Raw genomic sequence first — 57,671 nt, 5'->3', positions numbered from 1 at the left:
GGCGGCCAACCAAACACTCCAGGGAATGGGGTCAAGTCTACTTGACCCTTGTTGTTAATTGGTCAAGATTCAAGGGGGCATAGAAGTTTAAGAATAATGAACGGTTATTGTATATGGCTAGACAAAGATTCTGACGAGATTGATGCCTCTGAATACAATTGGAAGGAGCGCTAAGATTTATGGAAAGGACAATTAAATATCAAGGAAATTCTCAGGAAGTGCTTTTTCCGACTATCGATGGGATTATTGTTGATTTAAAAGCGTTATCCGCTATTAAGCATTCTTGCGCATCCAACAATTGTAAAATTTCGCAATGTTGTTGCAGTTGCTATGAGGTGATAATTAATAAGACCGAACTATCTAATATTGTAGATGTAGTCCCTCATGCTTCACAATACTCACCTGTTTTAAGATTAGATAAGGATTTTGACAACGTTTTCGAAGATGAAGGTAAAAACACATATTCAATTGATAAGAACAACAGGGGTTTTTGTGTGTTCGGATATAAAACAAAAGAAAGAAAGGTTTTATGCTCTCTGCACAAAACAGCAGTTGATATGAAAATACCCATAAATTCCGTAAAGCCCTTGGTATGTATTCTTTGGCCATTAGCATTGGTTGAATCTGATCCTTTAGTTTTGTCGGTACAAGAGGATGTTTTCAAATTTCCTTGTAATCAGGAACGAACTTCTCCAACTACTGTGTTAGATAGCGGCATTGCTCAAAACATAAAAATTGCTTTTGGACGTTCGCTTCTAAACAAAATACAAAAAAAAATTTTACAGCTCTAAATGTTAGTTCAAGAGGGATTCGAAACGCTAACCAGGGGAATATAGGGGATGTAGCCCAGTTTATAAGTTTATATCGTCAGGAAGGAAACCCACGGGAACAGCCATTGAAAAATAAGGGAGGATATACGAAGGGGCTCTGGTTATCAAAATCTTGTCGGGGGAAACGCTGATCGCAGGAATGTATATCTCTGAAGCGAACAAACCGGCAAAGAATAAGGGACTAAAACGAACCTAATATAAACAGCAGGAGTTTTTGTAATGTTAGTCTGGCCTGAGGAAACAATATTCCCTGACAGAGAAGATATACCAAAATGGTGCCACACAGGATCAAACCTGTGTCTGGATTTCCATGGTGATCCATTAACAGCAAAGCTGGTGGTTTTTTCTGACGGAAATCATCATATGGCCCTGATGGAAACGTTGCAGTGTTTTTATAAAAACAATCCAAAAGTAAAACAGGTTTTTTATGCGACAACCCCGCCGGGCCCGGTTCTAAAATTACTGAAGCGTGGTAGCCTGCAGATAGGCAATCTTATTTTATCAGCCAGACCCCATGTTTTTATCAGTCCACCTTCTGTGCTCGACAATCTGGTCAATGAAGGATATATGCAAAAGCACGTGCCGTTTATACAAAATCGGGGGAATGTATTACTGATAAAAAAGGAAAATCCAAAAAATATCTCGGGCATCGCCGACCTGGCGCGAACAAATGTGAGACTTTTTCTGTCCAATCCAAAAACCGAAGCCATGAGTTACAAAGGATATGTTGATACCATAAAAGGCCTGGCTGAGCGGGAAGGTGTTGATTTATCTTTTCTGTCAGATGGACTTTCAGGCACAAAAGTTGAGTATGGTGAACGTATTCACCACAGGGAGGCGCCTCAGGCCATAATGGATGGTCGTGCTGATGTTGCTATTATTTATTATCATCTGGCATTACGTTATACGCGTATTTTCCCAGACCTTTTTGAAATAATTCCCCTCGGAGGAACCACTGAAGATCCTCAGCCTTTTCCGGAAAACGTTATCAGCTCGACTCATGCTGGAATAATTGAAGATGGTGGGAAATGGGGGGCACAATTTCTTTCTTTTCTCTCGTCAAAACCTGTGAGTGAAATTTATTCACATCATGGGTTATTACATATTGAAGAAGGCCTTCAATGCCATAAAATGAGGAGATCCCGAAGATGAAAAATTATCTTGAATTATTTCTTATGATGATAACCGGTTTGCTTGTGTCCTGCACTGGTGAAGGTTACTATGGCTCACAAGGTCCTATGATGCATTACGGATTTGGATATGGAGGGATGTTTATGTGGATTATATTTCTGATCGTCATTGGATTGCTGATCTATTTCATTGTTCAGGCCCAGAAAACGAAGGGCCATACGCCGACACAGAATGAAAGTTCCCTGGATATTCTGAAGAGGCGTTACGCAAAGGGAGAAATCGCAAAGGAAGAATATGAGAGAATGAAAAAAGACCTTGAAGGGTAGACCCTGATGACTTATAAGGGAATATAGGGGGCGTACCCAACTTTTAAATATGATAAAAAATCATTTAAAAACAATAAATACGAGATAGGCTGAATTAAAAAAAAAGAGGCATATTTATGCACAGGGTTTTAACAACCTGCTGTTTCTGCGCATGCGGATGCAATTTCTATCTTGAAGTAGATAACGGCAAGATACTCGGGGTGATTCCCAGCAGAGAGCATCCTGTTTCCCGAGGCAACCTGTGCGTAAAAGGTTGGAACAGTTTTGAGTTTATCCTTCATAAAGACCGCCTTTGCTTTCCATTGATTAGAAGGAACGGACGCCTTGAAAAAGCTGAATGGAGTGAGGCTCTTGATCTGATTGCTGAAAGATTTACTCAGATCAGGGAGAAATACGGGCCAGACAGTCTGGGCATTCTTTCATCTGCCAAGTGCACAAATGAGGAGAATTATCTACTCATGAAGTTTGCCAGGGCGGTGTTAAAGACAAATAATATTGATCACTGCGCCAGGCTTTGCCACTCCTCAAGTGTTATAGGATTAAACCATGCTTTTGGTTCCGGCGCCATGACAAATTCTATAACAGAACTGGCAGCAGCCGAGGTAATTTTAGTAACCGGTTCAAATACCACCGATCAACACCCCCAGATAGCGCGTTTTATATTTGACGCCCTTGAAAAAGGCGCAAAACTTATTGTCATAGATCCCCGCCGTATTCAACTAAGCAGATTTGCTCATGTTTATCTTCAGCCGCGTCTTGGCACAGATGTAATCTGGCTCAAGGGTATGATGAAGGTTATCCTGGAAGAAAATCTCTATGATGATTCATTTGTAAGCAGGCGGACAGAAAATTTCAATGCGTTCAGAAAAGACCTGGAGAAGTTTGATTTTGAGCTTGTTGAGAAAGTTTGCGGTGTTTCTCTGGACGACATCAGAAGGGCAGCCCGTATATATGCCGGCGTTAAGCGTGCCATGATAATCTATTCAATGGGAATAACACAGCACATATCAGGGACGGATAATGTAGAATCAATAGCCAACCTTGCCATGCTGACCGGTCATGTTGAGCAGGAATTTACCGGGGTAGGTCCTTTGCGCGGACAGAATAATGTTCAGGGCGCATGCGATATGGGTGCATTGCCTGGAACTCTTTCGGGCTATCAGGATGTTACTGACGAAGATATTAGAAAGAAATTTAAAAAGTTGTGGAAGACAGAGCTTCCGAAGTCAGCGGGGCTGACCAGTATTGAAATGCTTGATGGAAAAAGAATCCATGGCATGTTTGTCATGGGAGAAAATCCGGCTATGAGCCATCCTGATATTAACGAAGTCAGAAAAGTTTTGAGCAGTATGGAATTTTTGGTGGTTTCAGATATATTTTTGAGTGAAACAGCTGAATATGCTGATGTAGTATTGCCGGCCGCGTCATTTGCTGAAAAAGACGGTACGTTTACCAGTACTGAGCGCCGCATTCAGAGGGTTCGCAAGGCAATTCCTCCCGTTGGTTCCAGCTTGCCGGACTGGAAGATTATATCAGAGCTTTCCTCCAGAATGAATTATCCTATGGAATATGAATCTCCGGCTGAAATCATGGAGGAGATCGCAATGCTGACACCTATTTACGGAGGTGTGTCTTTTGACAGGCTCGAGGATGGATGGGGACTTTTCTGGCCCTGTCCGCACAGGGAGCATCCAGGCACTCCTTTTCTGCACAAAGGGTCTTTTTCAAGGGGAAAGGGGCATTTTGAATGCGTTGATTACCGGCCTCCAGCGGAACTGCCTGACAGCGAATATCCGTTTTATCTTACAACCGGCAGGATGTACCAGCACTGGCATACAGGAAGCATGAGTATGAGAATTGCAACTCTTTTTCGAGAAGAGCCTGAGGCAATTATTGAGATTAACTTTGCTGATGCCAAATGTCTGGGATTGGAGAAGGGGGAGCCTGTCCGTGTGATTTCAAGACGCGGGGAAGTTAAAGTAAAAGCACATATTACAGATAATGTGCCGGAAAAAACGGTTTTTATGCCGTTTCACTTTAAGGACGCACCTGCCAATGTTCTTACCAATCCCGCATTGGATCCAAGGGCAAAGATTCCGGAGTTTAAGGTTTGTGCTGTTAGAATAGAAAAGGTGCAATAATGTCAGACAGGTTTATTTTAAGTAAAGAACATCTAAAAAGTTTTTTGCGCAAGATTTCTAAAGAGCATGAACTGATAGCACCTGTTAAAAACAGAAGCGGAGATACACTTCTTGAGGTTATCCCTTCTGTGGATGAAGTTGTTTTTGATTTTAAGTCTAAGCCTGTAATGCCGGCCAAAAATTTCTTTTTTCCTCGTTCTGAGACAATATTTAAATACCAGCGCAAAGGAAAGCATTATAAATTTGATGAAATACTGGACAATACTCCAAGGATCCTGTTTGGTTTACGTTCATGCGATCTTTGGGGGATCCTTTTTCTTGATATGATATTCCAGGAAAACTTTAAAGATCGCTATTATTTGAACAGACGGATTAACGCAGTCCTTATCAATATCGGATGCAATGAACCCATGGGTAACTGCTTCTGCAGAAGCACAAAAAGCGGCCCTTTTCTGACACATGGATATGATCTCCAGCTTACTGATTTAGGGGACAGATTTTTTGTAGAAATAGGACGTCCCAGGGGCAGGGAGCTTGTTGATGAATGGAACTATTTTTTTTCTCCCGCAACCACAAAAGACATGGAACATCAGTATGAGATGCTTCTTGAGGCGGAAAGCAGATTTCATCAGATTGTTGATATGGATACAGCCGTATCCCGCCTTATGAATGATGAGGTGGACGAAACGCTCTGGGAGGAGCTGGGTAACCGGTGTCAGAACTGTGGCGGGTGCGCGTATGTTTGCCCCACATGTTATTGTTTTAATATTGTAGATATACCGATTTCTGATACCGAAGGTGAAAGATTAAGGATACAGGATTCATGTACATTTAGCGGATTTACCAGACTTGCGGGTGGTTATAATCCAAGGCATGAGAGGAAACGCCGGATTCGCAGACGTTTTTATCATAAACTTTATTACGACAGTAAGAAACACTGCCGGCCAAGTTGCGTGGGATGCGGACGCTGCGTAGAAATATGTTTTGGCCGGGTTGACATGATCAATTTTATAAAAAGGGTTTGTGAGCAAGGAGAAAAGAGTTCGAGAGAGAGCTCTTTAAGACTGGGGGAGATACTCGTTGAAGCCGGACTTTTAAAGAGAGAGGAGCTGAAGAATGCCCTTGAAAGGCAGGCCGGCACCGGTGAATCACTTGGCACACAGCTGATAAAGGAAGGCTTGATAACGAGGGATGGAGTTGCACGCGCTCTGGGATATCAGCTTAAGATTCCGGAGAATGCGGGAACAGGAGGCGGTGATGGAAAATAGTGCTCAGGTATTATTGCGCAAAATGGTGGCCAATATATATCTACCTCACACAGCCTTCATTAAAAAGATAAAGGAAGAGACCGGCGATATAAAGACATTTACACTTTGTTTTAAAGAAGAAGAATTGAAAAATAAATTTACATTCAGGCCTGGTCAGTTTGTTCTGGTCTCTATATTCAATTGCGGTGAAGCTCCTTTTTCCATAAGCTCATCTCCTGAAGTCGCCGGAGAAATTCAGTTGAGCATTAAGAAAGCCGGACTTTTGACAGGTGAAATACATAGTCTCCAGGAAGGGGATGAGATATGTATGCGAGGTCCATACGGGAATGGTTTTCCTTTGGAACAGCTTTACGGCAAAAATCTTTTATTTATTGGAGGAGGAATTGGGCTTGCGCCGCTGCGGTCTTTAATCCAGTATGTTTTTGCAAAAAAATCTGATTTTGGCGGAGCAACCATACTTTACGGAGCAAGAACACCCGAAGACATTGTCTTTAAGGAAGAATTAAACAAGTGGAGCAGAGAAAATGAGGCAGAAGTCCTGATTACCGTTGACAGGGGTGATTCCGGGTGGAAGGGAAACACAGGGCCCGTGACGCATTTATGGGAAAAAATTGAGATATCTCCTGCTAATACAAAGGCTGTAATTTGTGGTCCTCCGGTAATGATTCCTTATGTGGTTTTTGACTTGCTCAAGATGGGTTTTGGTGAAGAAGATATTATCTCCACGCTTGAAAGAAATATGAAATGCGGGGTGGGCAAGTGCGGTCACTGTACTCTGGGAAGCAGGTTTGCCTGTATTGACGGCCCTGTTTTTACTTATAATGAGATGAAAAAACTGCCTTTTCTGATTTAAGGGGGCACATAGAGAACGTATTAAACTTATAAACTTGTTTGTCAATTAGGGAATATTGTTTAGCTTTTGCTTTTTTCTTGTTTCAAATTACTGATTTACCGATAGGCTTTACCAATCCTTCCTTCAGGATGGTTTTGATCAAAATAATTTATAGGCAGGTTGAAGCTGCTATGAATGGCCATATCATAGCCAAAGCTGAGCTTGTTGGGACGTATGAGAAATCCAGGTAGTCGATAGGGCGGGGCAAGGGAGTTCATGCAAATATGCGTTTCATATCCTGTTAAAGTGTGTTAGAATTTAAAAAATGCTTTCCTGAATAATGTTTGACAACCCGGCGCAGTTTGCTTAATAGAAGCCATTATGTATAAAAAATCAAACGCGGGTTTCATGAACAAATTTGTGCTTCTGTTATGCTTCATCGCGTTGTTCCTTTCCGGATGCGGTGGCACCATGAACATGCGGAAAATTTCGGTTGAGCCAAAATTTTCGACCGAGAATACGAAGAGAAGTTCCCTGAAAGCGGGGCTCCTTCTCGACGACAAGTTCACCAGCTACAAATATGTCTTCGAGACGGGCAAACAGCTCTTCCTGCTGGCGAAAGTGAAGGGAGAAATAGAGATCGGCAAAAATCTGTCCCAAGCCCTCTACGGGATTGTCTCCAGCAAATTCGGAAACGTCGCCGTTGCTCACGAGGTAAGTGAAATCCACGATGTCGATATTTATTTCGTTCCCCGGCTCAAATTCTTCAAGTATTCGCCTCCCTTTACGGGCTTGGGTTCTCATACCGCCGCCGTGGAGCTGGAAACGGAAATCTTCGCCGGTGACGGACAGCGGCTGCGCGGTTTCAGCGTCAAGCGGGATGGGAGTAGAAACGTGATAAATCAGATCAAAATGGAAACGAATTATGATATGGCGCGCTACGCGGTGAACGAGGCCATAGACAACCTTCTGAAGGAATTTTCACGGAAGCTTGATGAGTTTTATTAATTCAATAGGTACACCATGCGGCTGACGCGATGGCTGTTGATTGTCATGGTCCTCTGCACCAGCGGTTGCGGGCTCCGAGGCTTGACCCGTTCCGAAAGTCTTGCCAACTACCATCCTATCTTACTGATCAACACCACGAGCAAGGGAGAAATACTCACCCGGGAAGGACTGGACTACTTGCGCGAAGGTTCCTTCGATAAGTTTCTGTTCTCCATGCGCGAAGCTCTGACGTTTTACGCCGGCAATGGGGAAAAGACCTCCGATCTTTGCCGCTATATTGGCAAGGCCTATCTTGATCGAAACGAATACGACAAGGCGCTGTCCTATTTTAATCAATCGTTAGCCGCCGCCAAAAACAGCCGATACCAGGAGGGGTTTATCCTGACGACTGTCGGACTGGCAGATTGCTACAAGAAAATCGGGGATACGGATAAGGCCGCAGAGGTTCTGGCGGCAGCCCAGCAGGGCAATCGTGAGTCCACAAAAGGCGAACATCCGCTCATTGCGCTCAGCATGGGGGAGACCCTCGCACAGCAAGGCCGTTTATCCCAGGCGCTGGAAATCTTCACCGGAACCCTTTCCAACATCGACAGCTACAAGGACGACAAGCTCAAACAATCGGTCTATTCGTCCATGGGCACGACCCTTTTCGCCCTCGGCCGTTACCGGGAGGCTATCACCCATTATCGACACGCCCTCGATCTTGCCCGGAAAAGTTACAACACGTCGGATATCGTTGACATCCTCAACAACATCGGCTTTTGTCAGGTGTCTTTGAAAAAATACAGCGAGGCCGCTATGTCCTTTAAGGAAGGATTGGGACTTCTGGCCGTCATGGACCTGCAATACTCCGAAAAACAGATGTACGCCAATTATGGTCTGGGGCTTTTGAATGAAGAGCAAGGCCGCAATGCCCAGGCGCTGCTCTACTACAACACCGCCATCAAGTTCATTGAGGATTTGAGAGGCAGCCTGAGTTCGACGGAGTTCCGATCCTTGTTCCTGGCCAATAAAATCGCCGCCTATGAACATGCCATCGATATTCTGCTCACGGCAGTCGATCGGACGCCGGATGAAGTTCGCCTTGATGCGCGATTTGCCAAAGCAAATCTCTCTCCCGTGGAAGTGGCCTTCTTCTACGCAGAAAGTACCAAGGCCCGATCCTTTCTCGAACTGCTTTACAAAGCCAGAACAGTTTCTCTCGCCGACCGGATCCCCCGCGGGTTGGCCGAGCAGGAGCGGCGATTGCTCAGCACCCTTGATTCGATCCAGGCCTCCGGAAGCGGCCAGTCGGAAGCACAGCGAGAGATCCTGAAAAAATCAAAACGCGAACTCGATGAGTTGATCGCCAAGTTACGGAAAGAGTATCCGGATTATGCCTCCATCCGCTATCCAGAGCCGGTCATGGCCGGGAATATCCCGCTGCGCGCCAACGAGGTGCTCCTCGCCTACAAGGTCAATCCCAGAAAAACCTTTCTCTGGATCATCGAAAAGGGCAAGAAACCGTCGGTCATCGAAATCGCCGTGAATCGGGAGGAACTTATCCGAAAAGTCGGGGAATTCAGGAGTGAGCTTGAAAATCCGGACAGACTGGACGCCTACAACCCCGAGAAAGGGCAAGCTCTGGGCAGGCTCTTGATGGAAGAAGCTCTCAGCCGGATAGACCCCGACAAAAACGTCATCATTACCCCCGACGGTGTTCTGAATATGCTTCCCTTCGAGGCATTAACGGCTGGTAGAACAAAAAACGCGATTCAATACCTGGGAGAAAAATACAAGATCAGCTATTATCCTTCCGCCTCGATCATGGCGACCATGCGGCGGTTCAAAGAGAATCCAAAATTATCCCGGCCCCTGTTTGCACTCGGCGATCCGGTCTATGAGGATTCGGATGTGCGTTACAGCCGAAGAAAGTCCGACAACATCGTCCTGGCATCAGCCGATCAGACGCCCGGTTTTAATTTGCGTAGCGCTCTGGTTCGCAACGGCTTCTCTTTGCCTCGCCTGCCCGAGACCCGCGACGAGGTCCTGAAAATCGGCGCGCTCTTCGGGTACCAAACCAATGACCGCGACATCAAGCTCGATATGGACGCCTCCAAAAGCGAACTTTTGAAATCCGATCTTGGCATTTACCGGTTTATCCATTTTGCCACTCACGGTCTTTTGAGCGGCGACATTCCTTATATCCTGGAACCGGCGCTGGTTTTAAGCCAGCCGGGGAACCGCAACCCTGAGGATGGCTTCCTCAAGATGAGCGAGATTCTGGAACTCAAGCTCAACGCAGATGCCGTTGTCCTATCGGCCTGCAAGACGGCCCTGGGAAAAGAGATCGCCGGAGAGGGAATCGTGGGTTTAAGCCGCGCCTTCATGCTCGCAGGAGCCAAATCAATCATCGTGAGTCTCTGGAGCGTGGAGTCGAATTCCACGGCCGTCCTGATGAAGCGTTTTTACTCGCATCTAAAGCTCGGAAGGTCCAAGGAAGAGGCGCTCAGGCTGGCCAAGCAGGAATTGAAAAGCCAAAGCCTGGCCTCCACTGATCTCAGCCGTGGCGTCACGATCGCCGGACGGGACAAGAAGATTCAAACCGGCGCCTCCCATCCATTTTTCTGGGCGCCTTTCATCCTGATTGGTGAATGGGAGTAAAAATACCCGGATTCCGATTCATTCAAGGGCAAGGGGGCCCATGCAAATATGCGTTTCATATCCTGTTAAAGTGTATTATGTGATTATCTATGCCAAGAAAAGTAAGTGGGGCAAGAAGGGGGACGGCTGCCGCATGATCCGCCGACTCTCAACGGCTCTTCTGGTCTGGATATGCTTGTCTATTGCCATTCCCGTGTGGGGAGAAGATGATCCTCTCCTTTCTGAGATGACTGACAAATTCAATGCTTTGACGAACTACACCACCCTTCTTGATTCGGAAGGGGAAGGTGAGCGCAGTAAGATTTTTTACACTTACAAAAAACCGGGATTTATCCGGATGGATTTTATCCAGCCCCATAAAGGGGCAATGCTTATTTTCAATCCCATCAAAAACAAGGTGACCCTTCGTCCCTTTTCAAAATGGTTTTTCAAATTCAACCTCGATCCTGGAAACCGACTGATCACCGATTCAAAAGGCCATACCGTGGACCAGTCCGACATCGGTGCTTTGATCCGGTCCATAGTGGTGAGCGCTCGTGAAGGTTCCGTTACTCACCTGCCGCCTGAAACTCTGGAGAATATCGCCTGTCCGCGACTTCGTGTAGAAAGTACCAGGACAACTTATCTTTTATGGATTCATCCGGAACTTTGCTTGCCCATCAAGATAGTTAAACTCTTCTCTGAAGGAGAAAAAGAAGTTGTATTCCTGCGGAACCTTATAGTCGACGCTTCCCTTGACGACAAATTGTTTACCCCATGAAACGCAGGTGCTCGGTGTCACCCATTGACGGGCTGTTGCCCAAAAGCAATTCTTCTGCATTTTGCTGCTATTGGTACTCCTTTCGCCAAAATGCAATCAGGCAAGTGGATTCCGGCTTTCGCCGGAATGACAAACGGGGCCGGAATGACAAACGGGGCCGGAATGACAAACAGGGTCAAACCGCGAATTTGAGTTTATCCTTTCCTTAGTTTTCGGCTGTCACCCACTCGAAGAGTTACATTTGTGGAATCAAAATATTCTATTAGAGGGATTAAATACTTGCGGGATACAGATACCATTTCCTTGAACTGAGGCGTTGTAATTTCTCCATGAGATTTCAAATAATCAACCAGCCCTTTTTTTAACTTGTTGACGGCCTCTGCATGGAAATAGAGATCCTCTTTTACCTTAAGCAGAAATCCTTCATCAACAAGCAGCATCAGCACATCTTTTGCCCGTTTTGAATCAATATCAAACGACTTGCTTAACTCTTTGAAGTAGGGGGGTGTCAGCCCGCTTTTAAGATAGGTGTCCAGTATTTTTATTTTTATGTCGGCCTGATCAACCTTCAGAGAAACAGTATGCGAAGATAAATGGACATTGTTTTCTTCCTGAATAATAACTTTATCCTTTATCATCAGATTAAGCATAAGACTGAAAAGCTTTGTCCCCAGGTCAAAAGGAAACTTTGATCTTAACTCCTCTTTTGACATGCCGGCCTTTAAGGGATTTGATTTGTGGTAATTTGAGAGATAATCGAGTGCTTCCTTCTTTAATTTTTCAATGCCGTTATTATGGATGTAGATTCGATTTTCCCTGTCAAAACAGACAATTGCTTTTTTTGACAAAAGTTTCTGGATGAAATTATCGAGCTGTTTCTCGGGAAGATTGGTCATTATTTTAAGGTCGGCAAAGGAGACTCCGGCATAACCGGAATCATCGGCATGAGATGAAATTATTTCTTCAGGTATGTTGTCGACAATCCCCTTTAATAGTTTGGTTACCTCCGGCTTAAAGCGTTTGTGCTTCTGGGGTATTGGATTTAATATATGCCCGCCGCCGATAGTTCGTACCGGCGAATAACTTCTTATTACAAACCTGTCATCCTTTACCAGCGCAACCGGAGAGTCAAGCCTGACCTGAGCAAGAGCTGTTTCCCCGGGAAGAAGCTCATCCTTGTCAAGAAGGATAAGAACGCCTAACACCTCACTGGTTCCTGTGTGAAATCTGATGCGCGCCCGGTTTTTAGCTGATTTTTTATTGCTGCCAAGATAGTTAACCAACACGTCTATCATGAAGCTCGGCTTCAAGTCGCCTGTAGTAGATAATACCTCTCCGCGGGTTACGGAAGACTTATCAAGTCCCTGAAAATTAATGGCTGTGCGCATTCCAGCTTCCGCAACATCCAGGTTTTGGTTATGAACCTGAATTCCACGCACCTTTGAAGTAATGTTGGACGGATATATCATAATGGTATCTCCGACATGGATGCTTCCTGATATAAGCGTTCCTGTAATTACCGTCCCAAATCCCTTCATACTGAAAACCCGGTCAACAGGAAGGCGGAACAGACCTGTTGATGTGCGCACAGGAATTAAGGCGCTCAGTTCATCCAGGGTTTTGATAAACTCCGGTATGCCTTTGCCCGTGGCAGATGATACAGGCACAATAGGGCTGTCTTCCAGAAAGGTTCCCCTGAGAAATTCTTTGATATCCTCCAGCACAAGTTCCAGCCATTCCTGATCCACAAGGTCGATCTTAGTCAGGACAACAAAGCCGTGTTTTATGCCGAGCAGAGAACATATCTCCATGTGTTCTCTGGTTTGGAGCATTACCCCTTCATCAGCGGCAATAACCATCGCTACGATATCGATTCCTGTGGCGCCCGCCACCATGTGCTTGATAAATTTTTCATGCCCCGGCACATCGACAATTCCGATATGCTGTCCGCTGGGAAGATCCATTGAAGCAAAACCAAGCTCAATAGTTATGCCGCGAAGCTTTTCCTCCTTTAAGCGGTCGGTGTCTATTCCAGTGACAGCCTTAATAAGTGAGGTTTTGCCGTGATCAATATGCCCGGCGGTTCCTAAAACAATCTGTTTCAATGATAAAAGGCTCCTTTTGCAAAGGTCTTGGTTTGATGTATGGGGCAGAGGAAGGTGTTTCCAGGGTTGCTTTAATTTTTTGGTGCCGGAGGTCGGAATCGAACCGACACGAACTTAAAGCTCGGAGGATTTTGAGTCCGAAACAGGCAAAATGTTGCATAACTGGAAACCATTGACTATGTTGTATATATCAAGTAATTACAAAAGGAAAGCGTTTTCTTCAAGTTGGATAGAGTTGGTTGGAATTGGAAGGAAGTTTGAAGCCGTGGGCACAATAACGGGCACGGAATAAATAAAATCTGGGGATAGGTTATCGAGACCGAACGACGGCAATCCTGAGCCGTCTTCCCCAGAATCACCTATCAGGGCGTTAACAGGAGAGCGCAAAAGATGGATCAATCCGAAAGAGACAATTTTCAGCTTTTAAAAGACATTATTTCCACCTGCGAACAATCTAAAACATTTACAGATATTCCAAAGCAACCTACCTATATGTTGTTTGTTTTGCAGGGCAAAGCCGAATTTGATTGCATACACGCCCTTGCACTTATTTGTGATATAGAGGGCAAAAAACCGGATGCCGTGCTTGCGGGGGTTCAGTATATCGTCAGAAACATGGCATGGGGTACTTTCCTTGAAATCCTGTCACTTAAAAACCACCGAGCGGAAATTCCTTATGTTGTCTCAACGTGGAGGTATTTGCTTGGGTGTAACCGAGAATTGGTGAAGCGTCTCACAGAAGGCAAGCCTCATTTACGGACAGATATTTGCCACCAGTTGTATGTCTTCGAAAACAGTCGAAGGCGGGAAAAAGACTTAGATTCGATATTAAGAACTTGTGAGTTGTTGATTAAAGCTTTCGCCCCACAGCAGAAGATAGTTGAAAAATTAGGGATGCCTTTTGGGGAACATAGGCAGATCAAGAGAACGATTGACAAGCAAAAAAACATAACTGACAGTAAGCTTGACTATACAATCGCCCTTCTTGAAGAAATCGACAAAAACCAGACAGACGCTGAATTGATGTCTGGGAGCCTTGATAATCTCACACTAAGCAAGATCTCAAATACCATTCCTGATAGGGTGCCCGGCTGGACTGAGTACTGTCTAAAGCGAATGAAAGAAGCGATTGAGGAACGGGTAAAAATCCTTTCACCCTGTTTTGAAACTGAGGACGTTCGTAAACTCACCGGAAGTGCCTTCCGCAAAATGTCCCTTTTAGTTGAAAAAAAACAAGAAAATGAAACCGAACGTAATTTGTCACGAGTTCCTTTTTTTGAAAGAGTTAATTCCCTGCCACCTACCGATCTCCTTCCTTTAATAGCTCCCCTCGACTTCGGGGATAAAAAAACATCTGAGACAAAAGAAGTTGACCTTTCTTCTCCTGATGAAACTAAGAAATGGTTTGATGGAAAAAAAGAAATTTACGATTGGGCTGTTAATGAACCGTCTCTTGAAGAATCAGAAAAAGATGGCAAAGATGTTCAGGAACCCGACGACCCCTTAAGAGAAAAAGAAAACACTGATGCAATCAAAACGCTACTGAAAGAAATATTGTCAGAAACAAAAATCACGGGAGACCATGACAAGCATGTCGAAGCATACCTTTTTTATTTGGAAGGAACTCACACCCTAAAAGAAATCGAAGCCAAATTTAATCTCGACACGAAAAAGTTCTACAGAATCAGGCAGGCTATAGAGCAAAGCCCAAAACTGGCAAAACACCCAAGGATCAAAAAAATAATAGAGACCCGGAGAATCATTGAACCTCACGAAGAAATAAAATTAATAAAAGACAAAATCCTTATCTGCCCCAAATGCAACTTAATCCATATACCGGGAACCTATAACGAAGAATTCCCATACTGTAGCGAATGTGTTGAGATAAAACTCGTCCTTATACCAAAAAAACTTAACTTAACCACAGGAATTTGAAGTATTCTTAAATTAAGCTAATTTTTTTCTTTCGTAAAGAAATACAGATACTTAGGGATTAAGCTGAAAATTGATTTTTCAATGGTTGGAGCTACCCATCATATCATGCCACCGTCACCAAAAGCGGGGGTACCCCCCTTCTCCCTTGCCGAAATAATATCTTGATGATCCTGCACCATCTAAAGCCTATCCGATACAAACTATCTATACGAATATGATGCCTTATCTAAGCTTGATTCCTTTCACCCTCACACGACATGGCTGCAAACTATCTCAAGGCATAGTCTTATGAGAGAGTTTCTATCTATCCATATAGCGTGACTGAAATACAACGACTAACCAGCTATTATACTACGGCTACGCAATTGAAATGAACTATTGTTCTTAAGGGTATATCTGACTATGCCCTAAACAAAAACCCGCCTAACCTTTTCATTTTACAATCAATTCTAAGCGTACTTTCTCTCAACCCATACCATCATAAGCCTTTAGGTCTGAAGTCTGTTCTGGCGGCGTCTGGTGGCCTCTGGGTGCGTCAATAACCCCCTGAATCGATCAACTCGACTATCTATCCTTATACAATAGCACCATCTGCAACAATAATACGGTTTACAGAACCACCACAGGATCAAATGATTCTTGCAGGGAATTTCTATCATCTATGCAAGCGACGGACACATTCCGGGCACAATTGGTCTTTTTTGAGGCTTGTTTATCTTTATCTAATATTTTTATCTTTCAATATCAGATACTTAGTTTGCCTACCTTCCAATGACACAAAGGATTGAACATCCCATGCGTCTGTTGAAATCACCTTTCAGATAAAAATATATTTCATTTTCAGCACGGGAAGTGTCCGGTTGTCGTTCCTACAAGTAGTGACGGAAAGAAAGGAGAAAGGGAAATGGTTATAGTTGAATTTTCACAAAAGGGGGTTGGGAAGATCTATGTCCAACACGCTGGGGAAGATGAAGAAGTGTCAGATTTCCTTGCCTTACAGTTTGTTAAACCTCGTCTGATAGCCTTACACGCAGTTTTGAAGGACTCTTTTCAGGCAAAAAGTAATGAGAAAAAAATAAAAGCTACGCAAAAGAATTACAGGGGAGAGAATGAACATCCTAAAACCAATAAAAAATAACATAGATCAAGAGTTAAAAGACAAAAAAGCGTGGATTGTCTGGAAAATCGAAAACACAGAAGGCAAACAAACAAAGGTTCCTTACAATGCGAAAACAGGGAGCCGAGCCAAGTCAAACGATCCAGAAACATGGACAGACATCGAAACAGCCTATGGGTCCTACGAAAAAGATATTTATGATGGGATTGGTTTTGTTTTGTCGAAAGAGAATCCGCTTGTGGGTATTGACCTTGACCATTGTGTTGATCCTGAAACCGGAAAGATTGATCCGTGGGCACAAAAGATAGTTGATGGGCTTCCTACCTATTGGGAGCTAAGCCCTTCTGGAACAGGCCTGAGAGCTTTTGTGAAAGGTAAGCTACCACCGGAAGGACGGAAGAAGGGGAATATTGAGCTTTATGAAGCTGGACGGTACTTAACAGTTACAGGTCATAAACTTAACGGCAATCAAATAAAATCCCTGCCGGAAGAACTTAACAAACTTCATGCCGAAACATTCAAGAAAGTTGAAACGAAAAATCAGCCGATGCGACAAAGCTTTAATAATCAAGAGCTTTTGACTAAGGCCTTTGAATCAAAACACGGCCATAAGATTAGGCTCTTATTTAATGGTGACACTTCGGATTATTCTTCACCTTCTGAAGCAGATCAAGCGTTATGTAACTACTTAGCCTTTTGGTTTGATAACAACTATGCAGCTATTGATCAAGTGTTTCGCAGCTCTGGCTTAATGCGTGAGAAGTGGAATGAGAAGCACCATGCGGACGGGCGGACTTATGGTCAGGCAACCATCGGAAAAGCGATAAGCGCAACTAACGAAACATATCAATCAAGGGCACCGAAAGAACCGAAGCAAGAGGAGAAAATCCTTGTAATCAATAAATTTTCCCCCCGGCCATGGGTGGTTAAACTTCGCACCAAGTTCAATTTACGTTCTGATTTCCAAAAGCGGCTCTGGATTTATAATACTCAACTGGATCTCTGGAAAGAAAATGCCGAAACGATTTTAGAGGCTGAGCTTCGTAAAAACCTTTTAGGTGATGAACTCCTAAAACAACACTATGTCGCAGAAATTCTCGCAGATGTTAAAAGCTTGTCATTTTCTCAAACTGAGAATCTTGAACCCCCACCGCACCTAATACCATTTAAGAATATTATTTATAATATAAAAACAGATGAAGAGTTGAAATATAGCCCGGAATATTTTTTCACTTCTAAACTAAATGTAAATTATAACCGGGAAGCAATCTGCCCTTTTATTGACAGTACATTCTCACAGTTGGTTCCTGAGCCAGACCATCTTTTTGAACTAACTGCTTACTGCTTATATCGAGCCTACCCTTACCAGAAATGGTTCTTTCTTTATGGTTCAGGTGGAAACGGAAAGACTGTCTATACTATGATTTTGGAATCACTTTTAGGAAAAGAAAATATTCGATCTATCACAGCGGATCAGTTTGTTGATAACCGCTTTGCAGTGGCCGATCTTCATGGGAAGTTTGCGAACCTTGCAGGGGAAATGTCTTATAATACTCTGGAAAAGACCGCTATTCTCAAACAGCTTGTGGGTGGGGATTTACTACGTGCAGAACGTAAATACAAAGAGCCTTTCTATTTTAACAACTATGCGAAGCTGATTTTTAACACTAATTCACTGCCGAAAACTACCGACAAGACCAGAGCCTTTTATCGCAGGCTATACCTGATTGAATTTCCGAATCGTTTTGAAGGCTCAGACAAGGAAGATAAGCTGCTTTTTCAAAAAATTACACAAAACGAGCTTGAAGGTTTGGCGATTAAGAGCCTGGGGTTTCTTTTGAACCTGTATGACAGGGGTTTTTTTTTCACAAATGATAGGGGGGTGGATGATTTGACGAAAGAATATGAACAACTAACAAACCCTCTTATCACCTTTTTAGCAGAAACAACCGAACAAGATGCTACCGGAACTATTCCTAAATGGCAGCTAAGAGATTTATTTGTTCAATGGTTGTCTGATAAAAGCTTCCGAATATGGAATGACACACAAATAGGTAAGGAAATGAAGACCTTAGGTTATGATGATGGAAGACAAAATTTTGATGGAAGTACTCAAAGATGCTGGTTCGGTATAAGGTGGTTTTCCACAATAGGGGGATAAGTGCTTGATATAATTAACGATGACATAGTTGACATAGTTGACAGGGTATATACAACAATCTCTCTGAGTGTAGAAAGTTGTTGGGAAATGGGTGTCAACCCTGTCAACCCTGTCACTCTCTTGTGGGAAATAATGGTGTAAAAATGGAAATAGTTAATAATCTTAATATGTTAATCGACAACTGAAAGACTAAAACAGGCAAATGCTTAACATAAAGTAAATTAAGACGGAAAAGGAGTTAACGGAGAGTATGAAAAATCTAATAAATGACGATGAAAAGTTTGTAGCACTACTGGATGAAGGAAAGACAGGAAAGGAAGTTGCGGCGTTTTTCAATGTTTCCCCTTCGGCAGTAAGTCAGAGGTTGAAGAAGTTGAAGTTACAGGCGCAGTCAGATGCGGTTTTGACACCATTGAGTAAAGAGAAGCAGGCTTTTGTTATCGAGAGAGCTTCGGGCAAGAATAACCTTGAGGCTGCCCGTGTAGCGTTTCCGAACTGTACCACGAAAGAGTCTTTAAAGGTGATGGGGAGCCGATGCAATGCCGATCCAGATGTTACCATTGCCTTGAGTACTTTAATGGCACAAGAGGGCATCCCGCGCCGCAAACGGATAGGGCGATTGAAGGATATGATTATGAGTCCGGATATGACAGCGGTTGGTAAAGGGCTTGATATGAGTTGGAAACTTGACGGCGCATACGCACCGGAAGAAATTCATATTGTTCCCTATGATCCGGTGGCTATGAGAGAAAGGTTTGCCGAACTCAAAGCCTTGATGCAAGAAGCGATTGAAATGGAAAAAAACACGATTGAAGTCAAAACCACAAACGAATGAAAGGAGAATTGAAAAAATGGATATTCACGATTTACTAAATGGCAAAGAATTGAACAGGGAAAACATCCGAGAATTAGAGCGAAGCCGAAAGCGAGACCCATTGAAGGGTGTGGAGGATGCCGAGTTCTTTTCGGCAACATCAGATGCATTGAAGGAACTCGACAAGCAAGATGACTTGCTAAATGTTTCAATCTTAAAAGAGGATAGTTTTGCTTTGAACATGGCGGCGGATGACGTGCTTGACTTCGATTTCATTGTGAGGGCGAAGCAAAACCCCAAATATCTTGATCCAAATCATAGGGATTATCTGTATGTAAGAGCGGTTGATGCAGCAGTAAAAGAACTGGGCGCAAAGAGAGATGCGGCTTTAAAGCTTCAGTCGGATAGGTAAAAACAGATTTATTAACCCTTAACAGAAGGAGAACCGAAAAATGACACAAGCAGACAAGAGCAAAGTTTTTTCATGGCCGGAAACAGGCCCTTTCCAACCTGATCCTAAAAAGTTTCAGGGCAAAGAGAGTGCAGGTTTTTCGCAAGTTATCATTCCAGGCGAAAAAATAATGCCACAGACAGTCGATCCCCAGATAAAAAGATCAGGCGATCAGTAACCGGAACGGGGCAAGTCAACACGACAAGCCCCAAAAAAACGAGGTAAACAATGGACAAACGACCAGCACCACAAAAAATCTTTGCAAGAGATCGGGATTCTCTTAAGGGCAAGCTGTCTATCCTATTGAGAGAAGAACGGATGTATTTGACTTCCTTGGAATCTGAGCGGGAGCTTGTAGAATCTGAGGAACAGCATTTAAACATCAAGCAATACTTTTTAGAAGTTGCGGAATCTCAACAATATATATCACTTTTAGAAAATCGTATAAAAGAAATGGAGAAAAAATAATGAAGACGGCTGAAGAACTAAGAAAAATGATGAAGGACAAACGCTATTCGGGTTCCAATAATGAACGTGATGCGTCATTTATAAAAGAGGTTGAAGATGGTTTTGTGGCCTTAAATCCATTAAGAGAAGTCCACCCAGAAAGGGTTTCTGAAGCAATTACGTCGGAATATGAAGCCCGGAGAGAACAACTTTCTATTTGTGGGGCGGCCATAACTGAAGCTAAGTCTCAAGTCAACCTGCTTGAATCACAAATTGACAAAATCGAACAGGGCGGGGATCTGAAAAAGATTCGCAAACACTTGTTATTATTGGAAGAAACGGGCTTATACCTCAATATATTGGAGGGTCGTAAGAACGTTATTGGAAAGCTATCGGCTGAAGCAAACGAGCGATACAGACAGGCGGTCGAAGTGACACATCCTTGTTTTGGCTGCAAATGTTTTGTAAATCAGAATCAGAAACCGAGCTGTATTTTCAAAGAGGGCAAACCCGCCGTGCCTACGTCACAAATAGATCAATGCCCTGATCCCGCCGGACAAATGCTTGATAAGGGTAGGCCAATTATAGGCAGAGGGCGAAACCTTCCCTCTCACGGCGAAGGATGAAGATGAAAATCACCTTAACCAACAATCTGACAATTTCCGGGGCACCGGAAGCCTTACTACGAAAAATCAGGGGAATCTTGACCATAGAGAATCCGGTTTTTCTTGATAATAAAAAAATGGGCAGGTGGAATGGGAACACACCTGCTCACTTGAAGTTTTATGAGAAAACAGACAACGGCGGCCTTGTCATTCCCAGAGGTTTTACGAAGCAATTAATAACAATGGCACACGAACTCGACCTACCATATCAGCTTGAAGATAATAGGCGGACATTGCCTGTAATAGACTTCACCTTTCACGGCAAGTTAAGACCGTTTCAAGAGAAGGCAGTTACAGGCATATTGTCACGTGACTTTGGGACATTATCAGCGGCAACTGGATCGGGTAAAACCGTTATAGCCTTATATATGATAGCAAAGCGCAAACAACCGGCATTGATTGTGGTTCACACTAAGGAGCTTTTGAACCAGTGGATTGATCGGATTGAAACCTTCTTAAAAATACCAAAAGATGAAATTGGCATTATAGGCAATGGCAAGCATACCATTGGCGCAAAAATAACCGTGGCACTGGTTCAGTCACTTTATAAATGTGCTGAGGAAGTTTCACAGCATATAGGGCATCTTATTATAGATGAATGCCACCGGGCGCCTTCCAGAACATTCACCGAAGCAGTGACGGCTTTTGATAGTAAATACATGCTTGGATTGAGCGCAACACCCTGGCGGAGAGACGGACTTTCTAAGCTGATATATTGGCATATTGGCGATGTTTCCCATGAGGTCGATAAAACAGGTTTGATTGAGAACGGAGACATCTTACAGGCTGATATTGTTATCAGAGAAACAAACTTCACAACCTGCCTTGATCCATCAAACGAGTATTCAAAAATGCTTTCAGAGCTTACACAAGACACAGAAAGAAACCATTTAATAACTTCAGGTGTAGCCAAAGAAGCAAAGAACGGCGGGGGAATATGTTTGGTGCTGTCAGACAGAAAAGCGCACTGTAAAGCCTTACAGCAAGTCTTGACGGATGATTATAATGTTTCTTCAGTATTACTAACCGGAGATATACCTGCAAAACAAAGACAGGATATTGTCAACCGTTTAAACAAAGGCCGAATCAAGGTGCTTATAGCCACAGGACAGCTTATTGGAGAGGGCTTTGATCTGCCTGAAATGCAAACCTTGTTCTTGACCACACCTATCAGCTTTGACGGCAGGGTTCTTCAATATTTAGGCAGGGTATTAAGACCATCACCCGGTAAGAAAAATGCAAAAGTATATGACTATGCAGACGTGAACGTCGGCGTCTTAAAGGCGGCGGCAAACTCACGGCAAATGGTTTATAAAAAACAAAGATGAAAATGCAAAGGGCAAAAATATCAAAACGTCTTTACTCCATACCGGAGGCGGCGATCTATCTTGGACGAAGTGTCTGGGGAATCCGTGAAATGGTATGGGCGAATAAACTGCCTTGCATTAAGGATGGAAGAAGGGTTTTGCTTGATATTCAAGACATGAATAAATGGATAGAACAAAATAAAACTAATTTTTCTTATTAAACCCCTTGACAAACATAATCCAATGGTTTATAATACAAAATATGAAACCGATTAACTTAAAAAAATGGAGGTTAAAAAACGATTGGAGTCAAGAACAGTTGGCGTCTGCACTGGGTGTTACGATTCAGGCAGTGTCAAGATGGGAACGGGGAACCAGGAAAATTCCTTCTTTTCTTTTTTTAGCACTTGATCAATTGGAAAGTAAGGGGGATGACCTGAAACCTAAAACCAAACGCAAAAGGTTAAGTGGGGGGGAAAAATGGGAATGATCTATAAGAGGGGGGCGGTTTACTGGATAAAGTATTATCGCAACGGAAAACCTTACAGAGAAAGCACAAAGTCAAGCAAGGAAACGGAGGCAAAGCATCTTTTGAAGCGGCGTGAAGGTGAAATCGCACAAGGAAAGATTCCGGGGGTTGTATTTGACAAGGTGAGATTCAAGGACCTGGTAGAAGGATTCCTTGCCGATTATCGGATCAACGAAAAGAAATCCCTTGTGAGAGCAGAAAGAAGCGTCAAACATCTTAACAAGGCATTCGATGGAATGAGAGTAACGAACATAAACAGCCCTGCAATCAACCGCTATATAGAAAAGAGGCTAGAGGAAGGGGCTGCAAATGCAACAATAAACAGGGAGCTTGCCGCATTAAAAAGGATTTTCAATCTTGCCGCAAGACAGACACCACCGAAAATCGACAAGGTGCCTTATATATCTATGCTCAAGGAAAGCAATGTCCGTAAGGGTTTCTTTGAACACAGTGATTTCTTGGCTTTACGGGAGGCCTTGCCGGATTATCTCAAGGGCTTTGTCACCTTTGCCTATAAAACCGGATGGAGGGTGTCAGAAATCAAAGGGCTTACTTGGTCACAGGTTGATCTTGTGAACGGGATTGTTCGACTTGAGACGGGGGAAACTAAGAACGATGAAGGGCGGACAGTCTATCTTGATGAAGAATTACAAGAGGTTTTTCAAAAGCAAGCGGAATATCAAAAAGGAAGAAAGACTATCCTTCCTTGGGTGTTTACCACAAACACGAGCGATAGTGTGCTGAAGGATTTCCGGGGAGCATGGACAACGGCTTGCGAAACGGCTGAGATCGGCAAACGGATATTCCATGATTTTCGCAGGACAGCAATCAGGAACATGGTCAGGGCCGGAATCCCTGAAAGGGTTGCAATGATGATTTCAGGCCATAAGACCAGATCAGTTTTTGACCGATACAACATTGTCAGTGATACCGATTTAAGGCTTGCTTCACAGAAAACGGAAACCTACCTTCAGGCACAAACGGGCACAATTTCGGGCACAGTCACCAAAATTGAAAATAAAAGGGGTCAAGCCGTCAATGCCTAACCCCTTATATATATTCAGTTTTTGGTGCCGGAGGTCGGAATCGAACCGACACGAACTTAAAGCTCGGAGGATTTTGAGTCCTCTGCGTCTACCAATTTCACCACTCCGGCACTAATTAATTTTTAAGTAAAATGGAGATGAATGTCAATAGAATTGCGCTAACTTAAAACTGCAAAAATATCCTTTGCAGCAATTGCTCCGTGCCTCAAAATCGTTGGCTGATTACCGGTAGCGTCGATTACGGTTGATCCAATGCCGCCCTCCAGCGATCCGGCATCAAGTATAAGATCAATTTCATCTGAAATCAGCGGATCAAGATCCGATATTCGCGAGCACCCGGCATGGCCTGAAAAGTTGGCGCTTGTTCCTGTTATCGGGTTGTCCAGCGCGTTTACCAGAGCACAGGCGGCTGTATGTACAGGTATGCGCACGCCGATCGTGCCGGTGCCTGCTGTTAAATTTTCCGGCAGCCCCTCTTTTGCTTTAAATACAATAGTTATTTTTCCGGGCCAAAACCTGTCCATGATAATTGAGGCATAAGATGGGATATGTTGTACAAGACTGTATAAGGCTTCCTGATTTTTTACCAGCACGGAAAGGGGTTTATTATGAGGACGATTCTTTATTTTGAAAACCCTGTCGATTGCATCCACATTAAAGGCGTCCGCCCCAAGCCCATAAATAAAGCTTGTGGGAAATATTACGACTCCGCCTTTTTCCATGGCACACGCCGCCTCAACGATTAAAGCATGCTCAGGATTGACCGGATCTATCCTTCTTATCTTATCAAACACCTGACACTTAACACGTTTCATAACATATTAAGCTTGTTTGCTTTTTGGTCAACCTGAATTGCCATTTCCGTTTTGAAACCATCCAGTATTTTTGCAAGTTCAGGATCAGAAACAGCAAGTATCTGGGCGGCAAGTATGCCTGCGTTTGTTGCCCCTGGTTTGCCGATTGAAACCGTGGCAACAGGAATGCCCGGAGGCATTTGCACGGTGGAAAGGAGTGCATCAAGACCTTTCAAGGCAGAAGAATCTATCGGAACCCCTATGACCGGAATGGTAGTATGCGCGGCAATTACTCCTGCAAGATGGGCTGCGTGTCCTGCGCCGGCGATGATAACCTTTATCCCTTGTTTTTGGGCGGAAGATGCAAATTCAGTTGCCCTTTGGGGGCTCCTGTGGGCAGATGCTACGGTCATTTTATACGGGATGCCGAATTTTTTCAAAATTGCGATTGTTTCTTCCATAACAGCATAATCTGAATCGCTTCCCATGACAATCCCTACTCTTGGGGGTTGTTTTAGCCTTTCAACAGCCTTTTGCCCTATATCCTTGCGATAATATACATTGTCCCACGATATTTTCGAGACAGCCCTGTATGCTTTTGATATTGCATTTGTTACAGAATCTCCAAGGGCTGTAACTCCCAGGACGCGTCCGCCGCTTGAAACAACTGTTTTGTCCTTTGCAGCGGTGCCGGCATGAAAAACAACAACATCTTTCATCCGGCTAACATTTTTCAGGCCTGTAATCGGCATTCCTTTTTTATATGACCCGGGATATCCGCCGGATGCCATGACAACGCATACAGATGCTCTGTCGTCGATTTCCAGCCTGCATTTATCCAGCCCTCCTTGAATTGTAGCCTCCATTATCGGAATTATGTCGTTTTTTATGCGGATTAACAGGGGCTGAGTCTCAGGATCTCCAAAGCGCGCATTAAATTCAAGAACCTTAATCTGATCTTTATCAATCATGAGACCGGCATACAGGACCCCTTTGTATGGACGACCTTCGGCTTCCATAGCACGAACCGTAGGGATCATAATGTCTTCCATAATTTTCCTGCTCATATACTTATCTACTATCGGAGCCGGAGAATATGCCCCCATGCCTCCTGTATTCGGCCCTTTGTCGTTTTCATATATTGCTTTGTGATCCTGGGAAGAGGGGAGAGGAAGCACGGTTTTGCCGTCGGTAAAGGCGATAAAAGAGGCCTCTTCGCCGAACAGGCATTCTTCAATCACCACCTTGTTTCCCGCATCGCCAAAATCTTTCTTTATCATTATTTTTTTTAGAGCGTTAAGTGCCTCGCTGACTGTCGCGCATACAATCACGCCCTTGCCTGCGGCAAGCCCGTCAGCCTTTACAACAACAGGGGCGCCCATTTCCCGTAAATAGGTTTCAGCTTTTTTATAACTGGTAAATGTCCGGCCGACAGCGGTCGGGATCTTGTATTTATTCATCAGGTTTTTTGCAAAGGATTTGCTGGATTCTATTTTAGCTGCTTTTTTTGTCGCTCCGAAAATATTCAAGCCTTGTGTTTCAAAAACATCAACTATCCCAGCCGACAGCGGCCCTTCCGGGCCGACGACTGTGAGATCAATTTTTTTATCTTTTGCAAATAAAACAAGATTATCTATATCTTCTGCGCTGATCGGCACGCAGGTTGCCATGTCGGCAATTCCCGCATTTCCTGGCGCGCAATATATTTTTTTTACTTTCGGACTTTGAGCAATTTTCCAGACAAAGGCATGTTCTCTGCCGCCGCTGCCGATCACTAAAACTTTCATAATACCCCCACAAAAAACTTTTACCACAGAGATCAATGTCATTAACTTAGGCAGTTTTATTATTAGTCACCACGAAGAACACGAAGGATTTTTTCTTTGTCTTCGCTCACTTCGTGCTCTTCGTGGTGAAAATAAAAACTAAGCGTATTTAAGCAGTTGCGAGTTTTTCCAGCAAATCCTGTTTTATCTGATCTAGTTCCTGCCTGTCTATACTTGCCCCTTTAACGCCGCCGTTTAAAGCAATTTCCGAAAGATAATATTTATTGGTATCGGCTATCATCAGATCTATGTGCGCGTAAGGAAATTTACCGCGTTTCATGACGGCGCGGCTGAATTCCTCTTTTTCTATATCCAGATCATAAGGAGAGCTTTTGCCTCCTGCTGCTATATTCATCCTGAAATTATTCGGATTATATCTGGTATATGCCTCAACATAATTGCCTGCAATGATTATCCGCACATCTATATAATTTTTCAGAAACGGCTGCAATACAAAGGGATATGAAGTCTCCGACATGGCTGTGCAACTATAAAGGTTTTCAATTGTTTCCCATCTACTGACTCCAACACCGCAGTGCAGATGATCCCGCTTGGTTACAACAACGCTGATATTATTTTTATTGTATTGGTTTATCGATTCAATCAGGTCCATTCGTCGCTTGATAACGCATGTATGAGGTAGCATCCATTTCTTAAAAACAAGTGCCTGGGCGACTTTGGAGCTGTTTAAGGTTTGTGCAAGAGGGGAGGGGAAGCAGCGCACACCTCTTTCAATTAAATCGATAAGCATATATGGTTTCAGGTGGTTTGATGATATAATTCCCATGATAACATCGTTGCTGCAAAGTTCATGATATTGTCGCTTTAATTCGCTATTTTTTCTGATTATCATGAGGATGTCTGCTCTTTTTATGTCTTTCGATGCCAAGCTCTATCAAGTTATCGAGAAGCCGGTCAAAACTAATTCCCGCTGTTTTCGCGGCCAACGGGAAAAGGCTTGTTTCAGTCATGCCCGGGATGGTGTTGGTCTCAAGAACATATATATCTTTGTTGTCGAGGATCATATCGGTTCGGCTGTATCCTTTGCAGCCAAGTGCCAGGTGGGCTGTTTTTGCATATGTTTTAGCCTTCTCGGCCAGATTGTCATCAATACGGGCAGGGCAGATTTCTTGAGTTATGCCGGCAGTATATTTTGCATGAAAATCAAAAAAATCATGTTCTTTATCAGGTATGATTTCAACAATAGGGAAAACCTCCGGCTTATCATTGCCGATAACAGCGCCTGTAAGTTCAATGCCTTTTATATATGTTTCGATAAGGACCGCGTCGTCAAAAGCAAAAGCAATATCAACGGCGTTTTTAAGTGAATCTATTGATTTGACCATGGACATTCCAATGCTTGAACCGCCGCTGACCGGTTTGATTACCAGGGGCAGGCCCAGCTGATCAACATATTTTTCAGGATTAATTTTATCGCTTCGCCTGATTGCGATATATGGCGGGACAGGGATGTTGGATTGTTCATAGAGCTTTTTTGAAACAAGCTTGTTCATTGCAACAGCGCTTCCAAGAACTCCTGATCCCTGATATGGAATATCAAGAAGATCGAGAAGTCCCTGAATTGTGCCGTCTTCGCCAAAAAGCCCATGTAATATTATAAGAGCAAGATCGATTTTAGATGCATCTGCCATCAAACGCTCAAGGTCTGTTTTTGGATCATATCTTATTACAATGTATTTTTCCTTGTCCAGAGCCTCATAAACATGGTCCCCTCCGCAAAGCGAAACCTTGCGCTCAGAAGAAATACCTCCGGAAAGAAGAGCAATTGTTAGTTTTTTCATATCACGAATTGAGTGAGTCAAAGGATTTGAAGATCTGCTGTTTAGCTATATTATATTCATCCCGACTAATCAGGTTGTTTTCAAGCAGGTTGGCAAGTTCTGTGAGTTGTCTGATACGCATAGAGCTTGAGTCCTCCAGTTGCAAGAATTGTTTTGATTGATCATTACCCAATGTCGGCATGTTGCCCGGCCTACCTATTTTAAAAGATGCCAACCCTCCTAAAACACTTACTTCAACCGGTCTTCCGCTAAACATCGGGGAACTCAGGGTTTCTTTAAGAGTCTTCCCTTCCTCTTTCATGCGCCTGTAAATATAATATACGGCTGCAATTATTATTACGGCGCCGCCTATAAGAATCCATAGCATATAATTAATGATGCCACGGAAAAAAATAACCATAAGTCCAACGCTCGCAAGCAAAACAACATGAAGCACGAGAATAAAACAGGCCAGCATGATCCATTTAAAAGGGCTGTCCGCATCTTCTTTTTTCTTAAACAGCATCTGTTATTTATAAAGCTTGTTTTGCGGTTTAATACGTTCTGGATGCCGGATCAATTCCGGCATGACGATTTCGACTTTTTACAAATTTATTAACTATAATATACTTGGTATTATATTATCAAGCTCAAAAAGGGCTGATAATAAAAAAGGCTCCTCTTTTAAGAGAAGCCTTTTTAAAGTAAAGATGGTGGCGATGCAGGGAGTTGAACCCCGGACACTACGGATATGAGCCGTATGCTCTAACCAACTGAGCTACATCGCCGGATTTTTTAAAAAAAGATTTTAGTAGCAGTTCATATTCATATAGTCAAGAAGTAATCGGTTCAACCCTTATTTTGTGCAGGAGAGGACCCCGCAACTTCAACCGTGTACTCTTTTATATTGTCTTCAATATTTGCAAACACTATCATAAACTGGAGCACTTCGCCCGGCTTAATATTTACATTTGATTTATTATCGCCCGAAAGGTTTAAGAGCCTTTTGTTTATTGAATTCATATCCATAGTTGACAGGTCCTCGTCAGACAGCACATTGCCGCAGCAAACAGTTGCTGTTTTTGAAAGAGCTCTTTCTTCGTCATAGAGTTTTCCTGTTACTCTAATAAAACTGCGTGCTCCGGAATATCCATTTTTAACCTTGCCTGATATAATAAAAAGTTCTCCGGACTCAGGGTTGTCGATGGATTTATCGGCGATATCAAAAGCAATTATTTTCAGGTCGCCGACCTCATCCTGAACAGCGGGTTCAACAAGATCGCTGATAAAAGGGATTTTGATATTCATGCTATTTAGCGCCATATAGGTGCCATAGGCCCCTGCTGTCAAAAGCGCTATGATCAACGCAACCAGTACCGGAGTGCTGATACGTTTTTTCTCAGCAGGCGTTGTTTCCTGTTCGGTTGTTATTGAGGCTTCTTCTGTTTCAACATCAGCCTCCTTTGGTTTTTCAACCTCTTCTTTTTCCATTTGATCGGCCTGAGGCTCTAAATTTACAGTTTCTGCGACCTCTTTATCAGCCTCCTTTGGTTTTTCAACCTCTTCTTTTTCCATTTGATCGGCCTGAAGCTCTAAATCTACAGTTTCTGCGACCTCCTTTTTAATTTCTTCCTTATCAACATCCGCAAGTTCAAGTTCCTGCTCAGGCTCCTTGAGCTCTTCTTTAACTAAAGGTTCCGCATCCAGCTCAAATTCAATCTCTTCAGGCTCTTCTTTTACCTTGGTTTCAGTTTCCGGCGTTTCTTCTATATCAAACATATAAAGTTCCTCTTCCTCGGTTTCGAAAGCTGGCTCTGCTTCTTCTTCTGTTTCAGATCCAACCATTTCTTCAGCCGGCCCGGCAACTCTTTCCATCTCAGTCGGCGGATAGGCCAGGAAAATATTCCGGCATTTTGAGCACCGGACTTTGGAACCCGACTGTTTTAAAAGATTTTCATCTAAATTAAACTTTGTATTGCATTTTTCACAGGTTATAATCATGGCATGCTCCACTATCTATAGTTTTAAGTGGTAAATATCCGCTAAGTGCCTGAAGTTTTCATTATAATCAATTCCATATCCAACAATGAATCCTTCTTTTAATACATGACCAACGTAATCAACTTTAATATTTACCTCACGCCGCTCATGTTTATCAAGCAGAGAACAGATTTTTACAGACTTTGGGCCAAAAGATTTCAAGTAATCAACAAGATAGGTTAAGGTCAAACCTGTATCTACAATATCTTCGATTATCAGCACATCCTTATTTTTTATATCAAGCTCTATTTCTTTGGTCAAACGGATGTTGCCTGATGAAGAGGTGCCGGAACCATAGCTGGATACACGAACAAAATCGATCTTAACAGGAATAGTAAGACGGCGCATTAGATCGGATAAAAAAACAAAGGCTCCCTTTAAAACGCCGATAAGAACAGGCTCGCTATTTTTATAGTCAGATGAAATTCTGCACGCGAGGTCATCTACTATTTTTTCAATACTATTTTTTTTAAGAACAGGAATTAGTTCATACATATGCTTTTTTACCTAACAGTTCGGACACTAAGGCACAAAGCCACAAAGGATGGATATGATAGATAAATTGGGGAATTGCGAATTGAGGAATTAAAACAAATAGAATACCTTCAATTCCTAAATTCCCAAATTATAAATTTTAAGAAAATTATATTATAATCTTAGTGTCTTTGTGGCTGAACCATTGCAAATTTTCATAAAACTACATTGGCCAGGTAGCCATGTCAATAAATTTAGTTTGCTACAAACCAGCCTTTTCTAATTGTTTAATCAGCGATTTTTGATTATCACTGAGACTTTTCGGCAGATAGATATTGATAATTACAAAAAGATCCCCTTTTTCTCGGGTTTGCATATTTGGGAGCCCGTAGCCGGAGAGTCTCATTTTAGTTTTATGCTTTGTTCCGGCAGGTATTTTCAAATTTAACTCTTTTCCTTCAACAGTCGGAACAGATACGCTGGTTCCAAGAAGGGCTTCGCTTAATTTTATTTCACTGTTTATATAAAGGTTATATCCTTTTATGCTGTAAACCGGATCGCCAAGCACTTTGGATTGAATGTACAGATCCCCGGGAGGTCCTCCATATGGGCTTTGCTGACCTTTTCCTGCAAGGCGAAGTTTTTTTCCTGAAATCATTCCTTTTGGAATTTTTACTGTTATATTTTCACTGTGACCATTATGCTGCAATTTTACAGTCTTGTTTGTTCCGGTTGCCACCTCCTGTATTGTAAGATGTAATTCATATAGCAGGTCAGATCCTTTGATTTGAGCTTGCCGGCCTCTTGCACGCGTGCCAAAAGGGGAATTATTTTCAAATGCAAAGCGCATGTCGCCCTGCTTGCCGGTGGAGAAGCTTGCGCCGCCCATGCCGAACTCTCTTAGAATATCTGAAAAATTAAAACCTTTAAATATGTCTTCCTGTGAATAGCGCTGCTGGAATCCGGTTGAGCCGAACGTGTCATATTGGCTGCGTTTTTTCTTGTCGCTAAGAACAGCATAAGCCTCACTTATTTTCTTAAACTTTTCTTCATCTGCTTTATCTCCTTTAGTATGATCAGGATGATACTTCATGGCAAGCTTCCGATAAGCCTTTTTGATTTCCCCATCAGAAGCATCTTTGCTTATGCCAAGCATTTTATAATAATCGGTTGCAGACATTTATATTTCCTTATTAAATTTAATTAGTTGTAATGTTTTATCCTTATATTTCTCTGTGATCTCTGTGTGCTCCGTGGTGAAAATAGTTGGTTTTTCCTGGTTTAAAGTGTCAACTTTTAGTATTCAGCCTTTTTTCTGAAACTTTAATGCCGATCATCAGCGCAGAAAGCGCTGCAGGTGTGATCCCTTCTATGCGGGATGCCTGGCCGAGTGAAGACGGCTTTATAGAGGAAAGCTTTTCTTTCAGTTCATTTGAAAGGCCGTACACTGCGGAAAAATTAAAATCTTCCGGTAGTTTCATGTATTCCATATTTTTGAATTTTTTGATTTCACTCAATTGCCTTTTAATATAACCTTCGTATTTAATTTCTATCTCCACCTGCCTGGCAACCCTTTTACTTATATAGTCAGGGCTTGGGGCCAATGTTTCAACGCCACGATAGTCAATCTCCGATCTTTTAAGGATCTGATCAAGATATATACCGCTGCTTAATGGCATTGTCCCCCTGTTTTGCAGGTAATCGTTTGTTTCTTTTGCCGGCTTAATAAGTGTCTTTTTTATTCTCTTTATCTCTTTATTGATCTGTTTTTTTCGTTCCTTAACATCATGAAGCATGTCATTATTAATAAGACCCAGCTCATACCCTGTTTCCGTTAACCTTAAGTCAGCATTATCTTCACGCAGCATAAGCCTGTATTCCGCCCTTGAAGTAAACATGCGATAAGGTTCACGTGTTCCTCTGGTGACAAGATCGTCGATCATAACACCCATATAGGCCTGCGACCTGTCAAGAATAAAGGGAGGTCTTGCCTGAGCCTTGCACGCCGCGTTAATGCCGGCCCATAGACCCTGGGCCGCAGCCTCTTCATAGCCCGATGTCCCGTTGATCTGGCCGGCCAGAAACAGCCCTGCAATCGGCCTGGTCTCAAGTGTGGGCTTAAGCTGTAAAGGGTCGACATAATCGTATTCTATGGCATATGCCGGACGCATTATTTCAGCCTGTTCCAGCCCTTTTACGGATCTGACAAGGCGCACCTGAATTTCAATTGGGAGGCTGTTCCCAAGGCCGCTGGCATAAATTTCATCAGTGTCAAGACCTTCAGGCTCAAGGATAACCTGGTGCCTGTCTTTATCCGGGAATCTCACTATCTTATCTTCAAAAGAAGGGCAGTACCTCGCGGAGACTCCTTTTATGATCCCACTGTAAAGAGCGGATTGTTTTAGATTGTCTTGCACGATCTTGTGACTGTTTGGATTTGTATGTCCGATATAACTCGGGAGTTGCGGCATAATAATTTTTTGGGTGAAAAACGAAAACGGAGTGGGGGAGAGCTCTGGGTCCTGCTTTGTAAACATCGAAAAATCAATGCTGGTTTTCCTGAGCCTGGGAGGGGTGCCGGTTTTCATCCTTCCAAGTTTAAACCCAAGAGCATTGAGATGTGAGGGAAGGCCATAAGAGGCAAACTCCCCGGCTCTTCCGGCCTTGATTGAATTAAATCCTATATGTATTAAACCTTTTAAAAATGTTCCTGTGGCCAGAACAACCGTTTCAGACTGATATCCGAATCCTGTATTATCCTCAACACCGGCGATTTTGCCATTCTCCACAACAAGCTTTTCAACCATTGCCTGCTTGAGTTCCAGACCGGGCTGCCTTTCAATTACAGCCTTCATGGTCATATGATAGCGCATTTTATCATTCTGTGTCCTGGTCGAATGCACTGCCGGCCCTTTTTTTGTATTCAGCGTTCTATACTGTATCGCGGTTTTGTCTGCTGTTTTTGCCATTTCTCCGCCAAGGGCATCTATCTCTTTTACAAGCTGCCCCTTTGCCATGCCTCCTATTGACGGGCTGCACGGCATTGCGGCAACCTTATCAAGATCGATAGCCATGATAAGAACACTGCATCCCATTCTTGCTGCCGCAAGAGCGGCCTCACATCCGGCATGACCTGCGCCTACAACGATAACATCATATTTTGTGCTGTAAAAAGCCATATAACGATTTTTCGCTTTCCTTTTTTTGAGTAATATATATTATAATGATCTCGTAAAAAGTCAAAAAAACTGCTTTTTACAAAATGTGTTAAATTTTAAGTGTTAAGTGTTAGGTGGTAAGTTAAAGCAATTTTATGTTTAATTTCTTAACACCTAACACCCGATAATTTTATAATCATATAATCGCTTTATGGGTCAGGTCAAGCAGTGAATTGATTGTTATGAGTGAGAGATATTACGATTTTAACCACTATCTCAGAAGTATCTTTGGTTGCAGGGTGCAAAAAATAACCATTGACGCTGGGCTCTCCTGCCCGAACAGGGATGGTACAATTTCAAGAAAAGGGTGCATATATTGCAATCCCAGTGGTTCGGGAACCGGTGCTCATGCAAAAGGGCTTTCAGTTACCGAGCAGATAATAAATGGAAAAAAAAGGCTTTCTGCGAAATACAAGGCAAAAAAATTCATAGCCTATTTTCAGTCGTTTTCAAATACATATGCGCCTTTTGACAGGCTGAAAAGCCTTTATGAAGAGGCTGTGGCAATAGATGACGTAGTCGGCCTTTCAATCGGGACAAGGCCTGATTGTGTGGATGAACCGATTTTGAATCTTCTTCAGGGTTATGCAAAACATTACCATGTCTGGATCGAATACGGCCTGCAGTCAGTACACGACAGCACGCTTGCCTTTATAAATCGCGGGCATGATTTTCAATGCTTTAAAAAAGCGGTAGAGGCAACTGAAAACAGGGGTATAAAGATATGCACACATGTAATTTTAGGCCTTCCCAATGAAGAAAGGGGCCACATGCTTGAAACAGCAAAAAAGATTGCAACCATGGGGATAGACGGAATAAAGCTCCACCTTCTCTATGTTGTCAAGGGAACAGATCTTGAAAATCTGTACCTGCGGGGTAAATACAGGTGTCTTGGAGAGCAGGAATATGTCGAGCTGGTTTGTGATTTTCTGGAACTTATTCCGCATAATATGGTAATTCAGCGTCTTACCGGAGATCCTCATCCTGAAGAGCTTGTTGCACCGGCATGGTCATTAAAAAAGAGGGAAACACTTGCTTTAATAACGGAAACTCTTGAAAAAAGGGATTCATGGCAGGGAAAAAGGAATTAAGGGATTTATAAATTTTAAGAAAGGATAAATAAAGCACATGGAAAGAACATTGTCTATTATCAAACCCGATGGAGTAGCTCGCGGCATTATCGGTGAAGTGATTAAGCGATTTGAAGATAATAAGCTGAAAATCGTTGCCATGAAGATGATTTATATGACCAAGGCGCAGGCGCAAGGCTTTTATGCGGTCCATAAAGAACGGCCGTTCTTTGACAGCCTTACGGACTTTATGTCATCAGGCCCTGTTGTTGTATTGATTTTAGAGGGTGAAAATGCAATTGCAAAGTACCGTGAATTAATGGGAGCTACTAATTGTAAGGAGGCTGCAGAAGGAACTATCCGGAGAGATTTCGCTACAAACATCGAGGAAAACGTTGTTCACGGTTCAGATTCGCCGGGATCGGCTGACTTTGAAATCGGATATTTTTTTAACAGCTTTGAAATAATTTGTTAAATGCCGCGCAAAATTAATCTTGATAATATTGCCGTTATTCTTAATCAGCCCAGATATTCTGAAAATATCGGAGCAGCAGCTCGTGCGGTTCGAAATATGGGGATTGGACGTCTTGTCGTTGTCAATCCCCAAAACTATGATGTAGACAGGGTGCTTAAATTAGCGACCCATGTTGCATCAGATGTTGTTGCACAAATTGAAATTCATAAAAATCTTGAAGAGGCTCTTTCTTGTTACAGTTATGTTGTCGGAACTACCGCTCGCTTGGGAGGGCAGCGTCAGGCCGTAACCACACCTTCAAGGCTTGCGGAAAATCTTGTAGCTATTTCCCATGAAAACAGAGTCGCTATTCTATTCGGCCCTGAGGACAAAGGGCTGAAAAATGAGGATATCAGATACTGCCATGCACTTGTCAGTATTCCGACAGCCGAATTTTCGTCCATTAATCTGGCTCAAAGTGTAATGATAATGTGCTATGAAATCTTTATTGCAGATCTTCAGGATAATGCGCAATTTACCCCCAGGCTCGCAACCGTGCATGAGCTTGAAGGAATGTATGATCAGCTTAAAGATGTTCTTGTCAGAATAAACTATATCAACCCTGAAAATCCCGATTATTGGTTGGACAAGCTGCGTCATTTTTTAAACCGGATGCGGTTAAGGGCAAGAGAGGTAAGCATTATACGTGGAATATGCAGGCAGATAGACTGGTATGGAAGAAAACGCTTTAACCGTTAACTGGTTCAGAAGTTCAAGGGTTCAAGGTTAGAGAGCGATGAGGATTGAAGGTTTTGAAGATATTACGGCTTGGCCTCCAGCGCGAGAATTGACTTTTCTTGACATAGCAGATTAATTGGCATAAAAACGAACTCTTCTTTAACCGTGAACCGTTAAAGGGATGAACGTCGAACATCGAACGTCCAACATCGAATTTTGAATAATGATGTCGCTTTGCTCTTCAATCTGGGAAAACAGCAACTTCTGAACCCTGAACTCTTATAAGTTATTTTATTATGAGCAGAAAACTCCACATATTAAATGTCGCTTTGTCTATTACTTTGTGCATGTTTGTCTGGGCTATGCCTGAAAAATCATATGGTTCTGATCAACCGGTTGTTCACCTTTATTTTGCGGACAGGGAAAACAGGTTTTTAGTAGCTGAAGACAGAGCTGTTTTGCATTATGATGAACCGGCAGAGCTGGGCAGAATAATAATTAAAGAACTGATACAAGGCCCACAGGAAGGGCTTATGCAAACAATCCCCGCAGGAATCAACCTGAGGGCATTTTACATTACACAAGACGGGACAGCCTATGTGGATCTGACCGGAGAGATTACAGAGGAGCATCCAGGCGGAGTTAAATCGGAACTTTTAACAATATATTCAATGGTAAATTCGTTGATATTAAATATGTCTGAAATTAATGCCGTAAGAATACTTATAGGGGGAGGCGAATCACTGACTCTGGCCGGTCATATTGATTTGCGTTTGCCCTTTAAGGCCGACATGCTTTTAATAAGATGAAAAAAATAACATTTAGCTTTTTTAAAATAAATGCGCTTCAGGTATAATCAAATTTAAACCATGAAAAACTCACGAATAAGAAATCATAAAGAAAGAACTTACCATAACTATAAAGAAATAGTGGTAGCTTAACCAAAGAGTTAGGCAAAAATGGCATTTTATACCAGGTTCTTTCTTAACGATTTCTAATTCCTTCAAACAGTTTAGCGCTAATGCTTCACTGCGTGTCCTGTTTTAAATTTGAGCACACCCGAAGCTTGATTTCAGATGGTTTGTTGCATAATGCTAAAGAATCCCAAAAAAAACAGAATTCAGAGCATACGAAATATCGGTATAATAGCGCATATTGACGCAGGCAAGACAACTGTTACCGAGCGTATGCTTTACTATACCGGCAGTTCCCATAAGCTCGGCGAGGTCCATGATGGTGAGGCTGTAATGGACTGGATGCCGGATGAGCAGGAACGGGGTATTACAATAACATCTGCCGTTACAACATGCGCCTGGAAAGGTTGTGAGGTTCAAATCATAGATACTCCCGGGCATGTTGATTTTACAATAGAGGTGGAGCGTTCGTTGAGGGTACTTGACGGCGCTGTCGGTGTTTTTTGTGCTGTCGGAGGTGTCGAACCCCAGTCGGAAACAGTATGGCGCCAGGCCGACAAATACCATGTTCCCAAGATCGCCTTTATTAATAAATTAGACAGAGTCGGCGCCAGTTTTTTCAATACAGTTGAAATGATAAAAGAGAGGCTTGGCGCGAATCCTCTTGTCTTGCAACTGCCGGTCGGCCTGGAAGAGAATTTTGCCGGTGTCATAGACCTGATCAACATGAAACAGATAGCCTGGGATGATGAGACGCTGGGAGCGACCTTCTCAACCGAAGATATATCCGGCGACCTTCTTGATGCAGCCATAAAATATCGTGAAAAACTTGTTGAAGCAGTAGCCGAAGTAGATGATGAAATTATGGAGGCATATTTATCTGAATCCCCTGTTGCAACGGAAATGCTCCTTGATGCCATACGAAAGGCAACTATTAACCTGAAGCTGGTTCCGGTCTTATGCGGCAGCGCCCTGAAAAATAAAGGGATTCAGCTCCTACTTGACGCTGTTGTCCGGTTTCTTCCGAGTCCGGCGGATATTCCTCCGATTAAAGGCATCCATCCTGAAACAGGGGAAGCTATTTTCTGCTTGCCCGCAGATAATACGCCGCTTGCCGCCCTGATATTCAAGGTGTCCATGATAGAAGGAAGGAAACTCTCCTTTGTAAGGATTTACAGCGGAAAGATAAATACCAAAGAAGAAGTGTATAACCCTTTCCGCAAAATCAATGAAAAACTTACCCGTATATTAAGGATGCATGCAAACAAGAGGGATAGGATCGATGTCGCCGGGCCAGGGAGCATTGTCGGAGTTATCGGATTAAAGGAATCTTCTACCGGCGAAACCTTATGCTCCAGAGATTATCCGGTTTTGTTAGAGAAAATAGAGTTCTACAAGCCTGTTATTTCCGTTGCAGTGGAGCCAAAGACCCGTGCTGATCAGGAAAAGTTCGACGAGGTTCTTGAGAAATTTATTGCCGAAGATCCAACATTGAAAATTAAAAAAGACGAAGATACCGGTCAGATAATTTTATCCGGCATGGGCGAGCTTCACCTTGATGTTATAATAAGCCGTATGCGGCGTGAATTCAAAACAAACGTAAATGTCGGGAAACCCCAGGTTGTATACAGAGAAACCATTGGGGCCAGGGCTGAAGCATCTGCTGTGTTTGACAATGAAATCGCCGGCCAGCGCCATTTTGGCGAAGTCATTATAAAACTGAGCCCTCTGCGTAGAGGAACCGGCAACAGATTCGTATCAGAGGTTGCCCCTGATACAATACCGGCACATTTTATTCCTGCCATAAAAAAAGGGGTAATGGAATCCTTTGAAAGCGGAGCATTAATGGGTTATCCGGTTGTTGATGTTGAAGCTGTGCTTACAGGAGGATTATACAAAGAATCGGTCGGCACGGAGCTGGCATATACGGTCAGCGCATCCATGGCATGCAAAAATGCGCTCGCAAAGGCTATGCCTTTCCTTCTTGATCCGATTATGTCTGTCGAGGTATTTGTCCCGGAATCATGCATGGGAGATGTAATAGGCAACCTTAATTCCCGCAATGGTAAAATTGAATCAATTGAACAGAAAATCGGCATGCATGCGATAAAAGCAACTGTACCGCTTGCAAAGATGTTTGGTTATTCAACCGCATTAAGGTCTGCCACACAGGGGAGGGGGACATTTACAATGCGGTTTTCGCATTTTGATAAAAGTTAAAATACTAAAAATCTTCGTTGCCGTTCACGGCTTGAAACTTGAAGTTGGAAAGTAGAAATTGGGGAGAGATTAAAATAGAAATTGGAAATTGGAAATTGGAAATTGGGAAGAACAGAAGAACAGTACAAAAGCATGAAGGCCAAATTTCCAATTTCTATTTTCTAATTTCAATGTTCCTTGAACGCTTACAAATCTTCTTTACGTATTTCCGCCTCATTTTTTCGGATTTCTTTTAACAGCTCTTCTATTTTGCTCCTTTTGTCGGGATCGGTTATTGTCTTTAAAGCCTTGTTTAAGTGAAACATTGCGTTTTTATAATTTTGTTTGTTTTTATAATAAATCCCTAGAAAATAATGGGCATCTTCAAGCTTTTCCAACTTGCCGTAAACATTGCCGAGAAAATATAATGCCGTGGTATAATCAGGATTTTTTGCGATCAGTTTCTCAAATGTGGATGCAGCCTCTTTAAGCCTTCCAATCTCTATTTGAGTGCGCCCGATAAAAAAAAGGGTTTCCGGATCATCCGGAGCCATGGAGGCGGCCCCTTTAAGAGAATTTAGAGCTTCCGGATAATGACCGTCCAGAAAATAGATTCTGCCTAAATCTCTTAAGATGTTCGGATCAAAGGCCTTTTTTTCTAATGCTGTTTTAAGATGAGCTATTGCCTCTTTTCGGTTGCCTGTTCTCGCAAGGATCAGAGCGTATCCGTAATGCGCCATATGGCTTTCAGGATGTTTCTCTACATCTATTTGGAATTTTCTTAAAACCGCACGTTCATCTCCATACATGGCAACCAGTCTTGTATGGGTTATTACAAAATCATAACAGTCTTTACTTGATGTCTTGGTTTTTGGTTTTATATTGTTTTCAAGCTTGGAGCTGATATAGGCAATGCGATTCTCAATCGCCGGATGCGTGGTGAGATAGGTTGGAATCTGCTCAGAACTAAACCACTGCCTGCTTCGGATTTTTTTTAGAGCTGATAACAGACCTTGGCTGGTGTATTTTGCCTTTGCAAGATACTTGAGCCCTAACTGATCTGCCTGCATCTCATCTTCGCGGCTGTAAGCAAGCGCAATAGATTGGCCGGCCGCCATTGAACCGACGGTTAATGCGCCTGCTGCTGTTGCTGCACCACCGGTTCCAAGAAATATGCCGGCTGCGATACCGGCAAGGGTAGCCAATCCGATTTTTTTTGACCTTTCTATTTTCTGTGAAATGTGCCGGCATGCAACATGAGCGATTTCATGGCCTAATATGCCGGCTAACTCCTCTTCGTTATCCATTGCTTCAAATAAACCGCTGTTAATAAAAATGTGGCCGGCAGGACTGGCAAAGGCATTATAAACATTATCCTTTATTATATAAAAGTGATATGTAAAGGGCTGTGGAGAAATGGCGGAGACAATCCTTTTGCCTACATTATTCACATAGTTCACAATGATCGGATCTTCTATGAATTCAACATGTTTTAAGACATATTCCATAAACTCACGTGACAACTCCTCTTCCTGCCTGACTGTGATGCTGAAAGCCCGGCCTGGAATAAGCATGCCTATGATCAATATGATAAAAAAGTATTTTCTTGTAATAAATTTCATTTTAATCATATAGTTAACAGTTAACACGATTCGCAAAAAGTGATTTTTTAACTTTTTACGAGACTTTTATCCCTATATTCTTTGCAAACATCAAGTTTTATGTTATTTATTTATTATGTCACATATTATATGTATAGCCAACCAGAAAGGCGGCGTGGGCAAAACTACCACGGCAATCAATCTATCGGCAGCCCTGGCTGTTTCGGAAAAGAGGATCCTTTTAGTTGATTGTGATCCGCAGGGTAATGCTACAACCGGAATCGGGCTGGATAAAAAATCTATTGATAAAACCTTGTATCATGGCTTGATCGGCAAAGCTGACGCAAAGAGTCTTATCGTAGACACCGCAATAGATTCCTTAAAGGTTATTCCTTCACGAGTAGAGCTTATAGGGTTTGAAATCGAAATGATGTCCGAGCTCAGGCGTGAAACTGCTTTAAAGAATCTTCTTGCCCAGCTTGTTGATTCGTTTGAATATATCATTATAGACAGCCCGCCTTCTTTAAGCCTTCTTACCGTTAATGCTTTGACGGCTGCCGACCATGTGCTGATTCCACTTCAGTGCGAGTTTTATGCATTGGAAGGGCTTGGGCAGCTTTTACAAACAGTGCGGCGCGTCAAGCACAGCCTTAATCCAAACCTTAAAATCGCCGGTATTCTTTTAACCATGTTTGACAAGAGAACCAACCTGTCACAGCAGGTTGCCGAAGAGGCGAAAAAATATTTTAAGAATCTGGTACTTAAAACTATTATTTACAGAAACGTGCGTTTGGGAGAGGCCCCAAGTTTCGGGATGCCTATATTGCTTTATGATGCTGTTTCAACAGGGGCGCAAAACTACTTTAATCTTGCAAAGGAGATAATGGGCGCGCAATGCAAAAGACAAAAATAAAAAAAGAGACCGGTTTGAATCGGAAAAAGCGCGGGAAACCGGCTCTTGGAAGAGGCCTTGATTCCCTTCTCCCTGATATTGTTGAGAATAGTTCAAAAGACTATTTTCTGTGTGATATCGGAATAATTAGTCCAAACCGGTATCAGCCACGCCTGCAGTTTTCCAAAGATGAGCTGGATGAATTGAGCCGCTCAATCAAAGAGCAAGGAATGATTCAGCCTCTCCTGGTTAGAAAGGACGCAACCGGTTATGAGCTTATAGCCGGTGAAAGACGCCTCCGTGCCGCTAAAATGGCAGGGCTTGATAAGGTGCCGGTAGTTATACGGGATATCTCAGATGAAAACATGCTGGAGATTTCCATTGTTGAAAATATTCAGCGTGAGGACTTAAATGCCATGGAAGAGGCTGAGGCATATCATCGTCTCATTGTTGAATTTAATTTTACGCAGGATCAGGTCGCGCTGCGTGTAGGGAAAAGCAGGCCCACTATAGCTAATTTTTTGAGACTAAGGCAGTTGCCTGAAGAAATAAAATCCAGCATAATGGATAATAGTTTGGCCATGGGACATGCAAGAGCCTTGCTTGGCGCTGAAACATCGGCACAGCAAAGGGCTGCATGGCGGGCTGTTGTTTCAAAAGGTCTGTCGGTCAGGGAAACCGAAGCACTGGTTAAACAATTAAAATCAGAAAAGGAGAAACCAAAAAAGTCTAAACCAGGTTCGGAAGAAATATACCTTAAAGACCTTGCAGCGGCTTTTTCGCAATGTTTAGGCACCAAGGTGCAAATCAAAAAACATGGGCAAAAAGGAAAGGTTGTAATCGACTTTTACACAAATGATGATCTCAACCGCCTGATCGGTATTTTAAAGCAGATATGATTATAGATATCTCGTTAATCTTTAAGGATTTAAACCGCGGAACCGCAGAACAAGAAACCGCAGAATTTCGAAGTGCTTTAATACTTCATAATTCGACATTCCTTGTTCGATATTCGATATTCAGATAGAATATGGGTTCAAGGGTTCAGAGATTCGTTGTGAATAAATGCTTCAGCCACAGATTTACGCTGATCATCACTGACATTTTTTCTTTTATATCTAACACTTAACACCTAACATTATGTCTATTCATATTATTATAGACGGCTATAATCTTATTCGACAGTCAGACAGGCTAAGCATTCTTGACCGCAGGGATATACAGTCAGGCAGAGAGGCTCTGCTTGAGACTCTTGCTGAATACAGAAAAATAAAACAACACAAAACAACAGTAGTTTTTGATGGGGCAAATGCCCCTTCATTTTCACGGCACGGAGAAAAACTAAATGGAGTCAAAATACTATTTTCCCGTAATGGAGAGTCGGCCGATACCGTGATTAAGAGTATGGCGGCCATGGAAAGAGAAAAGGCTTTAATTGTCAGCTCTGATCTGGATATTGTAAAATATGCTGAATCTCAGGGCGCTGCCACTATAAGCTCGCCGGAGTTTGAAGAAAAGGTGTTAATGGCTGCGTCCATGGACACCAATGGATCCAGCATGGAATATAAAGAAGGCTGGGTTCCGACAACCAAAAAGAAGGGGCCAAGCAGGCGTTTGTCAAAAAAAAAGCGGCGGAGCAAAGTCAAAATAAACAAGCTTTAGAAAACAGGGGCCAGGGATTAGGGATTAGGGGATAATTTTGAATTCTAAATTAAAAACGGTTTTTCCTTCATTCAAAATTAAAAATTAAAAACTCAAAATTATATTTAACACTTAACACCGCATAGTTCATTGAAAAAACCGTGAACTGTGAACCGACAACTGTGAACGGATACAAGAGTTAATATGAAACAGATATGTGTAATTGACGGACAGGGTGGCGGCATAGGAAGCGCTATCATTAAAAGGCTCAAGGAGTTGCTTAAAGAGACTGTTGAAATTGTCGCATTGGGAACAAACGCAATCGCAACAGCTCAGATGCTGAAGGCAAAGGCAAATCGAGGCGCTTCAGGAGAAAATGCTATTGTTCAGACCGTAAAACAGGTAGATGTTATTATCTGTCCTGTAGGTATAATTATGGCTCATGCCATGATGGGGGAGATTACACCAAGGATTGCCGAGGCAGTGGCAAGCAGTCCGGCAAAAAAAATGCTTATTCCTCTTTCCCGGGAAAACATTGAAATTGTAGGAATATCTTCCGCCCCGCTCCCGCATCTTATTGATACGCTTATACAGAAAAATTTAAAACACTTTTTGAATAATTAAGGAATAAATGCCATGTGTGAAGCAAATGCTTATATGCTTAAAGGTGAAGAGGAAGAGATGATTATGGAGGCTGTTGATACAGTCGAACCCAAGGATGACGGGGTTAAATTGACCAACATATTCGGAGAACAGAAGTTCTTGAAGGCCCATATACATTCGCTCTCCCTTGTAGATCATAAGATTTTTCTGCAAGAATAAATGAAAATATTAATTGCTAAGACCGCGGGCTTCTGCATGGGCGTTCGCAGAGCGGTTGAGATAGCTCTGAATGCGCCAGGCAAACACAAAGAACCCATTTACACCTATGGTCCCCTTATCCACAATCCCCATGTTCTGAGCCTTTTAAATGGAAAAGGAATATCTGTATTAGATCATATTCCGGAGTATGGGTCAGGCACTGTCATTATAAGGGCTCATGGGGTCCCGCCTCAAACAAAAGAGAGCCTTGAAAAAGCCGGTTTTAATGTCGTTGATGCCACATGCCCTCGTGTTATTAAAGTACAGAACATAATTCATCTATATGCAAAGCTTGGCTATTCATCAATAATTATCGGAGACAGGGACCATCCAGAGGTTATAGGCCTGGTCGGTTATGCCATGGGAAACGGATATGTAGTTGACAGCATTAAACAACTTGATTCTCTGCCGGAATTTGAAAAGGCTATAATCGTAGCTCAGACAACTCAGAATGTTTTTCTTTTTGAAGGGGTTAAAAAATGGGCCGGCAGTAAATTTCCGGTTTATAAGATTTTTGATACAATCTGTGATTCAACTTCAAAGCGGCAGGCTGAAGTTAACCATATGGCAAAATCTGTAGATGCCATAATAGTGGTTGGAGGCCGTAGCAGCGGAAACACGAAAAGGCTTGCCGAGATTGCAGGCCGGTCTGGTAAACCCGTATATCATATTGAAGCGGAAACAGAACTTGATCTTAAAAGTCTGAAGTCAGCTCAATGTATAGGCATAGTATCCGGTGCTTCCACACCTAACTGGATCATCAAAAAGGTTTACAGGGCTCTCGAGGGTTTGGTGTTTAAAAAAGAGAAGCTGTGGCGCAGAATCCTTTTTTCTATTAAGCGTTTGCTTCTTTTGACAAATATCTATGTATCCCTTGGGGCAGGGTGTTTGTGTTATGCCTGCGCCAAACTTCAGGGGATTGGAGTATTTTTTCCGCATATTTTTATATCTATATTATATATTCAATCAATGCATATATTAAACAACCTGACGGGAAACAAGGCAGACCTTTATAATGATCCGGTCAGAGCATCTTTTTATAGTAAAAATAAACTATTTCTTGCGACCTTATCTTTGGTTGCCGGCGGTGCGGGGCTGATTACAGCCTATACCATGGGATTGATGCCTTTTTTATTCCTTCTTGTAATGAGTATAATGGGGCTTTCTTATAATTTAAGACTCATACCTGATTATTTCGCGGGTGTGAGGTACAGAAGAATAAGGGATATCCCGGGTTCAAAGACCATTCTTATTGCTCTGGCATGGGGAATAGTTACATCCCTGTTTCCGTTTTTGTCTGTGTCCGGGGAAATAGATGCAGGTTCAATATCGGTATTTATATGGTCAACATCTATTGTATTCGCAAGAACCGCATTTTTCGATATTCTTGACATGCAGGGAGACAGAATCGTGGGTAAGGAGACAATCCCGATTCTGTTCGGGGAAAAGGGTTCGTTGCGTCTTTTAAAAGGCCTGCTGATAATGATTATAGCTGTTTTAGTCCTGTCAAGCGCGTTTCATATTGTCTCCAGCCTTGGCTTTATTCTTGTTATATGCCCGATTTCCATGTTGTTGGTTTTTTCAGCCTATGAAAAAGGTTATATGCTGCCCGGCATCAGGCTTGAATTTCTGGTTGAAACCCACTTTATCCTTGCGGGAGCCATCGCTCTTTTATGGCCCCTCATATAACCGGTTCCGTACCGGACAGGAGCCGCCTGATATTGTCCTTGTGGCGGAAAAGGATAAATATTGTGGTTATAAGGGAGCATGCTGTCAATGGAATGGAATGGCTTGTCAGCCAGACAGCCACAGGCAGCACGGCCGCACCCGAAAGGGATCCCGCGGACACACGCCTGGACAGAAATATAAACAGGATAAATGTTAACAGGGCGACAAGGCATGCTATTGGTGAAATTATTATAAAGCAGCCTGCCGCGGTCGCAACCCCTTTCCCGCCTCCTTTAAATTTCATATAAACAGGATAAAGGTGGCCTGAAAAAGCGGAAAGCGCGACAATGGACAGATAGATTTCACTAATTAATTTATCAGTGCCTGGCATAGCATATATAACAAGACATACCGGAAGAGCCCCCTTTAACAGATCGCACGCAAGTGTGAATGCCCCAAGCATTGTCCCCGCGACCCGTCTGACATTTGCAGCCCCTATATTTTTACTTCCTTTTTGTCTGATATCTATAGAGGCAAATCTTTTAGTTAAAATAAGACCGCATGGGATGGATCCAAGTAAATATGCAAAAACAGAAAGTCCAAAAAGTATAAGAATTTCCAGGGACATACTATAAATCCTCGTTAAAATCCTTTACTTTGCGTTTGATTTCAACTTTTTTATATTCACCGCAGAGTTCGCAAAGAAGTTTATTTTTTTTAATTGTAGGGTTGTCCTGCCTGATTTTTTTAAAGGGCTAAAGTGCTGCGATCTGATGAGGTGGTAAAATAAGGAAGTTAAGGTCTATGCTTAACTTCCTTATTAATTATGAGTGCCGAGGGACAGAATTGAACTGCCGACACGCGGATTTTCAGTCCACTGCTCTACCGACTGAGCTACCTCGGCAAGGTTTCTTAAAGAGAACTTTAAAAAAATTAATATTATGGAACCTGAGATTTTTGTCAAGAATTTTTTATTCCAATATCTCCAAAAAGATACTGAATTAAAACAGAAGCCGCAATTGCAGCTGTTTCGGCCCTTAAAATACGGGGGCCGAGTGCGGCGGTAATAAATCCGCGGGCTTTTGCTTTTTCAATTTCTTGTGATGTAAACCCGCCTTCCGGTCCGATCATGATAAATATATCATTAAAATGCCCGTCAGATTGTGGCAATGCTAAATTAATCGGCTTTGACTCATTCTCCCAGAAAGCGATTTTCAGTCTGCTCTGCATGCTGATATTCAATATATCTTCAAATGATACTGTTTGTCCGATTTCCATTATACGACCACGATTGCACTGCTTGAGGGCTTCCTTTGAAATTTCTTTCCATCGGTTTGTGCGATTAACGAGCCGTTTATTGTCTGGACTGGGAACAGAACGCTTGGAAATAAAAGGGATCCATTTAGTTATTCCAAGTTCAGTAAGCTGTCTGACGAGGTTGTCCATTTTCCTTTGTTTTAAAAAAGCCTGGGCTACAATAATTTGAACAGGTGATTCGGTTGTTGATGGAAAGGTTCTGATTATCGATACATTAACGTTGCCTGCAGATAAAGATATGATTCTGGCTTCGTATTCATTGCCGGTGCCGTCAAAAAGAGTTATTATATCTCCCTGCGTCAATCGCAGCACCTTTTTAATGTGTCTTGCATCAGTGCCGCTGACAACAGATATAGGCCCTGTTGCCTCTGATTGTTTGATAAAAAAGCGTCTCATGATTTTTTTATAATTTATTCTTGGACTTTTTACGAGTTTATCTATTCTGACTTTGTGTAAATGTTTTTTTAAAGAAAAGCAAATATCTTGACATGAAGTTTTATTTTTTAATGACTTAACCTTGACATGTTATATGCTGTATGATAATTTAAAAAATAAGGATTTGTTAAATATTTCGCAATGATATAGGACAATTTTTTATTGCAGGGGGCAATATGAATAATGAAAATAGTCTCAATCAGGATGTTGAGAAGGCACAGGCGCTGGAAGAGGAAAATATTATAGAGCTTACAGATGAGGTTGTAGAGGTCTCGGAAAAGGGGGTGGAACCGGGCGAATTCCCAGATATTGATGCTCAGCTTTCTACAGAAGATATTATTGAATTTTATGAGATTGAAGATAAAAAAGAAGATGAACCGATTGCGAAACCAGCAGATGACAATTATCCGGCAAGCGATATGGAAATTGACAATATTTTTGAAGAGAAAATAAGCGATGATAACATGCCCGATAAATTTGCTGATTCGCTGGGAATGGATTTAGAATCGGAAATTGATGCCTTGGAAGAAGATATACACGAAGAGGTTCCATTGTCTTTCGCGCGTCTTGAGGAGACTTTAGAGCGAATTGTTGAAAAAATGTTTTCTGAAAAGATCGAAAAGATGCTTGCCGAAATGATTGAATCGGCGGTTTCAAGGGAAATAAAAAGTATAAAGGAAAAACTGCAAGACCTTTGAAAAGAATTAATTTAATTAAGGAAGACTGGTATATGAGTCCTAACATGCTTGACAAGGGGTATAAGCCAGATGACGTGGAAAAATACTGGTACGATTTTTGGGAAAAAGAGCAACTCTTTGCCGCTGTTGAAGATGACGGGCAAAAAAGCTATTCAATTGTAATTCCCCCGCCTAATGTTACAGGTGTTCTTCACATGGGGCATGCTCTAAATATTACCCTGCAGGATATCCTTTGCCGTTTCAGGAGAATACGGGGGGATAATGTTCTATGGATGCCTGGAACCGACCACGCGGGGATTGCGACCCAGAATGTTGTTGAAAAAAAGCTTGCAAGCGAGGGGCTTGATCGCCACAAGCTTGGCAGAGATAAATTTATTGAGGCGGTATGGGAATGGCGCGGTGAGTATGGCAGCGCAATTATAAATCAGCTCAAGCGTCTTGGTGCTTCATGTGACTGGAAGCGTGAACGCTTTACAATGGATGAAGGATTGTCGCAGGCGGTGCGCAAGGTTTTTGTGCGGCTTTATAATGAAGGCCTTATTTACAGAGGAAACTATATTACCAACTGGTGCCCGCGTTGCCATACGGCCCTTGCCGAAATTGAAGTGGAGCATGATGATCACAACGGCCATCTTTATTATATCCTCTATCCTTTTGAAGAGGGGCCAGGCGGAATAGTTATTGCGACTACCAGGCCTGAAACTATGTTCGGCGATACAGCGCTGGCTGTTAATCCTGATGATGAGCGGTATCTGGGTATTGAGTCTGACAGGGTGATTCTTCCGCTTGTGAACAAGCCCATACCGATAATCAGGGACAGATATGTTGATATGACATTCGGCACAGGCGGTCTCAAGGTTACTCCGGCTCATGATCCAAATGACTTTGAAATAGGAAAACGCCACAATCTTCCGATTGTCAAAGTTATTGGGGATGACGGATTAATGACCCCTGAGGCCGGTAAATTTGAAGGGCTTGACAGGTTCAAATGCAGAGATGCCGTAATAAAAGAGCTTGAAAAGACGGGGCTGTTGAAAAAAGTTGAGCCATACAACCACAGCGTGGGCCATTGTTACAGATGCAAGACAGTCGTTGAGCCGAACCTCTCATTGCAGTGGTTTGTAAAGACCGGGCCGCTTGCGGAAAAAGCAATACAGGCGGTTGAAAAGGGGGATACAAAAATCATCCCTGAAATATGGACAAAAACCTATTTCGAGTGGATGAATAACATCAGGGACTGGTGTATATCACGGCAGATATGGTGGGGGCATCAGATTCCCGCATGGACATGCGAAGATTGCAAGGAGCTTATTGTCGCTATTAATACCCCTGAATCCTGTCCGGCCTGCAAAGGAACAAGGCTTGTTCAGGAAACAGATGTGCTGGACACCTGGTTTAGTTCCGCTCTGTGGCCGTTTTCCACAATGGGATGGCCGGAAAAAACAGCTTTATTGAAAAAGTTTTATCCGACATCTGTTCTTGTTACCGGCTTTGATATACTTTTTTTCTGGGTTGCCAGAATGATGATGATGGGTATCCATTTCATGGAAGATGTGCCGTTTAAAGATGTGTATGTGCATGCCCTTGTGCGTGATGTTGAGGGCAAAAAGATGAGTAAGTCAAAGGGGAATGTTATCAATCCTCTAAGCGTGATCGATAAATATGGAACCGATGCATTTCGCTTTACTTTGGCGGCCTTTGCGGCACAGGGACGGGATATTAAGATGTCCGAAGACAGAGTCGAAGGATACCGTCATTTTATAAATAAGCTCTGGAATGCCTCACGGTTCGCTTTTATGCATATAACCGAAGAAAACTCAAAACCTTTCAGTTTTCAGCTTTCAGACTTCAGCCCCTCTCTTCCTGACAGGTGGATTTTATCCAGGCTCAATTCTGTTACGGTAAATGTTGCCGAAGCTATTGATAACTACAGGTTTAATGATGCGGCCGGCGCTCTTTACAGGTTTGTGTGGCATGAGTTCTGTGACTGGTATCTGGAGGCGATAAAGCCCTCATTATATGGGAAACAGGGGGAGGACAGACGTCAGGCAACGATGAATGTGCTCTGGTTTGTTTTGCGGGATACACTTATACTGCTTCATCCATTTATACCCTTTGTAACTGAGGAGATCTGGCATAAACTTCCGGGAACGCATGGTTCTATAATGAAAGCCTTATTTCCTTTAGACAGACCCGATGCCGCTAATTATCGAAGCGATAATGATGCTGAATCAAAAATGGAACTTATAATCGGAATAATAACAGGAATCAGGAATATCAGGGGTGAGATGAATATTGCCCCGTCATTACTGCTTGATGTTTCAGTTCAATCAGGGGATGAAAAAACACGGGAAGCGCTTAATCAGCATAGAGACATTATAATAAATCTTGCCGGGTTAAAAACCCTTTTAGTCGAGTCGCCTGGTGAAAAACCGAAGATGGCGGCCACAGGGGTCGTCGAGAATGCCACTATTTATGTTTTACTTGAAGGTATGATAGATTTTACCAAAGAAATCAATCGTCTTGAGAAGGAGATCAGCAAACTAACAAATGATCTGACGGTTGTATCCGGAAAATTAAGCAATGAAAATTTCATTAACAAAGCATCCGGGGATGTAGTTGAAAAGGTTAAAGAAAAGCAGAGAATCCTTCTTGAAAAGCAAGGGAAATTAGAGGCAAATATAGAGAAAATTGAGGGATTGAGGGAGTGAGAGAGTGCTCACGCAAAGGCGCTAAGGCGCTAAGTAAACAGGAAAGAGGGGGGGGCTGAACCGCAGAAGGTCGAAGTGTTTTAATACTTCATCATTCGACATTCTTTGTTCGATATTCGCATTTTACTATGAACCCTAAGCCGTAAACCATACAAAATTGTCATTCCGTGCTTGACACGGAATCCAGTATTTCCAAGTCGTTATGGGTTTTTCATTAAAAATTAACGAGGTCTGCATGTATTTAATGCAAGATTTGATTAAAACAGCTCTAAAAGAGGATATCGGGTCAGGGGATATTACTACGGATAATCTTGTGGCTAATGATGCAGGAGGACATGGTGTAATCGTTGCCAGGGAAAAGGCTGTAATTGCCGGGCTTGACATTGCTTACCGGGTTTTTGAACAACTTGATCCGAAAATTATTTTCAAGCCCGAGTGCAAAGACGGCGATACTGTTATGGATGGCGGAATTGTTCTAAGGGTTGAAGGAAAACTTCAAAGTCTTCTGATCGGTGAACGAACCGCTTTAAATTTTCTGCAGCACCTTTCCGGGATTGCCACACATGTGCGTTCATATGTGGATAGGCTTGCAAATAAAAAGGTTCGCCTTGTTGATACACGTAAAACAACGCCGGGATTAAGGGTTTTAGAAAAATATGCTGTTCGTGTCGGCGGAGCCTTTAATCACAGAATGGGACTTTATGACGGTGTTTTGATCAAGGATAATCACATAGCTGCTTGCGGCGGTATAACAAAGGCTGTTAAACGCATCAGAAACAATATCTCTCATCTTATTAAAATAGAGGTCGAGGTTTCCAGCCTGGATGAAGTAAAAGAGGCTGTAGAGGCCGGCGCCGATGTTATCATGTTAGACAACATGGACATAGACAGGATGAAACAATCAATTAAACATATTGACGGAAGGGCTTTGGTCGAAGTCTCCGGTCGGGTAACGATAGAACGCCTTAATAGTCTGGCAGATATCGGTGTGGATATTATCTCTGCCGGAGCTCTTACCCACTCGGCAAGAAGCGTGGACTTGAGCATGCGTATTAAGTAAGGGATTGGGGAATTGAGATGAGAATTTAGGAATTAAAAGTGACAACATCCTTCAATTCCTAAATCCCTTAATTCCTAAATTTGGTGTTTTGGTATCTTGGTGGCTGAATTGTTAGCATTTTTTCAGCAAGACAAAAAGGCAACTTGGTTTTTACCTTTTTGTTTGGCAATATACATCGCTTTATCCGCTCTTTCAACAAAGCTTGAAATTCGTTCATCAGGGTGATATCTTGTGACACCTATACTTATAGTCAGGTTAACTATGTTGCCGGGTACTGGTATAAATTTTTCAGTTTCCATCAATTTTTTTATTCTTGTTGCAACAATAAACGCTTCTTCGCATTTTGTTTCCGGAAGGATAACGGTAAATTCTTCTCCACCATATCTATAAGCAGAGTCCATTGTTCTGAGACAAGATTTGATTATCCGGCCGAGTCTAGTCAGAACCTTATCACCTTGAATGTGTCCGTGGGTATCGTTGTATTTTTTAAAATTATCAACATCTAAAAATAGAAGTGAAAGTGGATGCTTGTAACGCTTGCACCTGTAAGTCTCCGTGTCCAATTGTCTGAAAAAATACCTCGAATTATAAAGTTGTGTCAGTTCGTCGGTTATTGCAAGTTCTTCAAGTTTTTTTACTATTTTTGTACGTTCTTTTGTGAGTTGTCTTTCTTTAAATACTCTTTTTAACCTCAGCAGCAGCTCCTCAAGGTGCATTGGTTTAAAAATAATATCGCTTGCACCATTGCTGATTGCCTCTTCATAAGAGTATTTATCGCTGTAACCGGTCATTATGATGACATCTGTATCATAGTTTTTCTTTATTAAGCCTGTAAGCTCAAGACCATTTATCCCAGGCATTATTATATCGATTATTGCAACGGAAATATTAGTTGTTTTTAATAATTCGAGAGCCTCCTCGCCACTGGAAGCACTGAAAACATCGAATTCTGACAATTCTATGAAATCATGTAGCAATTTTCTAACACCTGCGTCGTCGTCGACTATTAATATATTGTTATTCATTCTTTATTAGAGGCCTTGTTGACATTATCAAAAACAATCTGATAGGAATGTTATTTTTACGAAGTCATTAATTTTCATTATAAAAAAATAAAACTGATTCTGTCAACTTCGAAAAAATAAAACTTAGCGACCGGCGGTGAGATATAAAGGAGAAAAACATTAAAATTTTAGTAATTGGATCAGAGGGGCAGCTTGGATGGGAGCTTCAAAGACAGGGCCAACTCTTTGGTTTTGAGATAATCGGCCTTGATCTTCCTCAAGTAGATATAACAAACATAATCCAGGTGGAAAATGCTCTGTCCGCTTATCAGCCGGTTCTTATAGTTAACGCCGCCGCTTACACGAATGTTGACAGAGCGGAATCTGAATCGGACCTTGCCTTTGCGGTAAACAGTGACGGGCCGGACAATCTTGCCGGAGCTTGCGCAAAAGCAAATCTGCCGTTTATTCATATATCTACCGATTATGTCTTTGACGGTCAAAAAAAGAGCCCGTATATTGAGACGGATCAGGTCGCTCCCCTTGGTGTTTATGGCAAAAGCAAGGAACAGGGGGAAAAAATGGTTCGTTCCCGAACAGAGAAACATATTATTTTGCGTACCTCATGGCTGTATGGTGTGCATGGGAATAATTTTGTAAAAACCATGCTGAGGCTCGGCAGGGAAAAAAAGACCATAAGGGTTGTGAGTGATCAATACGGGTGTCCAACCAGCGCCGCGGATCTGGCTGCAACTGTTTTGATAATTGCCGGTCTAATAATAAGCATTTCACCAAAAATTATCTGGGGAACTTACCATTATTGCGGGCAGGGAATAACAACATGGCATGAGTTTGCGGAAGCTGTATTTAAAATTGCCGGCAGGCATGATGCAATGAAAGTAGAAAAGATAGAACCCATCAAAACCATTGACTATCCGACTTCGGCAAAAAGACCTCTTTTTTCCGCCCTTGACTGCTCCCTGATAGAAAAGAGCCTTGGAATTAAAGCCAAATCATGGCACGAGAGCCTGAAACTTACCATTGATCGTTTATTCACCGCAGAGCCGGAGAGGCCAAAATAAATTTGGCTCCTTTATTATTTTGCGGTTATATTAAATTTTTTCGTGTTTTCGTACTTTCGTGTTTTCGTGATTAAAATTTTTTTGGTATATAAAGTTTCTCTGTGATCTCTGTGTGCTCAGTGGTGAAAATGTCAAAAAATAAGGTCGAGCTTCTTGCGCCGGCAGGCAATTTTGAAAAGTTTGAAATTGCAATGCATTATGGGGCCGATGCAGTCTATCTTGCGGGCAAGGATTTCAGTCTCAGGAACAAGTCCGGGAATTTTACCTTTGATGAAATTCAAAAAGCCGTGAACATTGCGCATGGCAGAAATGTTAAAATATATGTGGTGTGCAACATATACTCCAGAAATTACGAACAGCAGGCAATCAGCGATTATCTTCATGAAATCGGCGCAATCGGTCCTGATGCCGTCATAATTTCAGATCCGGGGATATTTCTTGAGTCGCGGCTTATCATGCCTCAAGTACCGGTGCATCTCAGCACCCAGGCAAACACAACCAACTATAAAACCGTTTTATTCTGGCAAAATCTTGGCGTGAAAAGAGTAAATGTGGCAAGGGAGCTCTCCTTAAAAGAGATAAAGGAGATCGCCATGCGCAACCTGGCGGAGGTTGAGGCCTTTGTGCACGGGGCCATGTGTATCTCCTATTCAGGAAGATGTCTTCTCAGCAGTTTTATGGCTGACAGGGACAGCAACCGCGGGCTTTGTTCCCACCCGTGCAGATGGAAATATTCGGTTGTTGAAGAGTTAAGGCCCGGCAAATATATGCCTGTATTTGAAGATGATCGCGGCTCATATATCTTCAACTCAAGAGATTTGTGCATGATAGAACATATTCCTGAAATGATCGAATCAGGAATAGACTCCTTAAAAATAGAAGGGCGGATGAAAGGGATCAACTACATTGCCTCGGCCGTAAAGGTATACAGGGAGGCGATCGATTCATATTATGCTGATCCAGCGGGTTACAAGGTAAAGGATGAGTGGATAAAAGAGCTTGCCGGCATTAATAACCGGGGTTATTGCACAGGTTTTTATTTTGGCGATCCGGAACAGGTGTCTCCGAATTATAAAAATCTCAACCCGTCAAACAGACGCCTGTTTATTGGCAAGGTATGTGAAAGCAATGGCGGAAACGGTGTGAATATTGAGGTCAGAAACAAATTCTACAAAGGTGATAATGTCGAAATTTTAAGCAGAACAGGTCCGGCCAGGCAGGATAAAATAGATGATATCTTTGATGAAAACAGCCGGCCCTTATCGCATGCCCAGCCCGGAAGCATTGTAACCATCAACATCACCACCAAGTGCTTTCCAAATGATCTGATAAGAAAAGTAATACTCTAATCACAGGAGACCTTTGGAACCGAAAAACAGAAAAAAAGCGCTTATTTTATTTATACTGATTGCAGGGGTTGTATCCGGAGCTATTGCAGGAGCTATTTTCGCGATAACCAGCGATTTTCCCCAGATACGATCCCTTGAAACATACAGCCCGCCTGCTGTAACACGTATATATTCGGCTGATAAAAAGGTTCTTGCAGAACTTTTTATTGAAAAAAGGGATCCCGTGCTGCTGAAAGATATCCCCTGTTTCCTTAAAGAGGCCATGGTTGCAACGGAAGACAGGAGCTTTTACAAACACAGCGGCGTTGATCTGAAAGGTATCATGAGGGCGGTAATAAAGGATATCCTGGCCGGAGAGTTTGTTGAAGGGGCAAGCACAATCACCCAGCAGCTTGCAAAGACACTCTTTTTAACGTCAAGAAAAACCCTTGTGCGGAAAATCAAGGAAGCTGTTCTGGCCTTTCAGCTTGAGCGGCGGTATACAAAAGACGAGATACTTCAGATGTACTTAAACCAGGTATACTTTGGAAGCGGCGCATACGGCGTGGAATCTGCCGCAAGAATATTTTTTGGAAAGTCTGCAAAAGATCTGAGTTTATCCGAATGTGCGTTAATAGCCGGTATGCCCAGGGCTCCTTCGAGGTATTCCCCTCTGATTAATAAGGAGCTTGCATTAAAACGCAGAAACATTATTCTTAAACAGATGAAGGATACAGGCATAATCACGGCATCAGCCTGTGACGAAGCTGTAAAAGAACCGGTTATTGCCGGGGAACAAAGCGAAAAAGAGACAGGGGCAGGTTACTTTATTGAGCATGTTAAAGCTTCTCTGGAAGAGGTTATAGGCTCGTCAAGGCTTTATAAGGGTGGACTCACAGTTTATACAACCCTTTCTTTTAAACTTCAGAAGGCGGCCGAAGATGCGGTTGCAAAGGGTTTGATTGCCCTTGAAACAAGGATGAAAAGCCAAGGGGACCCCTATCCTCAGGGTGCGCTTATAACGCTGGATCTGCGGACAGGCGGTATTCTTGCAATGGTCGGCGGCAGGGACTTTTCCAAAAGCCCTTTTAACAGAGCTGTAAGCGCCAGGAGACAGCCAGGGTCTGCGTTTAAACCGGTTGTTTACGCTTACGCGATTGAGCAGGGCTTTCCGCAAAATATGATGATACTCGATGCTCCTGTGGCCTTTAAAGGGGCAAAAAACGGAAAAGACTGGGCTCCTGAAAACTTTTCCGGAAAATATATGGGAGAAATAACCTTAAGAACAGCTCTTGCTGTTTCAGAAAATATACCTGCGATCAGACTCATGGAGATGCTGGGCCCTAATTCCGTTGCGCGCTTTGGCCGCAGTCTCGGCATTGAATCTCCGCTTTCCCCGGATCTGTCCCTGGCTCTTGGCACATCGGAAACAACTCTTATTGATTTGACTTCCGCCTATGCTGTTTTCCCGAACAGGGGGGAAAGAATAGAGCCGTTTGGCGTAACTGAAGTGCATGACGACAATGGACGGATTGTCTGGCAGGTAAAACCTCAAAAAAGAGCGGTCATGTCACGCGCCGGTGCGGCCATAATGACGGATATGCTGAGCACTGTTATTCAGGAGGGCACCGGAAGGAAAGCACGTGTTATCGAATGTCCTGTTGCTGGGAAAACAGGCACCACAAATCAGTACAAAGACGCTCTTTTTATCGGCTTTTCTCCCTCAATTGCAACAGGAGTATGGGTGGGCATGGATGCAAACAAAACTCTCGGGAATCTGGAAACAGGAGCCCTGGCAGCTCTTCCGATATGGATTGAATTAATGACACAGGCGCTTGCAGACAGTCCTTTTCAATACTTTGATATTCCGGATGATGTAATAAAGGTGCGCATCGATCCTGTAACCGGCCTGCGCGCATCCGATAATTCAACACACACGGCAACAGCCCTTTTTAAAAAAGGAACAGAACCAAGGGAATAAAATTTCCCTGATCCCTAATCCTGTCCCAAAATGCCTCACGCAAAGGCGCCGTTGTCAGCCACAGACCCACACAGAAACACACGGACAAAACAACAGTAGGTTCTTTTCGCGAAGCGATGACTATTTTTGTCCGAGCATGTCGCTCGGACAAATGTCTATGGAAGTCTGTGTGTGTCTGTGGCTAATCTTTTCTTTTTCCTATTTCTCCTTAATCCTAATTTATTGATCTTGACTTTAAATCATAAATTATAATAAACATTAAAAATAATTCATTAACTTTAGGCACTTGTAACTTTAGTCACTTAAATAACCCTGAACTGTGAACCGTAGTCAGCAGTTTTTTTCTTAACACCTAACACCTAACACTT

At 42.7% G+C, this 57,671-nt stretch carries 53 protein-coding genes and 3 tRNA genes (1 of these 56 running past the window's edge); 39 read left to right on the top strand and 17 right to left on the bottom strand.

Going from position 1 to position 57,671, the window contains the following annotated elements; translation table 11 throughout:
* From VMW78_10035 to VMW78_09990, 10 genes are all read left to right on the top strand, one after another.
* Positions 1–45, top strand: partial view of a DUF502 domain-containing protein gene (locus VMW78_10035; GenBank protein HUV51341.1) — the 3' portion only. 597 nt of this gene lie to the left of the window's left edge; the window shows 45 of its 642 coding nt (coding positions 598–642); its start codon lies beyond the left edge, outside the window; its stop codon occupies positions 43–45.
* A gap of 134 nt (positions 46–179) precedes the next feature.
* Entirely contained in the window at positions 180–791 is a 612-nt protein-coding gene (locus tag VMW78_10030) for a hypothetical protein (protein ID HUV51340.1), read from the top strand.
* 258 nt (positions 792–1,049) lie between these two features.
* Positions 1,050–1,982 (top strand): substrate-binding domain-containing protein, encoded by a 933-nt coding sequence (locus VMW78_10025; GenBank protein HUV51339.1) that lies wholly within the window; start codon positions 1,050–1,052, stop codon positions 1,980–1,982.
* Positions 1,979–2,287, top strand: coding sequence for an SHOCT domain-containing protein (locus VMW78_10020; protein HUV51338.1), 309 nt, complete (start codon positions 1,979–1,981; stop codon positions 2,285–2,287). Before VMW78_10025 ends, VMW78_10020 begins: the two co-directional genes overlap by 4 nt.
* A gap of 116 nt (positions 2,288–2,403) precedes the next feature.
* Complete coding sequence (gene fdhF / locus VMW78_10015; protein HUV51337.1) at positions 2,404–4,428, top strand: formate dehydrogenase subunit alpha; 2,025 nt, start codon at positions 2,404–2,406, stop codon at positions 4,426–4,428.
* On the top strand, positions 4,428–5,696 hold the full coding sequence (locus VMW78_10010; GenBank protein ID HUV51336.1) for a 4Fe-4S dicluster domain-containing protein: 1,269 nt from the start codon (positions 4,428–4,430) through the stop codon (positions 5,694–5,696). The genes fdhF and VMW78_10010 overlap by 1 nt, the downstream gene beginning before the upstream one ends.
* Positions 5,686–6,549 (top strand): FAD/NAD(P)-binding protein, encoded by an 864-nt coding sequence (locus VMW78_10005; protein ID HUV51335.1) that lies wholly within the window; start codon positions 5,686–5,688, stop codon positions 6,547–6,549. Before VMW78_10010 ends, VMW78_10005 begins: the two co-directional genes overlap by 11 nt.
* A 450-nt stretch (positions 6,550–6,999) precedes the next feature.
* Positions 7,000–7,536 carry a hypothetical protein gene (locus VMW78_10000; GenBank protein ID HUV51334.1) on the top strand — a complete coding sequence of 179 codons (537 nt, stop codon included), beginning with the start codon at positions 7,000–7,002 and terminating at the stop codon, positions 7,534–7,536.
* 15 nt (positions 7,537–7,551) lie between these two features.
* Positions 7,552–10,179, top strand: a complete 2,628-nt coding sequence (locus VMW78_09995; protein ID HUV51333.1) for a CHAT domain-containing protein — start codon at positions 7,552–7,554, stop codon at positions 10,177–10,179.
* A 40-nt stretch (positions 10,180–10,219) separates the two neighbouring features.
* Positions 10,220–10,939: a hypothetical protein gene (locus VMW78_09990; GenBank protein HUV51332.1), complete on the top strand. Its 720-nt coding sequence runs from the start codon at positions 10,220–10,222 to the stop codon at positions 10,937–10,939.
* Between the two features lie 194 nt (positions 10,940–11,133).
* Here VMW78_09990 and selB read toward each other — a convergent pair whose 3' ends face one another.
* Positions 11,134–13,044, bottom strand: a complete 1,911-nt coding sequence (selB, locus tag VMW78_09985; protein HUV51331.1) for a selenocysteine-specific translation elongation factor — start codon at positions 13,042–13,044, stop codon at positions 11,134–11,136.
* 492 nt (positions 13,045–13,536) lie between these two features.
* Between selB and VMW78_09980 the strand changes: the two genes are divergently transcribed.
* The 12 genes from VMW78_09980 (at position 13,537) to VMW78_09925 (ending at position 23,516) form a co-directional block, all read left to right on the top strand.
* Complete coding sequence (locus VMW78_09980) at positions 13,537–14,979, top strand: hypothetical protein (protein ID HUV51330.1); 1,443 nt, start codon at positions 13,537–13,539, stop codon at positions 14,977–14,979.
* A 904-nt stretch (positions 14,980–15,883) separates the two neighbouring features.
* Positions 15,884–16,117 (top strand): hypothetical protein, encoded by a 234-nt coding sequence (locus tag VMW78_09975; GenBank protein ID HUV51329.1) that lies wholly within the window; start codon positions 15,884–15,886, stop codon positions 16,115–16,117.
* Positions 16,089–18,257 (top strand): phage/plasmid primase, P4 family, encoded by a 2,169-nt coding sequence (locus tag VMW78_09970; GenBank protein HUV51328.1) that lies wholly within the window; start codon positions 16,089–16,091, stop codon positions 18,255–18,257. Before VMW78_09975 ends, VMW78_09970 begins: the two co-directional genes overlap by 29 nt.
* 250 nt (positions 18,258–18,507) lie before the next feature.
* Positions 18,508–19,092: a winged helix-turn-helix domain-containing protein gene (locus VMW78_09965; protein HUV51327.1), complete on the top strand. Its 585-nt coding sequence runs from the start codon at positions 18,508–18,510 to the stop codon at positions 19,090–19,092.
* Positions 19,093–19,108: 16 nt separating this feature from the next.
* Positions 19,109–19,483, top strand: a complete 375-nt coding sequence (locus VMW78_09960; GenBank protein ID HUV51326.1) for a hypothetical protein — start codon at positions 19,109–19,111, stop codon at positions 19,481–19,483.
* Positions 19,484–19,523: 40 nt separating this feature from the next.
* A complete protein-coding gene (locus tag VMW78_09955) occupies positions 19,524–19,700 on the top strand; it encodes a hypothetical protein (protein ID HUV51325.1) in 177 nt (58 codons plus the stop codon).
* 50 nt (positions 19,701–19,750) lie between these two features.
* Entirely contained in the window at positions 19,751–19,990 is a 240-nt protein-coding gene (locus VMW78_09950) for a hypothetical protein (protein ID HUV51324.1), read from the top strand.
* Entirely contained in the window at positions 19,990–20,595 is a 606-nt protein-coding gene (locus VMW78_09945) for a hypothetical protein (protein HUV51323.1), read from the top strand. The genes VMW78_09950 and VMW78_09945 overlap by 1 nt, the downstream gene beginning before the upstream one ends.
* 2 nt (positions 20,596–20,597) lie before the next feature.
* Positions 20,598–21,962 carry a DEAD/DEAH box helicase gene (locus VMW78_09940; GenBank protein HUV51322.1) on the top strand — a complete coding sequence of 455 codons (1,365 nt, stop codon included), beginning with the start codon at positions 20,598–20,600 and terminating at the stop codon, positions 21,960–21,962.
* 2 nt (positions 21,963–21,964) lie between these two features.
* The gene (locus VMW78_09935) at positions 21,965–22,162 is read left to right on the top strand and encodes a helix-turn-helix domain-containing protein (protein ID HUV51321.1); all 198 of its coding nucleotides are present in this window, start codon (positions 21,965–21,967) and stop codon (positions 22,160–22,162) included.
* 41 nt (positions 22,163–22,203) lie between these two features.
* Positions 22,204–22,431 carry a helix-turn-helix transcriptional regulator gene (locus tag VMW78_09930; GenBank protein ID HUV51320.1) on the top strand — a complete coding sequence of 76 codons (228 nt, stop codon included), beginning with the start codon at positions 22,204–22,206 and terminating at the stop codon, positions 22,429–22,431.
* Positions 22,428–23,516 (top strand): site-specific integrase, encoded by a 1,089-nt coding sequence (locus tag VMW78_09925; GenBank protein ID HUV51319.1) that lies wholly within the window; start codon positions 22,428–22,430, stop codon positions 23,514–23,516. The genes VMW78_09930 and VMW78_09925 overlap by 4 nt, the downstream gene beginning before the upstream one ends.
* 22 nt (positions 23,517–23,538) lie before the next feature.
* Here the strand turns inward: VMW78_09925 and VMW78_09920 are convergent.
* The 11 genes from VMW78_09920 to mnmG form a co-directional block, all read right to left on the bottom strand.
* A tRNA-Leu gene (locus VMW78_09920) sits at positions 23,539–23,626 on the bottom strand.
* Between the two features lie 48 nt (positions 23,627–23,674).
* A complete protein-coding gene (locus VMW78_09915; GenBank protein HUV51318.1) occupies positions 23,675–24,331 on the bottom strand; it encodes an L-threonylcarbamoyladenylate synthase in 657 nt (218 codons plus the stop codon).
* Positions 24,328–26,097 carry a phosphoribosylamine--glycine ligase gene (gene purD, locus VMW78_09910; protein ID HUV51317.1) on the bottom strand — a complete coding sequence of 590 codons (1,770 nt, stop codon included), beginning with the start codon at positions 26,095–26,097 and terminating at the stop codon, positions 24,328–24,330. Before purD ends, VMW78_09915 begins: the two co-directional genes overlap by 4 nt.
* A 148-nt stretch (positions 26,098–26,245) precedes the next feature.
* Complete coding sequence (locus tag VMW78_09905) at positions 26,246–26,989, bottom strand: hypothetical protein (protein HUV51316.1); 744 nt, start codon at positions 26,987–26,989, stop codon at positions 26,246–26,248.
* Complete coding sequence (locus tag VMW78_09900; protein HUV51315.1) at positions 26,970–27,938, bottom strand: D-alanine--D-alanine ligase; 969 nt, start codon at positions 27,936–27,938, stop codon at positions 26,970–26,972. The genes VMW78_09905 and VMW78_09900 overlap by 20 nt, the downstream gene beginning before the upstream one ends.
* A 1-nt stretch (position 27,939) precedes the next feature.
* Positions 27,940–28,443: an SHOCT domain-containing protein gene (locus VMW78_09895; GenBank protein HUV51314.1), complete on the bottom strand. Its 504-nt coding sequence runs from the start codon at positions 28,441–28,443 to the stop codon at positions 27,940–27,942.
* A 185-nt stretch (positions 28,444–28,628) separates the two neighbouring features.
* Positions 28,629–28,705 (bottom strand) — tRNA-Met (locus VMW78_09890).
* Between the two features lie 61 nt (positions 28,706–28,766).
* Positions 28,767–29,918, bottom strand: a complete 1,152-nt coding sequence (locus VMW78_09885; protein HUV51313.1) for a DUF3426 domain-containing protein — start codon at positions 29,916–29,918, stop codon at positions 28,767–28,769.
* A 15-nt stretch (positions 29,919–29,933) separates the two neighbouring features.
* Entirely contained in the window at positions 29,934–30,452 is a 519-nt protein-coding gene (hpt, locus tag VMW78_09880) for a hypoxanthine phosphoribosyltransferase (GenBank protein ID HUV51312.1), read from the bottom strand.
* Between the two features lie 241 nt (positions 30,453–30,693).
* Complete coding sequence (locus tag VMW78_09875; protein ID HUV51311.1) at positions 30,694–31,611, bottom strand: DnaJ C-terminal domain-containing protein; 918 nt, start codon at positions 31,609–31,611, stop codon at positions 30,694–30,696.
* Positions 31,612–31,720: 109 nt separating this feature from the next.
* A complete protein-coding gene (mnmG, locus tag VMW78_09870; protein HUV51310.1) occupies positions 31,721–33,610 on the bottom strand; it encodes a tRNA uridine-5-carboxymethylaminomethyl(34) synthesis enzyme MnmG in 1,890 nt (629 codons plus the stop codon).
* Positions 33,611–33,831: 221 nt separating this feature from the next.
* Here mnmG and VMW78_09865 point away from each other — a divergent pair, with 221 nt between their 5' ends.
* The 5 genes from VMW78_09865 to fusA all read left to right on the top strand — a co-directional run bounded on the left by VMW78_09865 (position 33,832) and on the right by fusA (position 39,045).
* Entirely contained in the window at positions 33,832–34,740 is a 909-nt protein-coding gene (locus tag VMW78_09865; protein HUV51309.1) for a TIGR01212 family radical SAM protein, read from the top strand.
* Positions 34,741–34,777: 37 nt separating this feature from the next.
* Positions 34,778–35,194 (top strand): nucleoside-diphosphate kinase, encoded by a 417-nt coding sequence (ndk, locus tag VMW78_09860; protein HUV51308.1) that lies wholly within the window; start codon positions 34,778–34,780, stop codon positions 35,192–35,194.
* Complete coding sequence (locus VMW78_09855; protein ID HUV51307.1) at positions 35,195–35,932, top strand: RNA methyltransferase; 738 nt, start codon at positions 35,195–35,197, stop codon at positions 35,930–35,932. It abuts the gene before it with no gap.
* Between the two features lie 275 nt (positions 35,933–36,207).
* Positions 36,208–36,720: a GerMN domain-containing protein gene (locus VMW78_09850; protein HUV51306.1), complete on the top strand. Its 513-nt coding sequence runs from the start codon at positions 36,208–36,210 to the stop codon at positions 36,718–36,720.
* A gap of 282 nt (positions 36,721–37,002) precedes the next feature.
* Positions 37,003–39,045 carry an elongation factor G gene (gene fusA / locus VMW78_09845; GenBank protein HUV51305.1) on the top strand — a complete coding sequence of 681 codons (2,043 nt, stop codon included), beginning with the start codon at positions 37,003–37,005 and terminating at the stop codon, positions 39,043–39,045.
* 185 nt (positions 39,046–39,230) lie between these two features.
* Here the strand turns inward: fusA and VMW78_09840 are convergent, their stop codons facing one another.
* Positions 39,231–40,646, bottom strand: a complete 1,416-nt coding sequence (locus tag VMW78_09840; protein HUV51304.1) for a M48 family metalloprotease — start codon at positions 40,644–40,646, stop codon at positions 39,231–39,233.
* 115 nt (positions 40,647–40,761) lie between these two features.
* Here VMW78_09840 and VMW78_09835 point away from each other — a divergent pair, with 115 nt between their 5' ends.
* The 6 genes from VMW78_09835 to ispH all read left to right on the top strand — a co-directional run bounded on the left by VMW78_09835 (position 40,762) and on the right by ispH (position 45,708).
* Entirely contained in the window at positions 40,762–41,538 is a 777-nt protein-coding gene (locus VMW78_09835; protein HUV51303.1) for an AAA family ATPase, read from the top strand.
* Positions 41,520–42,416, top strand: coding sequence for a ParB/RepB/Spo0J family partition protein (locus tag VMW78_09830; GenBank protein HUV51302.1), 897 nt, complete (start codon positions 41,520–41,522; stop codon positions 42,414–42,416). Before VMW78_09835 ends, VMW78_09830 begins: the two co-directional genes overlap by 19 nt.
* A 241-nt stretch (positions 42,417–42,657) precedes the next feature.
* Positions 42,658–43,179 carry an NYN domain-containing protein gene (locus VMW78_09825; protein ID HUV51301.1) on the top strand — a complete coding sequence of 174 codons (522 nt, stop codon included), beginning with the start codon at positions 42,658–42,660 and terminating at the stop codon, positions 43,177–43,179.
* Between the two features lie 183 nt (positions 43,180–43,362).
* Positions 43,363–43,782 (top strand): DUF3842 family protein, encoded by a 420-nt coding sequence (locus VMW78_09820; GenBank protein HUV51300.1) that lies wholly within the window; start codon positions 43,363–43,365, stop codon positions 43,780–43,782.
* Positions 43,783–43,794: 12 nt separating this feature from the next.
* Entirely contained in the window at positions 43,795–43,980 is a 186-nt protein-coding gene (locus tag VMW78_09815; protein ID HUV51299.1) for a CooT family nickel-binding protein, read from the top strand.
* A complete protein-coding gene (gene ispH / locus VMW78_09810) occupies positions 43,981–45,708 on the top strand; it encodes a 4-hydroxy-3-methylbut-2-enyl diphosphate reductase (protein ID HUV51298.1) in 1,728 nt (575 codons plus the stop codon). It begins immediately after the preceding gene.
* Here the strand turns inward: ispH and plsY are convergent.
* From plsY to VMW78_09795, 3 genes are all read right to left on the bottom strand, one after another.
* Entirely contained in the window at positions 45,701–46,315 is a 615-nt protein-coding gene (plsY, locus tag VMW78_09805; GenBank protein ID HUV51297.1) for a glycerol-3-phosphate 1-O-acyltransferase PlsY, read from the bottom strand. The two genes, ispH and plsY, sit on opposite strands and share 8 nt — an antisense overlap.
* 203 nt (positions 46,316–46,518) lie before the next feature.
* A tRNA-Phe gene (locus VMW78_09800) sits at positions 46,519–46,591 on the bottom strand.
* Between the two features lie 56 nt (positions 46,592–46,647).
* Positions 46,648–47,400, bottom strand: a complete 753-nt coding sequence (locus tag VMW78_09795) for a 16S rRNA (uracil(1498)-N(3))-methyltransferase (protein HUV51296.1) — start codon at positions 47,398–47,400, stop codon at positions 46,648–46,650.
* Between the two features lie 215 nt (positions 47,401–47,615).
* On the opposite strand from VMW78_09795, the gene VMW78_09790 reads away from it, so the two are divergent.
* The 3 genes from VMW78_09790 to nadC all read left to right on the top strand — a co-directional run bounded on the left by VMW78_09790 (position 47,616) and on the right by nadC (position 51,908).
* Positions 47,616–48,137, top strand: a complete 522-nt coding sequence (locus tag VMW78_09790; protein ID HUV51295.1) for a hypothetical protein — start codon at positions 47,616–47,618, stop codon at positions 48,135–48,137.
* Positions 48,138–48,169: 32 nt separating this feature from the next.
* Entirely contained in the window at positions 48,170–50,848 is a 2,679-nt protein-coding gene (locus VMW78_09785; protein HUV51294.1) for a valine--tRNA ligase, read from the top strand.
* Between the two features lie 235 nt (positions 50,849–51,083).
* Positions 51,084–51,908, top strand: a complete 825-nt coding sequence (gene nadC / locus VMW78_09780) for a carboxylating nicotinate-nucleotide diphosphorylase (protein HUV51293.1) — start codon at positions 51,084–51,086, stop codon at positions 51,906–51,908.
* A 122-nt stretch (positions 51,909–52,030) separates the two neighbouring features.
* Here nadC and VMW78_09775 read toward each other — a convergent pair whose 3' ends face one another.
* Complete coding sequence (locus tag VMW78_09775) at positions 52,031–52,933, bottom strand: diguanylate cyclase (protein ID HUV51292.1); 903 nt, start codon at positions 52,931–52,933, stop codon at positions 52,031–52,033.
* Positions 52,934–53,076: 143 nt separating this feature from the next.
* Between VMW78_09775 and rfbD the strand changes: the two genes are divergently transcribed.
* The 3 genes from rfbD (at position 53,077) to VMW78_09760 (ending at position 57,303) form a co-directional block, all read left to right on the top strand.
* Positions 53,077–53,994, top strand: a complete 918-nt coding sequence (gene rfbD, locus VMW78_09770; protein ID HUV51291.1) for a dTDP-4-dehydrorhamnose reductase — start codon at positions 53,077–53,079, stop codon at positions 53,992–53,994.
* 128 nt (positions 53,995–54,122) lie between these two features.
* Complete coding sequence (locus VMW78_09765; protein ID HUV51290.1) at positions 54,123–55,343, top strand: U32 family peptidase; 1,221 nt, start codon at positions 54,123–54,125, stop codon at positions 55,341–55,343.
* 13 nt (positions 55,344–55,356) lie between these two features.
* A complete protein-coding gene (locus VMW78_09760; GenBank protein ID HUV51289.1) occupies positions 55,357–57,303 on the top strand; it encodes a penicillin-binding protein 1A in 1,947 nt (648 codons plus the stop codon).
* Positions 57,304–57,671: the final 368 nt, after the last annotated feature.

The organism is Anaerolineae bacterium (assembly GCA_035529315.1).
Classification (GTDB): Bacteria; Desulfobacterota; Desulfobacteria; order Desulfobacterales; family ETH-SRB1; genus Desulfaltia.
Note: the sequence above shows the minus strand (reverse complement) of the source record. Positions and strands in the feature narration are given on the sequence as shown.

What these genes read in the sequence shown, in the direction of transcription:
- VMW78_10030 (HUV51340.1), top strand. Translation starts at nt 180, where the DNA reads ATGGAAAGGACAATTAAATATCAAGGAAATTCTCAGGAAGTGCTTTTT.
- VMW78_10025 (HUV51339.1), top strand. Translation starts at nt 1,050, where the DNA reads ATGTTAGTCTGGCCTGAGGAAACAATATTCCCTGACAGAGAAGATATA.
- VMW78_10020 (HUV51338.1), top strand. Translation starts at nt 1,979, where the DNA reads ATGAAAAATTATCTTGAATTATTTCTTATGATGATAACCGGTTTGCTT.
- fdhF (HUV51337.1), top strand. Translation starts at nt 2,404, where the DNA reads ATGCACAGGGTTTTAACAACCTGCTGTTTCTGCGCATGCGGATGCAAT.
- VMW78_10010 (HUV51336.1), top strand. Translation starts at nt 4,428, where the DNA reads ATGTCAGACAGGTTTATTTTAAGTAAAGAACATCTAAAAAGTTTTTTG.
- VMW78_10005 (HUV51335.1), top strand. Translation starts at nt 5,686, where the DNA reads ATGGAAAATAGTGCTCAGGTATTATTGCGCAAAATGGTGGCCAATATA.
- VMW78_10000 (HUV51334.1), top strand. Translation starts at nt 7,000, where the DNA reads ATGAACATGCGGAAAATTTCGGTTGAGCCAAAATTTTCGACCGAGAAT.
- VMW78_09995 (HUV51333.1), top strand. Translation starts at nt 7,552, where the DNA reads ATGCGGCTGACGCGATGGCTGTTGATTGTCATGGTCCTCTGCACCAGC.
- VMW78_09990 (HUV51332.1), top strand. Translation starts at nt 10,220, where the DNA reads ATGCAAATATGCGTTTCATATCCTGTTAAAGTGTATTATGTGATTATC.
- VMW78_09980 (HUV51330.1), top strand. Translation starts at nt 13,537, where the DNA reads ATGTTGTTTGTTTTGCAGGGCAAAGCCGAATTTGATTGCATACACGCC.
- VMW78_09975 (HUV51329.1), top strand. Translation starts at nt 15,884, where the DNA reads ATGGTTATAGTTGAATTTTCACAAAAGGGGGTTGGGAAGATCTATGTC.
- VMW78_09970 (HUV51328.1), top strand. Translation starts at nt 16,089, where the DNA reads ATGAACATCCTAAAACCAATAAAAAATAACATAGATCAAGAGTTAAAA.
- VMW78_09965 (HUV51327.1), top strand. Translation starts at nt 18,508, where the DNA reads ATGAAAAATCTAATAAATGACGATGAAAAGTTTGTAGCACTACTGGAT.
- VMW78_09960 (HUV51326.1), top strand. Translation starts at nt 19,109, where the DNA reads ATGGATATTCACGATTTACTAAATGGCAAAGAATTGAACAGGGAAAAC.
- VMW78_09955 (HUV51325.1), top strand. Translation starts at nt 19,524, where the DNA reads ATGACACAAGCAGACAAGAGCAAAGTTTTTTCATGGCCGGAAACAGGC.
- VMW78_09950 (HUV51324.1), top strand. Translation starts at nt 19,751, where the DNA reads ATGGACAAACGACCAGCACCACAAAAAATCTTTGCAAGAGATCGGGAT.
- VMW78_09945 (HUV51323.1), top strand. Translation starts at nt 19,990, where the DNA reads ATGAAGACGGCTGAAGAACTAAGAAAAATGATGAAGGACAAACGCTAT.
- VMW78_09940 (HUV51322.1), top strand. Translation starts at nt 20,598, where the DNA reads ATGAAAATCACCTTAACCAACAATCTGACAATTTCCGGGGCACCGGAA.
- VMW78_09935 (HUV51321.1), top strand. Translation starts at nt 21,965, where the DNA reads ATGCAAAGGGCAAAAATATCAAAACGTCTTTACTCCATACCGGAGGCG.
- VMW78_09930 (HUV51320.1), top strand. Translation starts at nt 22,204, where the DNA reads ATGAAACCGATTAACTTAAAAAAATGGAGGTTAAAAAACGATTGGAGT.
- VMW78_09925 (HUV51319.1), top strand. Translation starts at nt 22,428, where the DNA reads ATGATCTATAAGAGGGGGGCGGTTTACTGGATAAAGTATTATCGCAAC.
- VMW78_09915 (HUV51318.1), bottom strand. Translation starts at nt 24,331, where the DNA reads ATGAAACGTGTTAAGTGTCAGGTGTTTGATAAGATAAGAAGGATAGAT.
- purD (HUV51317.1), bottom strand. Translation starts at nt 26,097, where the DNA reads ATGAAAGTTTTAGTGATCGGCAGCGGCGGCAGAGAACATGCCTTTGTC.
- VMW78_09905 (HUV51316.1), bottom strand. Translation starts at nt 26,989, where the DNA reads ATGATAATCAGAAAAAATAGCGAATTAAAGCGACAATATCATGAACTT.
- VMW78_09900 (HUV51315.1), bottom strand. Translation starts at nt 27,938, where the DNA reads ATGAAAAAACTAACAATTGCTCTTCTTTCCGGAGGTATTTCTTCTGAG.
- VMW78_09895 (HUV51314.1), bottom strand. Translation starts at nt 28,443, where the DNA reads ATGCTGTTTAAGAAAAAAGAAGATGCGGACAGCCCTTTTAAATGGATC.
- VMW78_09885 (HUV51313.1), bottom strand. Translation starts at nt 29,918, where the DNA reads ATGATTATAACCTGTGAAAAATGCAATACAAAGTTTAATTTAGATGAA.
- hpt (HUV51312.1), bottom strand. Translation starts at nt 30,452, where the DNA reads ATGTATGAACTAATTCCTGTTCTTAAAAAAAATAGTATTGAAAAAATA.
- VMW78_09875 (HUV51311.1), bottom strand. Translation starts at nt 31,611, where the DNA reads ATGTCTGCAACCGATTATTATAAAATGCTTGGCATAAGCAAAGATGCT.
- mnmG (HUV51310.1), bottom strand. Translation starts at nt 33,610, where the DNA reads ATGGCTTTTTACAGCACAAAATATGATGTTATCGTTGTAGGCGCAGGT.
- VMW78_09865 (HUV51309.1), top strand. Translation starts at nt 33,832, where the DNA reads ATGAGTGAGAGATATTACGATTTTAACCACTATCTCAGAAGTATCTTT.
- ndk (HUV51308.1), top strand. Translation starts at nt 34,778, where the DNA reads ATGGAAAGAACATTGTCTATTATCAAACCCGATGGAGTAGCTCGCGGC.
- VMW78_09855 (HUV51307.1), top strand. Translation starts at nt 35,195, where the DNA reads ATGCCGCGCAAAATTAATCTTGATAATATTGCCGTTATTCTTAATCAG.
- VMW78_09850 (HUV51306.1), top strand. Translation starts at nt 36,208, where the DNA reads ATGAGCAGAAAACTCCACATATTAAATGTCGCTTTGTCTATTACTTTG.
- fusA (HUV51305.1), top strand. Translation starts at nt 37,003, where the DNA reads ATGCTAAAGAATCCCAAAAAAAACAGAATTCAGAGCATACGAAATATC.
- VMW78_09840 (HUV51304.1), bottom strand. Translation starts at nt 40,646, where the DNA reads ATGAAATTTATTACAAGAAAATACTTTTTTATCATATTGATCATAGGC.
- VMW78_09835 (HUV51303.1), top strand. Translation starts at nt 40,762, where the DNA reads ATGTCACATATTATATGTATAGCCAACCAGAAAGGCGGCGTGGGCAAA.
- VMW78_09830 (HUV51302.1), top strand. Translation starts at nt 41,520, where the DNA reads ATGCAAAAGACAAAAATAAAAAAAGAGACCGGTTTGAATCGGAAAAAG.
- VMW78_09825 (HUV51301.1), top strand. Translation starts at nt 42,658, where the DNA reads ATGTCTATTCATATTATTATAGACGGCTATAATCTTATTCGACAGTCA.
- VMW78_09820 (HUV51300.1), top strand. Translation starts at nt 43,363, where the DNA reads ATGAAACAGATATGTGTAATTGACGGACAGGGTGGCGGCATAGGAAGC.
- VMW78_09815 (HUV51299.1), top strand. Translation starts at nt 43,795, where the DNA reads ATGTGTGAAGCAAATGCTTATATGCTTAAAGGTGAAGAGGAAGAGATG.
- ispH (HUV51298.1), top strand. Translation starts at nt 43,981, where the DNA reads ATGAAAATATTAATTGCTAAGACCGCGGGCTTCTGCATGGGCGTTCGC.
- plsY (HUV51297.1), bottom strand. Translation starts at nt 46,315, where the DNA reads ATGTCCCTGGAAATTCTTATACTTTTTGGACTTTCTGTTTTTGCATAT.
- VMW78_09795 (HUV51296.1), bottom strand. Translation starts at nt 47,400, where the DNA reads ATGAGACGCTTTTTTATCAAACAATCAGAGGCAACAGGGCCTATATCT.
- VMW78_09790 (HUV51295.1), top strand. Translation starts at nt 47,616, where the DNA reads ATGAATAATGAAAATAGTCTCAATCAGGATGTTGAGAAGGCACAGGCG.
- VMW78_09785 (HUV51294.1), top strand. Translation starts at nt 48,170, where the DNA reads ATGAGTCCTAACATGCTTGACAAGGGGTATAAGCCAGATGACGTGGAA.
- nadC (HUV51293.1), top strand. Translation starts at nt 51,084, where the DNA reads ATGTATTTAATGCAAGATTTGATTAAAACAGCTCTAAAAGAGGATATC.
- VMW78_09775 (HUV51292.1), bottom strand. Translation starts at nt 52,933, where the DNA reads ATGAATAACAATATATTAATAGTCGACGACGACGCAGGTGTTAGAAAA.
- VMW78_09765 (HUV51290.1), top strand. Translation starts at nt 54,123, where the DNA reads ATGTCAAAAAATAAGGTCGAGCTTCTTGCGCCGGCAGGCAATTTTGAA.